This window comes from Myxococcus dinghuensis, from assembly GCF_024198235.1.
Classification (GTDB): Bacteria; Myxococcota; Myxococcia; order Myxococcales; family Myxococcaceae; genus Myxococcus; species Myxococcus dinghuensis.
Map to the genome: position 1 here is coordinate 172701 of NZ_JAKCFB010000004.1, position 57671 is coordinate 230371.

Annotated in this window: 43 protein-coding genes and 3 tRNA genes (2 of these 46 cut by a window edge); 24 read left to right on the forward strand and 22 right to left on the reverse strand. The window is 69.5% G+C overall.

Annotation, left to right across the window (positions count from 1 at the left end; genetic code table 11):
• The 3 genes in view from LZ198_RS07755 to LZ198_RS07765 are tightly spaced (at most 39 nt apart) and all read right to left on the reverse strand, a layout consistent with a single transcriptional unit that may run on beyond the window.
• Positions 1–1738, reverse strand: partial view of an alpha-amylase family glycosyl hydrolase gene (locus LZ198_RS07755; RefSeq protein ID WP_253971244.1) — the 5' portion only. Its footprint begins 752 nt before the window's first position; 1738 of the gene's 2490 nt are visible here — the first part of the coding sequence; the start codon lies at positions 1736–1738; its stop codon lies beyond the left edge, outside the window.
• Positions 1729–3225 carry a carbohydrate porin gene (locus tag LZ198_RS07760; RefSeq protein ID WP_253971245.1) on the reverse strand — a complete coding sequence of 499 codons (1497 nt, stop codon included), beginning with the start codon at positions 3223–3225 and terminating at the stop codon, positions 1729–1731. The genes LZ198_RS07755 and LZ198_RS07760 overlap by 10 nt, the downstream gene beginning before the upstream one ends.
• Positions 3226–3264: 39 nt before the next feature.
• Positions 3265–5706, reverse strand: a complete 2442-nt coding sequence (locus LZ198_RS07765; protein ID WP_253971246.1) for a glycogen debranching protein — start codon at positions 5704–5706, stop codon at positions 3265–3267.
• Positions 5707–5926: 220 nt separating this feature from the next.
• Here LZ198_RS07765 and LZ198_RS07770 point away from each other — a divergent pair, with 220 nt between their 5' ends.
• From LZ198_RS07770 to LZ198_RS07815, 10 genes are all read left to right on the forward strand, one after another.
• Complete coding sequence (locus tag LZ198_RS07770) at positions 5927–7015, forward strand: ABC transporter ATP-binding protein (protein WP_253971247.1); 1089 nt, start codon at positions 5927–5929, stop codon at positions 7013–7015.
• Positions 7012–9186 (forward strand): extracellular solute-binding protein, encoded by a 2175-nt coding sequence (locus tag LZ198_RS07775; protein WP_253971248.1) that lies wholly within the window; start codon positions 7012–7014, stop codon positions 9184–9186. Before LZ198_RS07770 ends, LZ198_RS07775 begins: the two co-directional genes overlap by 4 nt.
• Entirely contained in the window at positions 9183–10031 is an 849-nt protein-coding gene (locus LZ198_RS07780) for a sugar ABC transporter permease (RefSeq protein WP_253971249.1), read from the forward strand. The genes LZ198_RS07775 and LZ198_RS07780 overlap by 4 nt, the downstream gene beginning before the upstream one ends.
• Positions 10032–10037: 6 nt before the next feature.
• Positions 10038–14150 carry an IPT/TIG domain-containing protein gene (locus tag LZ198_RS07785; protein ID WP_253971250.1) on the forward strand — a complete coding sequence of 1371 codons (4113 nt, stop codon included), beginning with the start codon at positions 10038–10040 and terminating at the stop codon, positions 14148–14150.
• Between the two features lie 140 nt (positions 14151–14290).
• Positions 14291–14362 (forward strand) — tRNA-Val (locus tag LZ198_RS07790).
• Between the two features lie 7 nt (positions 14363–14369).
• Positions 14370–14446 (forward strand) — tRNA-Asp (locus tag LZ198_RS07795).
• Positions 14447–14913: 467 nt separating this feature from the next.
• Positions 14914–15237 (forward strand): hypothetical protein, encoded by a 324-nt coding sequence (locus tag LZ198_RS07800; RefSeq protein ID WP_253971251.1) that lies wholly within the window; start codon positions 14914–14916, stop codon positions 15235–15237.
• A gap of 222 nt (positions 15238–15459) precedes the next feature.
• Positions 15460–15536 (forward strand) — tRNA-Asp (locus LZ198_RS07805).
• A gap of 600 nt (positions 15537–16136) precedes the next feature.
• Positions 16137–17282, forward strand: a complete 1146-nt coding sequence (locus LZ198_RS07810; protein ID WP_253971252.1) for a M12 family metallopeptidase — start codon at positions 16137–16139, stop codon at positions 17280–17282.
• Positions 17283–17586: 304 nt separating this feature from the next.
• Positions 17587–21138: an ELWxxDGT repeat protein gene (locus tag LZ198_RS07815; RefSeq protein WP_253971253.1), complete on the forward strand. Its 3552-nt coding sequence runs from the start codon at positions 17587–17589 to the stop codon at positions 21136–21138.
• Between the two features lie 94 nt (positions 21139–21232).
• Here the strand turns inward: LZ198_RS07815 and LZ198_RS07820 are convergent, their stop codons facing one another.
• The 7 genes from LZ198_RS07820 to LZ198_RS07850 form a co-directional block, all read right to left on the reverse strand.
• The gene (locus LZ198_RS07820) at positions 21233–23422 is read right to left on the reverse strand and encodes a glycosyltransferase (protein ID WP_256559349.1); all 2190 of its coding nucleotides are present in this window, start codon (positions 23420–23422) and stop codon (positions 21233–21235) included.
• Positions 23423–23483: 61 nt separating this feature from the next.
• A complete protein-coding gene (locus LZ198_RS07825) occupies positions 23484–23891 on the reverse strand; it encodes an SRPBCC family protein (protein WP_253971255.1) in 408 nt (135 codons plus the stop codon).
• Positions 23888–24205: an ArsR/SmtB family transcription factor gene (locus tag LZ198_RS07830; protein WP_253971256.1), complete on the reverse strand. Its 318-nt coding sequence runs from the start codon at positions 24203–24205 to the stop codon at positions 23888–23890. Before LZ198_RS07830 ends, LZ198_RS07825 begins: the two co-directional genes overlap by 4 nt.
• A gap of 80 nt (positions 24206–24285) precedes the next feature.
• Positions 24286–24966, reverse strand: coding sequence for a hypothetical protein (locus LZ198_RS07835; protein WP_253971257.1), 681 nt, complete (start codon positions 24964–24966; stop codon positions 24286–24288).
• 360 nt (positions 24967–25326) lie between these two features.
• Entirely contained in the window at positions 25327–26532 is a 1206-nt protein-coding gene (gene cml, locus LZ198_RS07840; RefSeq protein WP_256559376.1) for a CmlA/FloR family chloramphenicol efflux MFS transporter, read from the reverse strand.
• Between the two features lie 294 nt (positions 26533–26826).
• Positions 26827–27735, reverse strand: a complete 909-nt coding sequence (locus tag LZ198_RS07845; protein ID WP_253971258.1) for a beta propeller repeat protein — start codon at positions 27733–27735, stop codon at positions 26827–26829.
• A 101-nt stretch (positions 27736–27836) separates the two neighbouring features.
• On the reverse strand, positions 27837–28925 hold the full coding sequence (locus tag LZ198_RS07850; RefSeq protein WP_253971259.1) for a hypothetical protein: 1089 nt from the start codon (positions 28923–28925) through the stop codon (positions 27837–27839).
• A gap of 285 nt (positions 28926–29210) precedes the next feature.
• Here LZ198_RS07850 and LZ198_RS07855 point away from each other — a divergent pair, with 285 nt between their 5' ends.
• Positions 29211–31304 carry a lectin gene (locus LZ198_RS07855; protein WP_253971260.1) on the forward strand — a complete coding sequence of 698 codons (2094 nt, stop codon included), beginning with the start codon at positions 29211–29213 and terminating at the stop codon, positions 31302–31304.
• A gap of 56 nt (positions 31305–31360) precedes the next feature.
• On the opposite strand, the gene LZ198_RS07860 is transcribed toward LZ198_RS07855, so the two are convergent.
• Entirely contained in the window at positions 31361–32683 is a 1323-nt protein-coding gene (locus LZ198_RS07860; protein WP_253971261.1) for a hypothetical protein, read from the reverse strand.
• 221 nt (positions 32684–32904) lie between these two features.
• On the opposite strand from LZ198_RS07860, the gene LZ198_RS07865 reads away from it, so the two are divergent.
• Positions 32905–33201 carry a hypothetical protein gene (locus LZ198_RS07865; RefSeq protein ID WP_253971262.1) on the forward strand — a complete coding sequence of 99 codons (297 nt, stop codon included), beginning with the start codon at positions 32905–32907 and terminating at the stop codon, positions 33199–33201.
• A gap of 152 nt (positions 33202–33353) precedes the next feature.
• On the opposite strand, the gene LZ198_RS07870 is transcribed toward LZ198_RS07865, so the two are convergent.
• Positions 33354–34118, reverse strand: coding sequence for a TIGR04222 domain-containing membrane protein (locus LZ198_RS07870; RefSeq protein WP_323382190.1), 765 nt, complete (start codon positions 34116–34118; stop codon positions 33354–33356).
• Between the two features lie 177 nt (positions 34119–34295).
• On the opposite strand from LZ198_RS07870, the gene LZ198_RS07875 reads away from it, so the two are divergent.
• Positions 34296–35714 (forward strand): hypothetical protein, encoded by a 1419-nt coding sequence (locus LZ198_RS07875; RefSeq protein WP_253971264.1) that lies wholly within the window; start codon positions 34296–34298, stop codon positions 35712–35714.
• Between the two features lie 68 nt (positions 35715–35782).
• On the opposite strand, the gene LZ198_RS07880 is transcribed toward LZ198_RS07875, so the two are convergent.
• The 3 genes from LZ198_RS07880 to LZ198_RS07890 all read right to left on the reverse strand — a co-directional run bounded on the left by LZ198_RS07880 (position 35783) and on the right by LZ198_RS07890 (position 38768).
• Positions 35783–37177, reverse strand: a complete 1395-nt coding sequence (locus LZ198_RS07880) for a hypothetical protein (RefSeq protein ID WP_253971265.1) — start codon at positions 37175–37177, stop codon at positions 35783–35785.
• Positions 37178–37419: 242 nt separating this feature from the next.
• Positions 37420–38295: a hypothetical protein gene (locus tag LZ198_RS07885; RefSeq protein WP_253971266.1), complete on the reverse strand. Its 876-nt coding sequence runs from the start codon at positions 38293–38295 to the stop codon at positions 37420–37422.
• Positions 38296–38381: 86 nt separating this feature from the next.
• Entirely contained in the window at positions 38382–38768 is a 387-nt protein-coding gene (locus tag LZ198_RS07890) for a hypothetical protein (protein ID WP_253971267.1), read from the reverse strand.
• A gap of 239 nt (positions 38769–39007) precedes the next feature.
• Between LZ198_RS07890 and LZ198_RS07895 the strand changes: the two genes are divergently transcribed.
• Positions 39008–39598, forward strand: coding sequence for a hypothetical protein (locus LZ198_RS07895; protein WP_253971268.1), 591 nt, complete (start codon positions 39008–39010; stop codon positions 39596–39598).
• Between the two features lie 101 nt (positions 39599–39699).
• On the forward strand, positions 39700–40017 hold the full coding sequence (locus LZ198_RS07900) for a hypothetical protein (protein ID WP_253971269.1): 318 nt from the start codon (positions 39700–39702) through the stop codon (positions 40015–40017).
• Positions 40018–40071: 54 nt separating this feature from the next.
• Here LZ198_RS07900 and LZ198_RS07905 read toward each other — a convergent pair whose 3' ends face one another.
• Positions 40072–40566, reverse strand: a complete 495-nt coding sequence (locus tag LZ198_RS07905) for a nuclear transport factor 2 family protein (protein WP_253971270.1) — start codon at positions 40564–40566, stop codon at positions 40072–40074.
• A gap of 176 nt (positions 40567–40742) precedes the next feature.
• On the opposite strand from LZ198_RS07905, the gene folD reads away from it, so the two are divergent.
• The 4 genes from folD (at position 40743) to LZ198_RS07925 (ending at position 45568) form a co-directional block, all read left to right on the forward strand.
• Positions 40743–41639, forward strand: coding sequence for a bifunctional methylenetetrahydrofolate dehydrogenase/methenyltetrahydrofolate cyclohydrolase FolD (gene folD / locus LZ198_RS07910; RefSeq protein ID WP_253971271.1), 897 nt, complete (start codon positions 40743–40745; stop codon positions 41637–41639).
• A gap of 140 nt (positions 41640–41779) precedes the next feature.
• Positions 41780–42454, forward strand: a complete 675-nt coding sequence (locus LZ198_RS07915; RefSeq protein WP_253971272.1) for a hypothetical protein — start codon at positions 41780–41782, stop codon at positions 42452–42454.
• Positions 42455–42541: 87 nt separating this feature from the next.
• Positions 42542–43969, forward strand: a complete 1428-nt coding sequence (locus LZ198_RS07920; RefSeq protein WP_253971273.1) for an MBOAT family O-acyltransferase — start codon at positions 42542–42544, stop codon at positions 43967–43969.
• 3 nt (positions 43970–43972) lie between these two features.
• A complete protein-coding gene (locus tag LZ198_RS07925) occupies positions 43973–45568 on the forward strand; it encodes a DUF1574 family protein (protein ID WP_253971274.1) in 1596 nt (531 codons plus the stop codon).
• Between the two features lie 13 nt (positions 45569–45581).
• Here LZ198_RS07925 and LZ198_RS07930 read toward each other — a convergent pair whose 3' ends face one another.
• Complete coding sequence (locus LZ198_RS07930; protein WP_253971275.1) at positions 45582–46337, reverse strand: class I SAM-dependent methyltransferase; 756 nt, start codon at positions 46335–46337, stop codon at positions 45582–45584.
• A 137-nt stretch (positions 46338–46474) separates the two neighbouring features.
• On the opposite strand from LZ198_RS07930, the gene LZ198_RS07935 reads away from it, so the two are divergent.
• The 3 genes from LZ198_RS07935 (at position 46475) to LZ198_RS07945 (ending at position 48752) form a co-directional block, all read left to right on the forward strand.
• On the forward strand, positions 46475–46687 hold the full coding sequence (locus LZ198_RS07935; RefSeq protein WP_253971276.1) for a hypothetical protein: 213 nt from the start codon (positions 46475–46477) through the stop codon (positions 46685–46687).
• Positions 46688–46864: 177 nt separating this feature from the next.
• On the forward strand, positions 46865–48034 hold the full coding sequence (locus LZ198_RS07940; protein ID WP_253971277.1) for an ADP-ribosyltransferase domain-containing protein: 1170 nt from the start codon (positions 46865–46867) through the stop codon (positions 48032–48034).
• A 289-nt stretch (positions 48035–48323) separates the two neighbouring features.
• On the forward strand, positions 48324–48752 hold the full coding sequence (locus tag LZ198_RS07945) for a hypothetical protein (protein WP_253971278.1): 429 nt from the start codon (positions 48324–48326) through the stop codon (positions 48750–48752).
• A 36-nt stretch (positions 48753–48788) separates the two neighbouring features.
• Here LZ198_RS07945 and LZ198_RS07950 read toward each other — a convergent pair whose 3' ends face one another.
• Positions 48789–49553, reverse strand: a complete 765-nt coding sequence (locus LZ198_RS07950) for a porin family protein (RefSeq protein WP_253971279.1) — start codon at positions 49551–49553, stop codon at positions 48789–48791.
• Between the two features lie 213 nt (positions 49554–49766).
• Here LZ198_RS07950 and LZ198_RS07955 point away from each other — a divergent pair, with 213 nt between their 5' ends.
• On the forward strand, positions 49767–50786 hold the full coding sequence (locus LZ198_RS07955) for a hypothetical protein (protein ID WP_253971280.1): 1020 nt from the start codon (positions 49767–49769) through the stop codon (positions 50784–50786).
• 66 nt (positions 50787–50852) lie between these two features.
• Here LZ198_RS07955 and LZ198_RS07960 read toward each other — a convergent pair whose 3' ends face one another.
• The 4 genes from LZ198_RS07960 to LZ198_RS07975 are packed head-to-tail and all read right to left on the reverse strand — an operon-like array spanning position 50853 to position 56564.
• Positions 50853–51749, reverse strand: a complete 897-nt coding sequence (locus tag LZ198_RS07960; RefSeq protein ID WP_253971281.1) for a hydroxymethylglutaryl-CoA lyase — start codon at positions 51747–51749, stop codon at positions 50853–50855.
• Positions 51746–53758 (reverse strand): acetyl/propionyl/methylcrotonyl-CoA carboxylase subunit alpha, encoded by a 2013-nt coding sequence (locus LZ198_RS07965; protein WP_253971282.1) that lies wholly within the window; start codon positions 53756–53758, stop codon positions 51746–51748. Before LZ198_RS07965 ends, LZ198_RS07960 begins: the two co-directional genes overlap by 4 nt.
• Positions 53759–53765: 7 nt before the next feature.
• Positions 53766–55373 carry a carboxyl transferase domain-containing protein gene (locus LZ198_RS07970; protein ID WP_253971283.1) on the reverse strand — a complete coding sequence of 536 codons (1608 nt, stop codon included), beginning with the start codon at positions 55371–55373 and terminating at the stop codon, positions 53766–53768.
• Positions 55374–55388: 15 nt separating this feature from the next.
• Positions 55389–56564: an isovaleryl-CoA dehydrogenase gene (locus LZ198_RS07975; RefSeq protein ID WP_253971284.1), complete on the reverse strand. Its 1176-nt coding sequence runs from the start codon at positions 56562–56564 to the stop codon at positions 55389–55391.
• Positions 56565–56731: 167 nt separating this feature from the next.
• On the opposite strand from LZ198_RS07975, the gene LZ198_RS07980 reads away from it, so the two are divergent.
• On the forward strand, positions 56732–57671 hold the 5' portion of the coding sequence (locus LZ198_RS07980; RefSeq protein ID WP_253971285.1) for an AraC family transcriptional regulator. 53 nt of this gene lie beyond the right edge of the window; only the first 940 of its 993 coding nucleotides appear in the window; the start codon lies at positions 56732–56734; its stop codon lies beyond the right edge, outside the window.

A 57671-nucleotide genomic window follows, 5' to 3' on the forward strand; every position in this document is an offset into this window, starting at 1 on the left:
GGTTGTCCGGCTCCTTCGCCCCCGTCAGCCCCTCCTCGATGCCGTAGGTGAGCGCCGGCACGCCGCGCATCGTCAACTGCGCCGCGAGCGCCTGCTTCACCCGCTCCACGTCCCCACCACACTCGCTCATCACCCGGGGCAGGTCGTGGTTGTCCAGGAGCGTCACCATCGCCTGCGGCGCGGGGTTGAGCCGGTCGTTGGTCAGCAGCGCCCCCAGGTGCGACGGCGAGCGGCCCCGGCAGAAGACGTCCACCAGCGCGAAGGCGAGCGGGAAGTCGAACATCGCCCCGAAGCGCCCCTCCTTCATCACCCGCGCCTGCGCCACCGGGTCGCCGTCCAGCAGCTCCCCCAGCAGCAGGAAGTCGCGCCCGGCGTGGGCGCGCACGTCGTCGTTGTAGCGGGCCCAGAAGGCCGGAGGCAGGTGCTTCACCGCGTCCAGCCGGAAGCCCGCGGGCCGCACCGCGTCCACCCACCGCAGCGAATGCGACAGCAGGTGCGCGTAGACCTCCTCCTGCTCCACCGCCAGGTCCGGCAGCCCGTGGACGTCGCGCATCACCAGCTCCGTCGGGTCGCTCCAGTTCTCGATGGGCCCCAGGCCGTGGAACCACCCCGGCCTCGACGACACCAGCCGCGTCTCCGGGCCCACGTGGTTGAGCACCACGTCCAGCACCAGCCGCATGTCGCGCTGGCGCAGCGCCTCCGACAGCCGCTTCAGCAGCGCCTCGTCCCCGAAGCGCGGCTCCACGCGGCCGAAGTCATCCACCCAGTACCCGTGGAAGGCGCCGTAGCCGTAGAACTTCTCCGTGCGCATCTGGAAGACGGGTGAAAGCCACACCGTGCGCACGCCGAGTTTCCGTAGGTCGTCCAGCCGGTCGATGACGCCCTGGAGGTCACCGCCGTGGAAGGCCTGTGGGTCCTTCGCGTCAACCGCGCCGTCGTTGCGCGGGTCGCCGTTGGCGAAGCGGTCCACCAGGACGAAGTAGATGGCGTCGCCCGCGGGCGGCGTCCACACCGAACCCCGGTAGGGCCGGGGCTGCGGGGGCGCCTGGGGCTCGGGCTTGGACGGAGGCAGCTCGTCCGGGGTGCTCTTGCCCGGCTCGATGCCCTCGCCCGCCGGCGCGTCCAGGCCCGGCGCCACGCCCGGGCCGCCGTCCGTCGCGGGCACCAGCATGGGCGAGGCGAGGAACGAATCGAAGAGCGACGCGGCCTGACCCGTGATCTGGCGCGACACCTCGAGCTGCGCGTCGTCCTCGCGCTGCTGGTCGAACTGGAGCGCGGCGCCGTAGTCCTCCTCGTCGCTGGTGGGCTCCATGGGCGAGGGCGTGCGGCCCGCCGTCGTCTTCACCGACACGTCCCAGGAGAAGCGCCCGCCCACCTGCCCGAAGAACGACACCCGCGTCTCCACCAGCAGGTGCAGCGGGGAGTCGGGGGTGAGCGCCTCGAGCATCGCGAAGCGCCGCTGGCTGTCCGTCACCTTCGCGAAGTCGGTGGCGTAGCGGGTGTACGGCACCACCTCCACCTTCAGGTTGCGCTTGCCCAGCGCCTCCGCCACGCGCTGCTTCACGCCGTCCGGGAGGTCCGCCACGGTGCCCCGGCGCACGGCGTCGTCCCGGATGTACGCCACCGACACCACCGTGCCCTCGGGCGCCAGCACCGGCGGCTGCGCGCGCTTGAGGCACGCCGTCGTCGCCACCGCGAACAACACCAGGGCCCCACACCACCGCTGTCTCAGAACCATCCCTCGGCCTCGATGGCGACCACCGAGTGCCAGTGGCGCTCGGGGCCGACGTACGTGTTGTACTGGTTCAGGCTGTCCACGAAGGAGTTGCCGAACGCCGCGTGCTGCGTGGAGTACTGCAGGCCGTAGAGGAGGCGAAGGCTCGGGCGCGCGTAGATGCCGCGTCCCGTCGGATTCAGGACGATGCCCACCTTGCCCTGCCACGTGTTGCGCGTGTCGCTGTCGCCGTACTCCAGGCCGCGCGAGTCCGGCACGCCCCGGGTGTTGGTGAAGACCGAGTCCACGTGGTTGCGGTACAGGTTGCCGTTCTGGCTCTGCTCGGTGGCGATGCTCGTCTCCGCCAGGAGGTGCACCCGCTCGGTGAGGAAGTACTGCAGGCGCACCACGGTGGAGGCGATGAGCCGGTCGTCGTCGCCGGGCTTGATGGCGTTGTCGTTGTTGTAGGCGTAGCCCACCCACACGCCCCAGAGCGCCTCGAGCTTGTCGGGGATGAGCTTGATGTACGCCTCGTTGCCGAGCGACACCTCGTAGCGCTCGTCCGTGAGGTCCGCGATGAACACGGTCCAGTCCCGGTCGCGGTAGCGCTCCGTATACGACTGCTCCGGGTGCTTGCGCTCGAAGGTGACGTAGAGGTTGTCCCAGACGAGCGGCCCCACGTTGCCGAAGCCCAGGTAGCCGATGCCGCGGAACGACAGCGCGCTGCGCGGCGAGAGCCGGGGCACCAGGTCCTCCTGGCCCGGGTTCGCCTCGAAGTAGCGCGCCACCACCTCGCGCCGCGCGTAGTCCTCGTAGGTGATGCCGTCGGAGGCGTAGAGCGAGTTGCGGTTGCCGCGCACCTTGGGCTCGTAGCCGAGCTGGCCGCGCACGCCGACCTCCAGGTGCCCGGGAATCAGCCGGTAGCGGAACGACGCGGCGCCGGTGAGCACCGTGTTGTACTTCTGGGGACGCAGCGTGTAGCCGCTGTCACCCACCGCCAGGAGCACGTCGAAGCGGTCGCCCTGGTACGTGCCGGACAGGCCCACCGTCTCCCAGAGCAGCGTCGCGGGGCGCTGGTCGTAGATGTGCAGGTCGTTCCACCGGTCCTCGAGCGTGCCCAGCTGCCACGTCACCCGGTCCAGCAGGATGTTGCCGGCGCGCACGAACAGGTAGTCCGCGCGGAAGTTCAGGAACGAGCCGTTGCCCGGGTCCGAGCCCCGGAAGGACGTGCCGGAGAAGCGCGTGTGCACCTCCGCCCACGTCTCGTCCGTCCCCGGCGAGGCCTGCAGCACGTCGAGCCGCAGGTTGAGCTCGCCGTAGGGGCTCTCGTTGAGGAGCCGGCCGTAGAGCCAGTAGTAGCCCAGTTGGCCCGACCCACCGGAGAAGTCCGGGCGGGTCATGATGCGGAAGTAGCCCGCGGCGCCGAAGCGATCTCGGGTGGCGTCAGCCAGGGATACGAGCGGGATGAGCAGCAGCAGGAGAGCGCCGAGGCGCGCGGGCAGGACTCGCATGGACGGGCCCTGCTTATAGCGCACCTCGGCGGCCTGCCCCTACTCCGCGCGCAGGACGACGATGGTGCGCTCCGGCACCCCGTAGGTCGCCCCCGGCACCGTCACCGGCGCGTCCAGCCACGCGTTGCCCGTCTGGCGCGCGTCCAGCCCCACCGCCGACAGGTACTCGGGGCTGTCGAAGTACGCCTGCGTGTCGATGAGCCGCTTCCACGTGCGGCCCGCGGGCAGCGTGAACTCCACCGCGCGCGGCTCCATGTTGATGAGCACCACCAGCTCCGGTCCGTACGACGTGTCCGGGTAGTGCATCATGAGCTGCTTGCTGTCCCAGGCCACGTCCTCCGTCGCCTGCGCGCTCTTCCAGACGAGCGGCGAGCCCTTCTCGTAGTCCGGCGGCGCGAACGCGTACGCGTGCTCCTTGCGCAGGCGGATGGCGGCCTTGACGAACTCGTACATCCGGTGGCGCTCGTCGCGCGCCAGGTAGGCGCCCCACTGGTACCAGTTGAAGGCGTTGTCCGCGCGCGTGGAGTAGGCGTTGTTGTTGCCCAGCTGCGTGCGCATCCACTCGTCGCCGCCGAGGATCATCGGCGTGCCGTGGCTGACCATCATCGCCATGAAGGCGTTGCGCATCATCTGCCGGCGCAGGCTCTCCCCGCGCGCGTCGCCCACCGCGCCCCAGTTGCGCGAGCGGTTGTGGTCCTCGCCGCTGACCTTGTCGCAGAAGGGGCTGTTGGGCGTGTCGCAGCACACCGGGTTGAGCGGCCCGCACTTGTTCTGCTTCGTGTCGTACGCGAACAGGTCGTACATCGTGAAGCCGTCGTGCACGGTGATGAAGTTCATCGAGTGGTACGGCCGGCGCCCGTTGCGCACGTACCACTCCTTGCTGCCGTACATCAGGAACGCGCCGTCGGCGGAGCCGGGGCGGCCGCACAGCGAGCCCTCGTTGGAGTTGAGCTTCCAGTCGTCCCGGTTGATGAACGCGCGCCACCAGTCGCGGAAGCGGCCGTTCCACTCGTACCAGCCGTTGCCGGGCTGGGTGAGCGAGTTGGGGAACTCGCCCATGGGCATGCAGTACCAGCCGCCCGCGCTCCAGGGCTCCGCGATGATGCGCGTGTTGTAGCGCTGGAGCACCGGGTCATCGATGATCTCCTGCAGCACCGTGTTCCGCGGGTCGTCCCAGCGGTTGTAGTCCTGGTCGCGCTCGCCCAGGATGGGCGCCAGGTCGAAGCGGAAGCCGTCGACGTGCAGCTCCTCCGCGTAGAAGCGCAGGCTGTCGATGATGAGCTTGCGCATGGGCCGGTGGTTGGGCCGCGTCTGGTTGCCCACGCCCGTGTTGTTCCAGTACGTGCGCCGGTCGCCGTTGAGCCCGTAGTAGGCCTGGTTGTCGATGCCGCGGAACGAGTACAGGCCCGCGACCTCCGCCGGGTCCAGCGACTCCAGCGGGTCGCCCGGCATCACGTCGTCCGTCTCCAGCTTCTCGCGCCACAGGCCACCCTCGCCCGTGTGGTTGTAGACGACGTCGACGATGACCTCGATGCCGCGCTTGTGCAGCTCCTCCACCATCCACTTGAACTCGTCGACCACCTGGTGCGGCTGCTTCATCGCCGCGTAGGACAGCTCCGGCGCGAAGAAGTTGATGGTCTGGTAGCCCCAGTAGCCGCCGTCCAGCGGCTTCTCGTGGATGGGCAGCAGCTCCACCGCGGTGATGCCCAGGTCCTTGAAGTAGTCCGCCTTCTCGCCCATGCCCCGGTAGGTGCCCGGGAAGCGCACGCCGCTGGCCCCGTCCGCCGTGAAGCCCTTGGCGTGGACCTCGTAGACGATGAGGTCGTTCCAACCGTGCCCCTTCCAGTGCTCGTCCTGGCGGTTGTCCCGCCACTGCCGCTCCACCTCGCCCCAGGCGTAGCTGCTCTGGGTGATGACGCTCTTGGCGGACGCCGCGTACGTCACCTCCGTGCGCGCCGGGCCGCTGGCGGTGCTGCCCTTGGACCAGTCGTGATCCCGGTGCAGGGCCTTGGAGTACGGGTCCGTCAGGAGCTTGTTCGGGTTGAAGCGGTTGCCGTAGGCGTCCGCGTCCGCCTTGAAGCCGTGGATGGCGCCGGGGAACCACTGGGGGTCATACTCCCAGTTGGGGCCCCAGGCGCGGAAGCCGTAGTGCTGCCCCAGGCCCACGCCCTCCACGTAGACGTTCCACACGTCCCCGTAGCGGACCATCTCGTAGGTCCGCGACGGCCGGGTCACCTCCGGGTCGTCGAACAGCAGCAGCTCCAGCCGGGTGGCGTTCTCCGAGTAGAGGGCGAAGTTGACCCCCTGGTCCGCGAAGGTCGGCCCCATGTAGCGCATGCCCTCCACGTCCTCGACGGAGTAGCTCGGGGCGCGGGCCTCGCTGTGGTAGAGCCGGACGTAGTCGCTCTCGCTGCAGCCGAGGGCGAACAGGATGGCGACCAGGGGCGCGCCCCTCGGGAGGAACGAACGGGCAGTGCTCATGCGGGCGGGGGACCTCTAGGATTCCGGACCGGTCTTCCATAACAAGCCGCTTCGAGGGCTGACAAGGCAGGCCCCCCCGTTTCACCCCTCCGTGCACCGGCAACTCCCGGGGGGAATCGTCCGAAAATGACGCGTTGCACCCAACCATGGGGGTTTGGGTAAAGCGCGAGGCACCGGATAAGGTGCGCGGCCACTCCTCCCCCACTCTTCCGAGCGCGTCTTGTCCGAAGTCATCCTGAGCGGAATCAAGAAGTCGTTTGGCGCCAACCTCATCGTCAAGGGCGTGGACCTCCAGGTGGGCGAGGGCGAGTTCCTCGTCATGGTGGGGCCCTCGGGGTGCGGGAAGACGACGCTCTTGAGGCTCATCGCCGGGCTGGAGCAGGTGGACGCGGGCGAGGTGCGCATCGCCGGCCGCCGGGTCAACGACGTGCCGCCCCGTGATCGCGACGTGGCGATGGTGTTCCAGTCCTACGCCCTCTACCCGCACATGACGGTGCGGGAGAACCTGGCCTTCGGCCTGACGCTGCGGAAGTTCCCCCAGGTGGAGATCGACCAGCGGGTGGCGGAGGTGGCGTCGATGCTGGAGCTGAGCCACCTGCTGGACCGCAAGCCCAAGGCGCTCTCCGGCGGCCAGCGTCAGCGCGTGGCCATGGGGCGGGCCATCGTGCGCCAGCCCCAGGTCTTCCTCTTCGACGAGCCCCTGTCCAACCTGGACACCGCCCTGCGCGTGCAGATGCGCGGCGAGCTGGCCCGGCTCCACCGTCGCCTGGGCGCGACGATGATCTACGTCACCCACGACCAGGTGGAGGCGATGACGCTGGCCACCCGCGTGGCCGTCTTCAACGGAGGCGTGCTGCAGCAGGTGGGCCCGCCGCTGGAGCTGTACAACCGCCCGGCCAACCGGTTCGTGGCGGGGTTCCTCGGCTCGCCCGCGATGAACTTCCTGGAGGCGCGGCGCGACGGGCAGCACCTGGTGGGCAAGGGCTTCACCCTGCCCGCCCCCGCGGACCTGTCGCCGGACGCCGCCCGGGTGCTCGTGGGCCTGCGCCCGCAGGACCTGCGCGTGGCCGCCCAGGGCCCCCTGACGGGGACGGTGGACGCGGTGGAGCGGCTGGGGTTCGACGGGTACGCCTTCCTCACCACGGAGTCCGGCCCGGTGGCCGCGCGCTTCGACAGGGGCACCGTCGTCTCGGTGGGTGACAAGGTGTCGCTGCTGCCCATGTCGGACGCGCTGCACGTCTTCTCCGAGGACGGCGCCACGGCGCTGCGGCACCCCGCGGACCGGGAGTCCCTGGGGGTGGCGTCTTGAGGAGGCTGCTGGCGCTGGCGCTGCTCGTGGCGGCCTGGAGCGCGCACGCGGCGGACGCCCCGCTCAAGCTGTGGCACGCGTACCGGGGCGCCGAGGAGGCCGCGCTCCTGAAGGCCACGGGCCTGTTCACGCAGAAGACGGGCGTGAAGGTGGAGCTGCTGGCCCTGCCGTACGACGCCTATGCCGCGAAGCTGACCAACGCCATCCCCCACGGGGCCGGCCCGGACGTCTTCCTCTTCAACCACGAGCGGCTGCGCAACTTCCAGGCGCAGAAGCTGGTGGCCCCCACCACGGACCGCATCGTCCGGGGCGACTACTTCGCCAACACCGTGGAGGCGCTCGAGGTCGAGGGCCAGCTCTATGGCTATCCCCTGTCGCTGAAGTCGCTGGCGCTCTACGTCAACACGCGGCTCGTCCCCCAGCCCCCGGCCAACACGGACGAGCTGCTGCGGCTGCTGCCCACGCTGTCGGACGCGGGGCAGGGTCGCTTCGGGCTCGCGTACGAGAGCGGCGACTTCTACTACCACGCGGCCTTCCTCTTCGGCTTCGACGGGCCGCTGTTCGACGCCTCCGGCCGGGCCAGCTTCCAGACGCAGGGCATGGCGCGCTCGCTGACGTTCGTGAAGAAGCTCCAGGACGCCGGCTACATCCCCCAGGAGGCGTCCGGCGCGCTGGTGAAGAGCCTCTTCAACGACGAGCGCGCGGCCATGGTCATCAGCGGCCCGTGGTTCGCGGGGGAGGTCGCCTCGTCCGTGCCCTACCGCGTGGTGGCGCTGCCGGTGGTGAGCGCCACGGGCATCCCCATGCGGCCGTTCCTGGGCGTGGAGGCGGCGTTCGTGTCCTCGCGCGCGCAGCAGCCGCAGAAGGCACACCAACTGGCGCGCTTCCTCTCCATGGGCGAGGCCTCGCGCGTGCGCGCCACGCAGGGCCGTCAGATTCCGGCGGACGTGGCGGTGTACCAGTTGCCCGAGGTGCGCGACGACGTGCTCATCTCCTCCTTCCGCGAGGCCGCGCGGCACGCCACGCCCATGCCCAACACGCTGGAGATGGCGCGGGTCTGGGAGCCCATGAAGCTGACCCTGCGCGCGGTCCTCCAGGGCGGCACGGCCCCGGAGGAGGCCGGGGCGTTGGCGGACCGGCGCTACCGCGCGCTGCACCGCGAGCGGCCCCCCGACGCGAGCTTCGCTCCCTGGCTGGGACTCGCGGGGGCGCTCGTGCTGGGCGGCGGCGTCTGGGTGCTGCGGCGCCCCGCGGCGCCCCTGCCCTTCCGGCAGCGCTACCCGGACGTGGCGCGCGCGGCGGCGTACCTGGCCCCCGCGGCGGCGGGCCTGGGGGTGCTGGTCTTCATCCCGTTCGCGGTGGGTTTGAGCCTGTCCCTCTTCCACCACGAGGCGGGCACCTACACCTTCGTGGGCCTGGCCAACTTCGTCGACATCCTGGCCAGCCGGGGCTACCGCATCACCGAGCCGCTCTCGTTCTACTTCACGCTCGCGGTGACGCTCCTGTGGGCGCTGGTCAACGTGGTGCTGCACGTGGGCATCGGCCTGGCGCTGGCGCTGCTCCTGAAGAACCCGCTGCTCAAGCTGCGCGGCCTGTACCGGGTGCTGCTCATCATCCCGTGGGCGGTGCCCAACTACATCACCGCGCTGATGTGGAAGGGCATGTTCCACCGCCAGTTCGGCGCCATCAACGGCCTGCTGGTCATGCTGGGGCTGGAGCCGGTGAGCTGGTTCACGCGCTTCTCCACGGCCTTCGCCGCCAACGTGGCCACCAACACCTGGCTGGGCTTCCCCTTCATGATGGTGGTGGCGCTCGGCGCGCTCCAATCCATCCCCCAGGAGCTGTACGAGGCGGCGGAGGTGGATGGGGCCAGCCGCTGGACGCAGCTTCGGCGCATCACCCTGCCCCTGCTCAGGCCCGCCATGCTGCCGGCCATCATCCTGGGCAGCGTTTGGACGTTCAACATGTTCAACATCATCTACCTGGTGTCGGGGGGCGAGCCGGGGGGCGGCACGGACATCCTCGTGTCCGAGGCGTTCCGCTGGGCCTTCCAGCGCAACGAGCAGTACGGCTTCGCCGCGGCCTACTCGGTGCTCATCTTCGTGGTGCTGCTGGGCTGGTCCGCCTTCACCCGCCGGCTGACGCGCGCGGACGCGGAGGTGACGGGATGAACCGCCCCTCCGCCCTGAAGATGGCGTTCGTGCACCTGGGGCTGAGCCTCATGTGCATCGTGACGCTCTACCCGGTGCTCTGGGTGGTGAAGATGGCCCTGTCTCCCACGGACGGGCTGTCGCTCACCGCCAACCCGTTCCCGGAGACCGTGACCTTCGAGCACTTCCGCGAGGTGCTCTTCGGCACGGACGCGGAGGGCCGCTGGCTGTTCGGGCGGCAGTTGCTGTCGAGCCTGGTCGTGTCCGGCGCCACCACGGTGGTGGGGCTGACGCTGGCGGTGACGGCGGCGTACGCGCTGTCGCGCTTCCGCTTCCCGGGGAAGGAGGGCGGCATGCAGGCGCTGCTCGTCACCCAGATGTTCCCGGCGACGCTGATGCTGGTGCCCATCTACAGCATCCTCCAGAAGCTGCGGCTGCTGGACACGCTCACCGGGCTCGTCCTGGTGTACGCGACCACGGCCCTGCCCTTCTGCATCTGGATGTTGAAGGGCTATTTCGACACGCTGCCGCGCGAGCTGGAGGAAGCGGCGGTGATGGACGGGGCCTCGCCCCTCCAGGTGTTCCTCCGGGTGGTCCTGCCGCTGGCCCGCCCCGCGCTGGCCGTGACGGCGCTGTTCTCCTTCATGACGGCGTGGAACGAGTTCGTCCTCGCCGCCACGCTGCTCAATGATCCGACCCGCTTCACCCTGCCCGTCGCCCTCCAGCGGTACGTGGGCGAGTACAAGGTGGAGTGGGGCAAGTTCGCCGCCTGCGCGCTGGTCGTCTCCGCGCCGGTCATGGCGTTGTTCTTCGCTCTCCAGAAGCACCTCGTCGGCGGGTTGACCGCTGGCGGCGTCAAGGGGTGATGGCCGATGTCGCGTTGTCCGCGGTCTCTTCTTCTCGTTCTGTCGTTGCTCGTCGTGGCCTGCGGGGATGACCCGGAAGGCTCGGGACCCTCGCTCACCGCGCCCACCGTGCGGGAAGTCACGCCCAGCGGTGGCCCCATCTCGGGCAACACCCTCATCAACGTCTACGGCTCCGGCTTCCAGGCCGGCGCGAAGCTCTACCTGGGCAACCAGGAGGCGCTGCGGACGGTGGTGGTCAACTCGTTCCGCATCTACGGCTACACGCCCACGGGGACCACGGCCGCGGTGGACGTGCGCGTCCTCAACCCGGACGGCGCCTACGGCGTGCTGGTCAACGGCTTCATCTACGAGGGCCCGCCGGCGCCGAACATCGACCAGGCGGAGGTGCTCAACGGCAACCAGGACGCCGTCAGCGGCGGCCAGCCGGTGGGCGTGGTGGTGCGCGGCGCCATCACCGTCGCGGGGCTGACGCGCGGCGTGGGCCAGGGCGGCGGCGTGCGCGCGCAGGCGGGCTTCGCCCCCGCGGACGCGGACCTGCTGAAGGTGGAGAGCTACACCTGGGAGGAGGCCACCTACGAGAAGGACTCCGACAGCGGCGAGGCGGACATCTACAAGGGCAACGTGCTGCTGCAGCCGGCCATCGGCGGGGAGAGCCGCGAGTGGGTCATCGCGATGCGCTTCTCCATCGACGGCGGCAAGACGTGGGTGCTCGCGGATGGTGACGGCATCGCCAACGGCGTCTCCAACGCCATGCTGCGCCGCGTGTTCATCAGCCGGCCGCGCGTGGACTACTGCAAGCTGGGACCGGACGGCAACCGCGCCAACCCGGAGCTGTTCTACAAGCCGGGGGACACGACGCTGCTGAAGGTGCTGGGCCAGGTGTACGCGGCGGGCATCACCCAGGGCGCGGGCGCAGGCTCGGGCCTCACCGCGCAGCTGGGCATCGGGCCGGTGGACACCGACCCGCGCACGTCCGAGGCGTGGACGTGGATCAACGCCACGTACAAGGCGGAGCACGGCAACAACGACGAGTGGGAGGCGGAGCTGCCCAACCCCGGCGTCGAGGGCACGTACAAGATCGCCTTCCGCTTCAGCATCAGCGAGAACGCGTGGCGCATGTGTGATGCGGACGGCGTCAACGACAGCACCGAGGGAGAGCTGACGTTCAGCCTCGCGAAGCTGGGCACGCTGACGGTGGGCAACGAGGCGCCGAAGCCGCCCGTCGGCTGGTGCAAGATTGGCGAGGACCAGAAGGCGCCGGAGGCCATCAACTACCAGACGACGCAGACGACGGGCCTGAAGACGGTCTACGCCCAGGTGTACATGGCGGGCGTGACGGACAAGGTCGGCGCGGGCCCGGGGCTTTCGGGTCAGCTCGGCTGGGGCCCCGCGGGTGAGGACCCGCGCACCTCGCCACTGTGGAACTGGTCGACGGCGCTCGCCTTCAACAAGGACAACTTCCAGGTCAACGACGAGTGGAAGGCCACGCTGCCCAACCCCGGCCTGAACGGCGAGTACCGCTACGCGGTGCGCTTCAGCGGCAACGGCGGCCCGGTGCGCGTGTGTGACGGCAACGGCGTGGATGACGGCGGCCAGGACTTCGAGCTGGACCAGTTGGGCCAGCTGTCGGTGACGGGCGAGGTCGTGGTCCCGAAGGTGGTGGGCTACTGCAAGCTCGGGCCGGACGGGAACACGACGCCGGAGTCGGTGACGTACGCCACGGGCGCGGAGGCCACGCGCAAGGTGGTGGGCCAGGTGTTCGTGCAGGGCGTGACGAGCGGCGCGGGCGCGGGCGCGGGCGTGGTGGGCCAGCTCGGCTACGGGCCGGCGGGACAGGACCCCGCCACCTCCGCGCAGTGGACCTGGACGACGGCGGCCTATAAGGACGAGGTGGGCAACAACGACCAGTTCGAGGCCACGCTGCCCAACCCGGGCACGGCGGGCAGCTACCGGTTCGCCTACCGCTTCAAGGTGAACGACGGCGCGTACCTCCTGTGCGACGCGGACGGCAACGCCGGCGGCGCCACGGGGTTCGAGACGGCGAAGATGGGCACGCTCACGGTGAGCGCGGCGCAGGACATCACCATCGGCTGGTGCAAGCTGGGCGGGGAGTCCAACGACCCGCCGCCCAACGAGGTGTACCGCGTGGGCCAGGCGACGAAGGACATCTACGCCCAGGTCTACATGGAGGGCGTGACGCCGGGCACGGGCGCGGGCGCGGGCATCCAGGGACAGGTGGGCTACGGCCCGGTGGCGGACGCGCCGGACTCCGCCAACTGGCACTGGACGTCCACGGGCGCGAGCTTCAACCGCGAGTCCGGTGGCGGGAACAACGACGAGTGGAAGGCCGCGCTGCCCAACCCGGGCACGCCGGGCCAGTACAAGTTCGCCATCCGCTTCAACGTGAACGGCGGCGCGTACCGGTACTGCGACGCGGACGGCCTGGACAACGGGTTCTCGCTCGCGCAGGCAGGCAACCTGGAGGTCAAGGCGGTGGGCGTGGACGCCTGCCAGTTGGTGGGGCCGGCCTCGCTGAACGCGACGCCCGGCGGCACCACGGCGGTGGTGCGCGGCAAGGTGCTGGTGACGACGGTGACGGACGTCACGAGCGGCGCGGGCGCGGGCATCACCTCCGAGGTGGGCTACGGCCCGGAGGGCTCCGACCCGGCGACGACGTCCGGGTGGAGCTGGAAGGCGGCGAGCTTCGCCGCCGAGACGGACAGCGGCGCGCAGGATGCGTACGAGACGGCGCTGACGGCGCCCGCCGCGGAGGGCACCTACGCGGTGGCGGTGCGCTTCCGCTACCAGACGGGAGCCTGGGCGTACTGCGACCGCGACGGCAGCGCGAACGGGTATCAGCCGGCGCAGGCGTCGGTGCTGACGGTGGCGGAGGTGGTGCCGCCGCAGGTCGACTGGTGCCGGCTGGGTGGCGAGACGGAGAGCGCGGCTCCGTCGGAGACGTACTCGGTGGGCGAGGCGGCCTCCAAGGTCATCGCCGTGCAGGTGCACGAGGCGGGGGTGACGCCGGGCTCGGGTGCGGGCGCGGGCATCACCGCGGAGCTGGGCTATGGCCCCTCGGGCAGCGCACACACGGGCGGCGCGTGGCAGTGGGTGGCCGCGACGTACGCGGCGGACACGGGCAACACGCAGAACGACGAGTACCGGGCCACCCTGCCCAACCCGGGCACGGCGGGCGGCTACAAGTTCGCGTACCGCGTGAAGCTGGGCACCGGGCCGTACGTGTACTGCGACGCGAACGGGACGGATGACGGCTTCGACGTGGCCCAGGCGGGCACGTTGACGGTGCAGGACGGCGCCGCGGCCTTCTGCCGGTTGCAGGCCGTGAGCGGGACGACGGTGGGCAGCGGCGACGCCGTCACGGTGACGGGCCGGGTGCGCATCCCGGGGGTCACCAACGGCAACGGCGCGGGCGCGGGCCTCCAGGTGCAGGTGGGTCTGGGCAACGCGGACGTGAACGCGTCGACGACGCCCGCGTCCTTCAGCTGGAAGCCGGCCACGTACAGCCGCGAGGCTCCGGACGAGGTGGACACGGACGAGTTCGGCGTGGAGCTGCGCCCGGCCTACACCACGAGCCGTGCGGTCAGCATGCGCTACAGCACGGACAGCGGCGCCACCTGGACGTACTGCGACAAGGACGGCAGCGACGTGGGTGGCTACTCGCAGGGTCAGCAGCACGCCCTGACGGTGGGCAACCACTCCGGCATCGACTACTGCCGCCTGCAGTGGCCGCTGAAGCTCAGCGACCTGGGCGGTGGCCGGACCATCTACGGGTTCATCTACGAGGACGGCGTCACCAACGCGCCGCCCCCCGCCACCAACCTCTCCGCGGAGCTGGGCCACGGCCCCAAGGATCAGGACCCTGGCGTGAGCCCGGCCTGGACCTGGGTCGCCGGCACGGTGAACAACGACCAGAACAACGACGACGAGTACAAGGCCGACCTGCCGGCCAACGCGGCCCTGAACCACGGCTACCTGTGGCGCTTCCGCGTGGGGACGGGTCCCTACTGCTACGGCGACTGGCAGCCGGACGGCGCGCCGGGTGGCTCGTCCAACGGCGTGGCGCCGGAGAACCTGGGCACGGTGGACGTCGCTCCCTAGCCCGGCTGCCCACCGACCGCGCAGGAGGAGTCCTCGCCTGCGCGGTCCGTGACGAAATGATCCGCCCCCGGCAACAGTTGCTTGACAGTACTGGGGGGCACTTATAAAAGCCCCGCCGTCGCAACGCGGAACACGCCTCCGGGCGGATAGCTCAGCGGCAGAGCGTCGCCCTTACAAGGCGAGGGTCACAGGTTCAATCCCTGTTCCGCCCATGGTTGTGGGGAGTTAGTTCAGTTGGTTAGAACGCCGGCCTGTCACGCCGGAGGCCACGGGTTCAAGTCCCGTACTCCTCGCCAAGATAGCCCCAGCAAGTCTCCGGACTTGCTGGGGTTTTTCTTTTCCGGCATCGACCGTACCACCACCGTACCAGTTGCCCGCATCGAGTCCTCCTCGTGGCCACGGCCCGAGGCGGATGCCCCTGTGCGGCGTGGTGGCCCTGTCCATTGCCCGCGGCCGGCCAACGCGCGGACGCGTCGCCTGTCCCGGTGGGAACAGAAGCCAGGGTGCGGACCGGGGTCGTTCGAGCCTCCGGCATGTGCCGCAGGACTTCGGGAGGGACGCCGGGGCACCATCCTCGGAGCCCACGAGACGCCGCCCTTGCCCCACCTGACACACGGCGAGACGGGAACCTGTTTGCCCGGGTCGGTGCCCACGGACACGCAACCTGATGACACATACATCCTGGACACGGGGCAGCGGGACCTCACTCCCAGTGAGGCGATTCCTTGCTGAGCCGAGAAGCCGGGTGCTATCTCGCGCGCACATGCGAAGCCCCCTGCGCTGCCTCTCCGCCGTCGTGTTGCTTGGCCCCGCGTGCGCCACGATTCCCACCGTCGAGCGCGATGGCTTCCAGCTCGGGACCTTCGCCTGGGAGAACGACGAGCGGACCATCCGCTCGCAGGCCGCGTTCACCACGAACTGCCCCGCCGAGCAGCTCGAGCTCCAGGTCCTGTCCGTGGCGGGCGACGCGAAGCTGCCCAGCGACGCACGTGGTGTCGGCGTGACGGGCTGCGGTCGGAAGACGAGCTGGGTCCGGCTCGCGAACGGAAGCTGGGCCATCAACACGGATGGCCCCAGCGCACCGTAACGAGCGCGGCGGCCCCCGCCGCCTGGCCCCCACTCCACAAAGATTCCCCTCCGCCACCGGCGCATGGAGTACGGCGAACGACACTGGGAGTGGCTCTCGGGGAGCGCTCCCGGGAGGAGCTGGGCCTCCGCTCGGGGCCTCACCTCAGGCACGTGGAAATCCATTGACCCGTCCGGGCAATACTGATTTAGGAACGCCCCACGCCGCAGCAGCAACCGCTGTGGGGAGTTAGTTCAGTTGGTTAGAACGCCGGCCTGTCACGCCGGAGGCCACGGGTTCAAGTCCCGTACTCCTCGCCATCGAAGGCCCAGCAATCCAAACGGGTTGCTGGGCCTTTGTTTTTCGCCCCCCCACGGCAGCCCCCCAACGGCCAGCGCTCGGGCATCCTGCTCGCGGCGGGCGGCTGGGCCTCCAGGACGGAGCCCATGAGAGTAGCGCCGCGAGTGCCGGGCCCCGGTCGAGCGCATCCAGCACCGAACCGGCAGGTCCACCGTCCACCCCATGCATCAGGCCGCTGCGCCTCCGCATCGTGCCCTCGCGGTCACGTGAGTCCTCGCGTGACATTCTCGCCACCAGTCCTGACCAATCACTCTCACCCACGAGAAGGTGGCGCTCACCGCTCCGAGCGTCGAGCCCAAAGCCTCACGAGCAGGACTTCACTGTCAGTATGTTAGCATTCCGATATCCCGAATGCCTTCGGGAAGGGAGGCACCATGCTGCGAAGCAAGTCGAAAGCGGCCCTGGGAGTACTGTTCATTCCATACCTGTTGCTCACCGCTTGTGGTGAGGCGGGTCTGGAGCCGCGTTCCGGATTGGACCCGGAGCTGGCCAGAGTGCCAGCCGGTGCCCCGGTTCGCGAGGGTTACGCCTGGAGCGCAGCGAGGGGCAAGCTCGTATCGGTGAAGTATGCCGAGGTGGAGGGACTCGCGCTCCTCGAGGGGGACATGGTCCTCGGCACGGTGGAGGAGATGGAGGCGCGCGTGCGTGAGGTGAAGGCGCAGGGAGGCCTCGACGCCCCGGGAGTCCACGCCCAGGGTGTGGCCATCACCGGTGCGAACTTTCGCTGGCCTGACTCCCAGGTGCCCTACAGCATCGACGCGACCGTTCCGAATCAGGGGCGGATCACGGACGCCATCAATCACTGGCAGCAGCGCACGCACCTGCGCTTCGTACAACGCACGGCGGCCAACGCGGGGACGTATCCGGACTACATCCATTTCCAGACAGGCACCGGGTGCAGTGCCCAGGTGGGGCGCGTGGGTGGCAAGCAAGGAATCTGGCTGGAGGGAGCCTGCTCCACGGGCAACACCATCCATGAAATCGGCCATGCGCTCGGCCTCTGGCACGAGCAATCCCGTGAGGACCGCAATGCGTACGTGCGCATCCGGTACGAGAACATCACCCCGAGCCAGGCGTACAACTTCGACCAGCACATCGCCGACGGTGACGACATCCTGGGCTACGACTATGGCTCCATCATGCATTACCCGAGTACGGCATTCTCGATGAACGGGCAGACCACCATCGAGACCCTGGGTGGGCAGGCCATCGGGCAGCGCGACGCGCTGAGCACCACGGACGCGGCCACCGTGGCGCGGCTCTACTCCAGAACCATCACCCTGCGGTCCTCGGGCGGCTACTACATGGTGGCCGAAAACGGCGGCGGCGGCGTGGTGAACGCCAACCGCGCAGCCGTGGGGCCCTGGGAGCGGTTCCAGTTGGTGGACCGCAATGGCTTCGCATTGCAGACCGGCGACCTCATCAACCTGCAGACGGTCAACGGCAACTACATCATGGCCGTGAACGGTGGCGGCGCGGGGGTGACAGCCGCTCCCACGGCACCTGGCGACCATGAAACCTTCCGCATCTGGAAGATGGCCGGCACGGGCTTCCTCACCATCGGGACGGGAGACACCGTGGCCTTGGCGACGCTCGACTTCGGCTACCCCCACTACGTGGTGGCCGAGGACGGCGGCGGTGGTGTGGTGAACGCCAACCGCACCGCCGTGGGAGAGTGGGAGCAGTTCGTCATCACCTTCGAGTAGCTGCCGGCCGGGAGGGCTCCAGGACTCCCGGCGGAAGGAGCGCGCCCCGGCAAGTCTCCGGACTTGCCGGGGAGGAGTGGCGCCGAGGAGAGCCCCAGTCGCACATCGATGGCAGGCGGAGCCCGACACGGCCCCTGGGTCCGTATCCCAGGTCAGAGTCCTCCTCTCGTTCGAGTCAGGCGGGACCTGTTCCTCCAATGCCACCTCGAAGGGGCCCTCTCTCATGACCATCCAGAATCGAAGCGGACGCTTCACGTCCGCGCCTCCCACCGTCGCGTCCATCGCGCGGGGTCTCTTCCTACTCATGCTGCTCACACTGGACGCGGGATGTGGCCCGGAACTGGTGCCTCCCGAGCAGGCGCCAGGGACGACCCGAGAGGCCCTGGGCGAGGGGCCTGCCTTCCTCGTCAAGGACATCAACACCCTGGCGACCACCAACCTCGGCTCCGCTCCGAAACACTTCGTCGCCATCGACGGGGCCCTCTACTTCGCCGCCTCGAACAACACCGCGGGCGAGGAGCTCTGGAAGACCGACGGGACGTCCGCGGGAACGGTGATGGTCGCGGATCTCTGCGCGGGTCCGTGCAGTGCCAAGCCGCGCAGCCTGACCGCCATGGAGGGAGCGCTCTATTTCTTCGCCGCGGACTCCAGCGGCACCCTGGGGTTGTGGCGCAGTGACGGCACCCTGGCTGGCACGCAGCTGCTCCTGGGTGTCGACGGAAACAACAACTACAGCACCCTGAAGCTCACCCCCATCCGTGGAAGGCTCTACTTCGGCCTCTACACCCAGGCCTCCGGGAACGAGCTGTGGACGAGTGACGGCACCGCCGAAGGCACGAAGCTGCTCAAGGATTTGAGACCCGGCTCCGGGGACTCCTACCCGAGTGACTTCTTCGCGCTCGAGGACACCATCTACTTCAGGGCCAGCAACTCCGAGGCGGGCGGCGAGCTGTGGAGCACGGATGGCACCGCCGAAGGCACCGCCCTGGTGAAGGACATCTACCCAGGAAACACCAGCTCCTCGCCCAGCAGCTTCATCGCGTACAACGGCCTGCTCTACTTCACCGCCATCGAGGCCGCGGGGCTCTGGAGCCTCTTCAAATCGGATGGGACGGCCGCGGGGACCGTCAAGGTGAGGGACTTCCTGTACATGGAATCGCTCGTGCTCTTCAACGGGCGGATCTATTTCTCGGCCAACGACCCCACCGCCGGACTGCAACTGTGGCAGAGCGATGGCACGACCGCCGGGACCGTGCTGGCCGTGGATCTCCGTCCGGGGATCCCCGTCCCCAATGTCAGCAGCGTCAGGAAGGTGGGCGACCACCTGTTCTTCACCGCCTACGACGCCACGGCCGCCCGAGCCATGTGGCGAAGCGACGGCACCCTGGCGGGCACCCAGCGACTCCTCACCGCGCCCAGGTACATGGACAACTTCAACGTCGTGGGCGGCTCGCTCTACTTCACCGCCGAGGAGTCCAGCTTCTCCGCGGAGCTCTGGGTCAGCGACTTGACCACCACGGGCACCCACATCGTGAAGGACATCAACCCGGGGACCTCGGCCGGGGCGTTCTCGACCAACGCGACGAACTACTTCGGCACCCTGGACGGAGTCCTCTACTTCGGTGCCAGCGACGGCAGCACGGGCAATGAGCTGTGGCGGAGCGACGGCACGGCCGCGGGCACCACGCAGGTGCGCGACATCTTCGCGCCCTTCAGCGAGTCCGCGCCCTCGAATCTCATCCTGTCGAATGGCCTCGTGTTCTTCACGGCCAATGACGGCAGCTACGGCACGGAGCTGTGGCGGACCAATGGAACCACCACGGGCACCTACCGGTATTGGGACCTCTGCAGGGGGGCGTGCAGCCCGATCCTGTCCCCCTTCGCCGTGCATGGCCTCAACATCTTCTACACCAACGCCAGCGATGGGATTGGCGGCAGTGGGCCCGCGCGGCTGATGCGCAGCCCGACCTCCTCGGGGACCTCCGGTGCCCTCCCCGTCGACACCTCCCTCACCGTCACCTCTCCCCGGCTGGTGTCCTTCAAGAGCTGGCTGTACTTCCGCGCCAGGGACACCGCCTATGGCGACGTGCTGCGGATGACGAACGGCTCCTCTACCACTCGGGCGAGCGAGACCACCGGACGCAGCCTCTTCGCGCCGGACCAGTGGGTGGTCTCCAATGGGATGCTCTTCTTCACCGCCGATGACGGCTCGGGCAGCTTCGGGACCGAGCTGTACAAGACGGATGGTGGCTATCAGGACGTGACGCAGGTGAAGGACATCTGGCCGGGCCCGAGCACCTCCTTCCCCCTCCACCTCACCGACGTGAATGGGACCTTGTTCTTCCGTGCCACGGATGGGACGGGCCCGAGCAACCAGCTCTGGAAGAGTGATGGCACCAGCGCGGGCACCGTCAAGGTGGCGACCTTCTTTCCGGATCGCTTCGGAGAACTGAACAACTTCAAGAACGTCTCGGGGACGCTGTTCTTCTTCGCCTCCGACCAAACCACGACCTCGCTGTGGAAGAGCGATGGCACGAGCGCGGGCACCGTCAAGGTGAAGGACCTTCCGGTGCGCTACCACGCCCAGTCGACGTACTTCGCGACGGTGGGCAACACGCTCTACTTCGGCATGCGGGACGACGCCCACGGCCACGAGCTGTGGAAGAGCGATGGGACGCCCGAGGGCACGGGGATCGTCATGGACATCCTGCCCGGTCGGAATGGAGGACTGGCGGCGCAGTCCTACAACGATGGTGCGCTCGTCTCGACCTTGCTCCCGCTCCCCGAGGGGCTGCTGTTGTTCTCCGCTTCGGATGGGGAGAACGGCATGGAGTTGTGGATGACGGACGGGACCGCCGAGAGGACGGTCCGGCTGACGGACCTGGCACCGGGCGGCGCGTCCTCGACTCCGACGTCGCTCACTCGCGCGGGCGACCTCATCTACTTCGCCGCCACCGACGCGGTGCGAGGGCGCGAGCTGTGGGCGCTGCGTGTCGCGGACCTGCTGGATCGCACGCCGCCCTCGGTGAGCTGCCCGGCGGACGTCGTCGTCGAGGCCCCCTCGCCCGCGGGTGCCAGCGTGACGTATCCGGCGGCCGTCGCCACCGACGACAACTCGGCCCCTCCGTCCCTCACGTACTCGAGGCCGTCCGGTAGCGACTTCCCGCTCGGGACGACCGCCGTCACCGTGACCGCGAGGGACCTGGTCGGAAATCGCGCGACGTGCGCGTTCACGGTCACCGTCCGCGACACCACGGCTCCCGTGCTCCAGTGCGCGCCCGACGTGACGGCCTGGACCACCTCGGAGGACGGGGCACGGGTCCACTATGCGCCGTCCTCGGCGAGGGATGCCATCTCCCACACGACGCTCTCCTATGACCTGCCCAGCGGTGGAGTCTTCCCCTTGGGGCGGACCACCGTGAACGTCACCGCAACGGATGCGACGGGCAACACCACGTCGTGCGACTTCCAGGTGGACGTCATCCAGGACCTCGAGCCGCCCGTGTTGACGTGCCCGTCCAAGCTGTCCTTGCAGGCGAGTTCGTGTGAAGGCGCCGTGTTGTCGGGGCTCCAGGTGCGCGCGACCGATGCGCTCTCTCCGGTCACCCTCTCCTACAGCGATCCGCTCGGCGCCTTCCTGCCAGTGGGGAACCGGGCACTCACGGTCAAGGCCGTGGATGCGGCCGGCAACAGCACCGGGTGTCGCGTCCTCGTTCGCGTCCTGCCCCCGGAGGACATCCAGTGGCAGGTTCGAACCGGCTCCGAAGAGGAAGGGCTGGCAACGGCACGTGGCGCTGGAACGAGCGTTTCCGGCAGCCGGGGTCCGTCCGTCCGCGCGCCGACTCCGTGCCAGTAGACATGCCCTGATGACGACAGGCCCTCTTCCCGAAGCCCCCGGCGTCGTTGATTGCGACGACGCGGGGGGCAGTGGAGGCGGAGGTGCCTCCGCCCTACCGTCGGGGCGGCTTCAGGCGCTTGACCTGCTCCAGGAGCTGGTAGCGCAGGGGGCGTGAGTCTCCGGGCGCCGACTGGAGGAGCCACTTCGCGGTTTGTCGCAGGGCCGGGTGGAGGGGCTCCAGTTGCTGCTTGAAGGCCTCGTTCACCCGATCCACGACCTGGTGCAACAGCGGCTTCGCGGGGGTCGCCGTGAGGGCCGCCATCTGCTGCTGCTTGTGCGCTTCTCCCTGGAGGATGCGCAGGGAGCGCTCCGGATGGAGGGCCAGCGAGGGATGCTTCTGGTACAGGTACGCCATCACCGCGTAGCGGTCATGCACCAGCGTGGTGCGGGTCATCGAGTCCGGGCGCAGCCGATACTGGAAGAGGGGCTCGGGGATGACCGTGCCCGACAGTCCGCGCTCGGCGAGCGCGCAGAAGACATCCCAGTCCTCGTAGGCCGTGAGCCACTCGTCGTAGCCCCCGACCTCCTCCACGCGCCGGCGCTCCATCAGCGCGGTGCACGTCGAGGCCACGTTGAACACCCAGAGGGCATCACGCTCGACGCCCCAGGGCACCCAACCACCCACGATTCGAGCCGGGTCGTCGATGAAGTAGGACACCAGCGACGTCACGTACGCGAAGTCCCGCGAGCCCTCCATGACGGCGACGGCCTTCTCCAGGAAGGTGGGCTGGATGAGGTCATCCGGGTCCAGGGGAAGCACATACTGGCCCCGAGCCGCGCGCAGCCCTGCGTTCCGCGCGGAGCTGAGCCCTCCGTTCTGCTTGGAGATGATGCGCAGGTCGGGGGCGTCCAGGGTCTCCAGCAACGCGCGGCTGTGCGGGTCGGTGGAGCCATCATCCACGAGGATGATTTCGTAATCCGTGAAGGTCTGCGCGCGGATGGAGCGCAACGTCTCCGGCAGGTATGGCCCCATGTTGAAGTAGGGCACGAGGAACGAGACCCGGGGCGCGGCTCCCCTGGCCTTGGAGGTCGGGTGAAGCGCTGGGCGGATGGGCGGGTGTGCGGCGACGGCGGCCTCCACCTGTTGCACGACGCGGGCAGGCTGGCAGTAGGTGGCGATTCGCGCGGGGGCCGTGTCGCGCACGGCCTGCTGCAGGGCGGGCGTGGTCAGCGCGCGCTCCAAGACCTCCGCGAGGTGCGCCGAATCCCCTGAGCGGAACAAGAGGCCACTGTGCCCATCCTCGATGACCTCCGCCATGCCCCCCGCGTCACTGCCCACCACCAGGCAGCCAGCGCTCATGGCCTCCAGGCACACGTTGGGGAAGTTCTCCCAGAGGGACGGGAAGCAGCACACCGTCGCCTCCGCGATGAGGGCCGCGAGCTCGGCGCGTGGGCGCGGCGGCTCGAAGTGGAAGCGGTGCTTCCACTCAGGCGCGATGCGGCGCTCCAGCCACTCGCGCATGGAGCGGCCGAAGGGCCCCGTTCGGGTGTCCCCGCCCACGAGACACACGTCGGCCTGGAGCCCCCGCTCGCAGAGGGACTGCATCGCCTCGATGAGGTGTTGCACGCCCTTCCGGTATTCGAGCCGCCCGAAGTACAGCACGCGAGGTGGCTCGGCGCGTGGACGCGGCGTCGTCTGCGCGAAGGAGCCGGTGGGGAATGGATACGGCACCACCACGCCCTTCTCCCCGAGCCCCAGCCGCGTCCTCACCAGGTCGAGGAGGGACTGGGTGGGGGACAGCAGCAGGTCCGCGTCGCGGATGGAGCAGTCCTCCATGAACTCCTGCTGGGCGGCGTCCATGTCCAGCGTGGTGACCCGGTTGAAGCGCTGGACCTCATGCGTGGGGGTGTGGAGGCGGACCGCGAGCACCGCGGTGGCGAACTGTCCCAGCGTCTTCCTGGCACGCAAGGCGAAGTACCCCTCGCCCTCGTACTCGGCGAACTCGATGAAGTCGAAGGGGTGCCGTGCGTGCAGCGTCTGCAGCGCGGTGTAGGCCGCCATGGCATGCCGCAGCGGCGGAAACGGGAAGGCGCCCGCATAGCCCGGCTCCAGCTCCGCGACGGTGTGGACCTGCACACCCGGGAACAGCTCGGGCGCGCGTTCGAGTCCCGGGTGCGCCGCGGTGAGGACGTGGACCTCGTGCCCCGCGTCAGCGAAGGCCCGACACATGAGGGCGACATAGGTACCCGTGTCGCTGCCAAAGGAAGGCGAGAGCTCTTTGGAGACGAGGCAGATGCGCAAGGCGTGAACCCGGGTGGGAGCGTCGAAGCGACGCGGGCGAGGGACTATAGGCCGGCCGAAGTCAGCCGGCGTCCAGGACCTTGTCGAGCTTCGCGAGGATGCCGGGCCAGCCCTGCTTCATGCCCTCGAGGGCGCGACGGCCCAGCGGGGAATCCAGGTCGAAGCCCTCCTGGGTGAACGTGAGCCGGGTGCCGGAGCCCTCGGGGGTGAGCCTCCACGTCAGGAGCGTGTCGAGCGAGCCCGTCGCGAACCGGTATTGAAGGAGCCGCTCGGGCTCCACCGCGACCACCTCGCACGGCTGCTGTCCCCAGGCGCCCATGTCGAGCGTGAAGCGATGGCCCACGACGGGCCGCACGTCGCCCGCCGCCCACCACTTCGCATGGAGGACCGGGTCGGTCAGGGCCTTCCAGACGGCGGCGGGGGCGTGGCGGTACACATGTTCGAGCCGGATGATTGCGGGGTCGGTCATTTGCGTGCTTCCTCGTCGAGGACGTCTTCGAGCGCGGCCAGGCGCTGCTTCCAGTAGTGCGTGAAGGCCTTGAGCCAGTCGTCGACCTCCGACAGCGGACGAGGGTCCAGGTGGTAGTACCGCTCACGCCCCCTCGGCTCCTCCCGGACGAGCCGCGCCTTGCGCAAGACCTGAAGGTGCTCGGACACCGCGGGACGGCCCAGGTCGAAACCCTGCGCGAGGTCGTTCACCGCGCGAGGGCCCATCCGCAACTGCATGAGGATGTCCCGGCGCACGGGATTCGAGAGCGCCGAGAAGACGTCGACGTTTGGCATGCCCCATCAATACGTCGGAAATATCCGACGCGTCAACTGGAACGAATCCACGAGACTGGGGCGGCCGAAGAGCCATCGAGTCACGAGACGATGCGGGAACCCGGCTCCTCGACCATTGGCTCGGCCAGGATCTGCCTCAACTTCCACACGACCCAGCCACAGCCGAACAAGCCACTGTTCACGATCATCATCACGATGAAGAGGAACGGCATCGTGAGGAATTCGAAACCCGCGATTTCATACTCGATGGACACCACCTCCCGCTCCTCGCCGCCGGAGAACAGCACCTCGCGATAGGCGTAGTGGTCGTTGCTCACCTCACCAGAAGAACATGTCACCAAGCGCTCCTGCCCCGAATCCCCCTGCACCGTGATGGCCATGCCGCCCCGACGCATCGGCCACAGGCTGCAGGCGCGCTCGATCTGCGGACGAAGGGACTCCAGGGACTCTGTGCGGGAAGCATCGCCAGGCAACGTCAGCACGGCGGCCAGCAGCCTGCTGCTCAGGCATCGTGCATCGAAATCGAACAGGGGACACGCCACGAACTCGCCCGGTTCGATAGGTTCTACTGCGCGGAGCTCCACATTTCCCTGCGTGTCGATCGCGAACCGGGTCAAGGCCTCCAACTGGTGTGCCGATGCAATCACGCCAGCTCCACTCGGCGGCGTGATGGCGTATCCCCAGAGCGCATGAGAGAAATACGAGGCAACAACACCACTGACGAGAACCAGCGCCAGGAAGACCAGCATCTTGGTGCGCATGACGTCGACGGCCTCCGCGATTCGCCCCATGGGCAGCACTGACGTTAGCATCTCCCTGCCATTCGAGGTCATTCGGCCAAGCCTTGAGTCGCAACCCGAACTCTCCCCAGGCGTCTCCGCTCATCGGTGGATATGCCTTTCCACGCATCGCCGGGCGCGAGGCCAAACGGCCTTGTGACGCAGCTGTCCTGCGTGGACAAAAGACGCCGGTCCGTGGGAGCCAGGGATTCGCGCCCGTCGCGCCATGGAGGACGTCCTCCCGGAATGGCGACTGCTCGCCTCGACCGAGAGGACTCCCTTCTGATGCGCGCCTCCAGCACCAGCAGGCCTGTCACACGCGCACCCACAACCAACGCTACGTCAGGAGCCCGCCACCGAGGCCTCTCTCTGTGAGAGGTGACGGCGGTGGAGATGCCGCAGGGCTCCCAGCGTCACCAGGGCCATGAGCGAGGCATACCCCACCAGCGGCCACGCGGTATCTCCGCCCAACGTGAGGACCATCAGCGTCCCGAGGACTGCGACGACGAGGCTCTGGACGCAGAAGTAGAGCGCGACTGAGGTCCCCGCCATGGCGCTGAAGGCCTGGAGTGCCCCATTGGCGGTGACCGAGGCCGCGAAGACGATGCCGACCGCGATGACCCACATCGGCACGACGAACGTCCAGAAGGACGGAGCCGCGAGGAGCTGCCCCGCGGCCAGCAACGCCGCCCCCAGCAACAACAGACACATGCCACGGGCGAGGCTCCCCGCCAGCCCCCAACGCCCCACGAAGCGCTTCGCGAAGCGCGTGGTCAGAATCATCACGAGCGCGGCGGTGGCGAAGGCCAGGCTGAACCCGACCTCCGAGAAGCCGGCTCGGCCGATGAGGACCCGGGGCGCCGTGGAGAAGAACACGAAGAAGGTCCCCATCGCCGCGCTGAAGCCCAGGGTATACGTCCAGAACGCGGCGCTGCACAGGATGGGCCCGAACGCGCCCCCACGCCGCGCCCCCTCCGGTGGGAGCGTCTCACTCCACCGTGCGAAGGCGTTCACCATCGCCACCGCCGCCAGGACGCCGAGCGTGACGAAGATGGCCCTCCACCCGAAGTGCCTCGCGAGCAGGGCCCCGGCAATGGGGCCCAGCGCGGGAACGAAGGCCAGCATGGCGCTGAACAGGCTGTAGATGACCGTGCCCTCGGGCCGCTCCGCGTAGACGTCACGGACGGTCGCGAACGTCGCGACGAGGGCGGCGGACGCTCCCGCGGCCTGCAAGACACGGAGGCCGACGAACAACGCGGCCTCCGAGGTGCCCGCGAGCAGGAACGAGGCGGACGCGAACACCCACGCGCCGCCCAACAACACCCGACGCCGACCGACGCGGTCCGACACCGGGCCGAACACCACCTGCCCGAGCCCGAGCACGACCATGTACAGGCTCAGCGTGAGTTGGATGACGGCTGGAGACGTATGAAGGATTCCGGTCATCGCCGGAACCACGGGGAGGTAGATATCCATGGCCAGCGAGGCCAGGAGGTCGAAGGGGGCCATCAGCAACAGCGCTGCTGGCACGGAGTGCTTCCACGACAGGACTTCTTTTGGATTGGGCACGAGGGCATCCGCACAAATGAGGAACACCTGGCGGCGATCTGCCTCTCCACGGGAACACGGGATGAGCTGGGGCAGATGGCCGCGGCAACGAGGACGTGTCGCCGCGGCTCACTCGTCTGCGGATTTGCTCGTTCCCATCCAGTGGACTCCCAGGCGCGTCGTGACCGAGCACGAGGGCCCACGGTCGATATACCCATCACGTCCACGCCGTTCAATCACCCGGCCGTGGTCAGGGGCCAGAACAGGTCCACGGGCGTCGCGGACTCCGGCGCGTCAGTCGATGACGAACTCCCGGTCCGGAACGACGAGCACGACGTTCTTGTTCCCAGTCGACAACAAGACCTCGTCGCGCTTGGCGTCGAGCCAGTAGAACGACGAAGGATCGCTGTCGAGCCCGATGACCTGGGGGCGCCCACCGTCGAGCTCGAAGCGGAACAGGTTCGTCATGGACGCGGTCACGATCCCCCCACAGAAGGGGGCCAGCGACCACAGGTTCTCCCTGATGCCGGTCGCGAGCGCCTGCCACTGTCCGCGCCGCCCGCGCACCAGGGTTCCTGCTTGACCACAGGCCCAGAACTCGCCGTCGGCCCGGCAGACCACCTGGGACAGGATCGACCGGACCGGGCTCGTCTGGGGCTCCCATCGCGTCCCATCGAAATGCCAGATGGCGCCATCCCAGCCGACCGCCACCAGGTCGTCCGCGGAAGCGCCGCTCACCGCCTCGAAGCCCAGGCCATGGCCGTCCGTCGGCGTTCCGAGCCGTCGCGGGGAGAGGTCTCGCCGTGTCCCATCGGGCGCGACGCTGGCACACCAGAACCCCGCGCCGACCGCGACGAGCTGCCCGCCCACGCAGGCCGCGCCCTTGAAGACGCCAGGCTCCCGAGGCTGTTCCGTGAAGACCTGCGCCTCGCTCGAGCCACCGTCAGCGCGCACCTTGAGCAACTGCCCCTGCTCGCCCACGACGGCGAACTCCGCGTCCGGCCAGTCCACGAGGACCACCGCGGCGGCGGTCCACGCCGTGGTCGTGATCTGCCGGAAGCGGCCGTTGTCCCAGAGGACGACGCCGGTATGGGCAGTGCGCGCCTCCGCCAGCTCATCGTTGACCATGAGCAGGAGGAGCCGGCCGTCCTTGCCGAGGCAACCCCGGCGGAAGGAGTGTTTCGTCGTGAAAGCGCCAGGCATGGAGAGAAGAGACCTCAGGAGAGTGAATCGAGAGGAAGGAGGACCGCGAGAGCCCGAGGCCCGGCCTGGGTGACGCCCCCAGCGGGCCCCGGGGACAGCGCCTACTGGCAGAGCAGCTCGACGGACCGGATCCGCACCACGCCATCGACGTTCGGGTCGTTGGTCTGGTCACCGATGGCGATGTTGCCGTTCGTCGTGAAGTTGTTCCGCGTGAGCTTCGCGACACCGTCGACGCTCACCCTCGCCACCTTCGCGGCATCCACCGCGAGTTCGTAGACGTGGTACGCGCCATCCGTCACCACGAACGCCGCGGACTGCGTGTCGTCCGCCCACCCCAGCGCCGCGCTGTCGAGGTAGATCATCTGGGCGCGGTCCGTGCTGTTGCCGGCCGAGGGAGTGAAGCTCCCCAGGATGGCCGCGCCGCTGTCGAGCGTGTTGTGGCGGCTCACCGACTCGACCTGCATCGTCACGCGGAGCGTGAAGGGCTTCGTCGGGTCGACGGCGTTCGCCCGGCTGATGAGCAACTGCCCGCTGGTCCTGCTCCCCACGTTCGTCGACGTCGCGAGGCGAACGTAGTCCGCCTCATAGGTGAGCGAGCTCGGAGCCTGCGCGACGGACGTCCACCCCTGGGCCACGATGTCTTCGCCGCCGACCAGCAGCGGGCGGGATGCCCGCGCCGACCACTGCGTCGTCGACGTCGCCGGCAAGCACACCTCGCAGGCATTCGCCGGGTTCGTCGCGCCTTCGGCGTAGAGGACGCCGTCGATGAAGCACCTCGGGCCGCACGCGCCAGCCGAGCAGAGCTGGCCCGAATCACACTGCGTCCCGTCCGCGCGCGGCGTCCAGGTGCTCCCCGAGGTCTCCGGCATGCACTGCTCACACGCGTTCGCCGTGTTCACGGCTCCGGAGGCGACCTGCTGGCCGTCGATCCGACAGACCGCGACGCAGACGCCCCCTTCACAGGCCTCCGCGGTCGTGCAGGCCTGGCCACACCCACCGCAGTGCGCCGGGTCGACGTCCGTGTCCACACAGGAACCGCCGCACACCGCCCCCACCCCTCCATCGCACGGGTCCGGCACGGACGCGTCGGGCGTCTCGGCGGGAGGAGATGGGGGCGAGTCCTTGCCGCAAGCGGCGACGAAGCCGAGCACGACGAGACAAGCGAGGGCGCAGGAACGGATGGAAACCATGCGCCCTACCCTATGCGACCTCGGGTCCTCACGGGTCACACATGAAACATGCTTGTTCACGGGTAGTGCTGGCCGGGCGACGGCCCCCCGGCAACTCCCTCACCGTCGACTCGCGAGCCCCCCTCAATCCACTCCCGCCGAAAAGGTGCGAACCCGCTGCGACGGGCCGATGACGCGGCGCCTCCTGCTGCCGGGGTTTCAACACCTGCCCGCACGGAAGCCGAAAGTTCACTTGAGCCAAAACCAGAATATCGAGAAGGAGATGGAACACCCAGGAGCGTGTCCATGCATGTTCGTCCGTCGTCCCCCGGAGTTCGTCGCACCGTCTTCGCCCTCCTCCTCGCTCCCCTCCTCGCCTGTGGCGAGAAGGCGGAGAACGCCCCCGAGTTCGCCTCGCAAGCCGCCGCGGTGACCGCGGGGACCCGGCTCATCGGCGCGCAGTCCGGCCGGTGCCTCGACGTGGCCCAGAACAGCCAGACGCCGGGCCAGGGGCTCCAGGTCTACGACTGCCACGGCGAGGGCAACCAGCGGTTCCTGTTCACCCCCGAGGGCGAGCTGCGCGTGTTCGACGGCGCCCGGTGCGTCCAGCCCACGAGCGCGACCCCCGATGCCCGCGCGGTCATCGCCGCCTGCACCGGAGAGGCGAACCAGCGGTGGGGCCGCAACGCCAACGGCACCGTGGTCCATGCGCCCTCCGGGCTGTGTCTCGACGTGGCCAACCAGGCCACCGCCAACGGCTCCCCGGTGATTGTCTATCATTGCAACGGCCAGACGAACCAGCAGTGGACGCTGCCACCCGACACCCAGGCCCCCACCGTCCCCACGGGGCTCGCCTTGTCGAACGTGACGTGCAACTCGGCCACGCTCACGTGGTCCCCATCCACGGACAACGAGGGGGTCGCCTTCTATGACGTCTACCACGACGGTCAGCTCATGAAGACCGTCTCCGGCGCCACCGTGTCCACCCTGCTCACCGTGGTCCCCGGTGTGACCTGGGGCCTGTATGTGAATGCGCGGGACGCCGCGGGCAACGTCTCCCAGGGCAGCGCCACGCTCTCCATCACCCCGCCGCAGTGCCAGGCGGACACCCAGCCTCCCAGCATCCCCACGGGCGTCACCGCCACCGCCCTGGGGACCAGCGTGACGGTGGGCTGGACCGCGTCCACCGACAACGTGGGCGTGAGCGCCTACGACGTGTTCCGCGGCGGCGTGAAGATCGGCACGGTGGCGGGTTCTCCGCCCGGGACGGCCTTCGTCGACAGCGGCCTCTCGCCGAACACGACCTACGCCTACGCGGTGCTCGCCCGCGACGCCCAGGCCAACGCCTCCGCGCTCAGCGCGGCGGTGACGGTGACCACGGGGCAGGCCTGCACGAGCGCCATCTGCTCCGTCGCCCAGGTCGCCACCGACACGGACATTCCCTGGGGCCTGGTGAACCTTCCCGACGGCGCGGTGCTCTACGGCCGCAGGGACGCGCAGAACCTCGTTCGCCTGGACCCGGTGACGGGCCAGAAGACGTCCGTGGGAACCGTCCCCAACGTGCAGAGCACCGACGGCGAGGGCGGGCTGATGGGGCTGGCCCTGTCCCCCACCTTCTCCACCGACCGCTGGCTGTACGTGATGCACACCTCTCCCACCGACAACCGCATCGTCCGGCTGCGGTATGAGAACGGCGCGCTCGACACCGGCTCGCTCCAGGTGCTGCTCCAGGGCATCGGTCGCAACAAGTTCCACAATGGCGGGCGCCTGCGCTTCGGCCCGGATGGGAAGCTCTACGCGTCGACCGGGGATGCCCAGAACGGCGCCTACGCACAGGACCTCGCCAACCTCGCTGGCAAGGTGCTCCGACTCAACCCCGACGGCAGCGTCCCGTCCGACAACCCCTTCGGCAACTACGTGTGGAGCTATGGCCACCGCAACCCGCAGGGGCTCGCGTTCGACTCGCAGGGCCGGCTGTGGGAGCAGGAGTTCGGCAACTCGGTGATGGATGAGACGAACCTCATCCAGCGCGGCGGGAACTACGGCTGGCCGAACTGCGAGGGGACGGTGTCCCAGGGCGGCTCGGGCTGCGCGACGGCCGGGTACATCGCGCCGAAGCGGACCTACTCCACGGCGGACGGCTCCTGCTCCGGTATCGCGGTGGTCCGCGACGTCCTCTACGTCGCCTGCGCCCGGGGCTCGCGCCTCTACCGCGAGGTCATCAGCGGCACCGAGCTGACCGACGTGCAGCAGTTCTTCGTCGGCACGTACGGCCGGCTGCGCACCGTCGAGCCGACCCTCGACGGCAACCTGTGGCTGACCACCACGAACCAGGGCGACAAGGACAGCATCCCCGACAACAGCAACGAGCGGATCTTCCGCGTCGTGCTCGGGCAGTAGCGAGCCACGTGCCCCCGGGGCCCAGGCGGCACCGGGGGCACGGGAGAAGCCGCCACTCAGGTGACGCGCGCGGACCGTGGGGGCACGGCGTCGGTGCCCGGCGGCCCGAACGGCGGGTCGAACAGCGCCGGGTCCGACTGGCGGGAGCGGAAGAGGTCGAGGATGTAGTTCATCCGGTGGTCCAGCCGGCTCCAGTCATCCGCGCCGGAGCCCGCGAGGCTGTCGGGACTCTTGTCGAACTCCGCCAGCAACGCGCGCAGCTCCAGGTTCTCGATGGTGCGCAGGTGCGGGGGGAACAGCGTGTCCTCCATGCCGGGTGGCGGCGGAAGGTCGCGTCCCAGTTCCAGGGCGGCGCCCGGCACGACCAGCCGCATCATGTGCTCGGTGGCGAAGCGGCGGAACGCACCGGCCATGCCGTCCACCACGGGGCGGAGCATCGCGTCCACCACGCCCAGCTTGAGCGCCAGCCAGCCCACGAAGCGCAGGGGGAAGGACAGCAGGTTGAGGTTCGCCTCGAGGGTCTGCCGCAGGATGTCGTGGAAGGTCTGCTTCACCGGGGCGTCGAGGGCCTGCTCGATTTGAGGCTGGAGCCTGCGTTGTTCGTGCAGGCCCACCTGGTTGTTGGCCAGGAGCATCAGCTCGGCCTTCTGGTTCGGGTCCGCCTCGAACATGGCCTGCGCGTAGTGACCGAAGGCCGCCGCGAGCACCGGCTTGTCCGCGGGGAACCCTTCCAGGTACCGCGCGGCCTTGGCCGCGTCGTACCGCGTGTCGCCCTGGAAGGTCGTCACGAAGCGGGAGAACTCCTGGCCCACCTCCTCGAACACCTTCGTGTTGCCCTCGGAGATGGCCGCGCTGACGCGCTGGAGGGCATCGCTGCCGGCACAGCCGATGTCGCCCAGGGGGAGCGCGGGCAGGCCCAGCTTGCGCAGCAGGTCGTCCACCTTGGAGAGCGGCCGGGTGACGCTGTCGAGCCGCGCGAGCAGGTCGGTGAAGAACCGGGGGAAGTCCTCGCGCCGGATGCTCACCCCGGCTTGCTTCGAGGCCCAGGTCGCGAAGGTGGACCAGTTGGCGTTCTCCATGCCCAGCAATCGCCCCACGGCGTGGGACAGGTCCGAGTAGCCCTGCGTCACCGCGTAGTTGCGCGGCACCAGGTCCTTCATGGCGCAGATGGCCCGGACCTCCTCGGGGGATGGGTATCCGCCCGGCGCGACGCGCGAGCCCTGGAGAGGAATTGCTGGCGCCTGACCCGCGGCCTGCTGGAGCGAGGCCGCGAGGTCGACGGAGGCCTGGGACTTCAATTCATTGCGCGCGGGACTCGCGGGCTCCCCGGACTCGGTGGAGCGCTCGGGGACAAGGGAATCGGAGCGGGGAGTCTTCATCCCCGCATTATCAACGGAACGCCGAGAGGAATTGACGACCTGCCCCCAGGGGCAGCGGCACGCCGGCGATTGAACCAAGCAGCCCGCACCGCCTCCCCGCACGCGCGAAGGACGACTGTGATTGTCGGGCATCGGACCGTCATACAACATTGACGACCCATGGCGTGTCCTCTTCCGACGCCTGGGCAAGGATTCGTCGCGCATCCCCCAGAGGAGGCGACATGAAGACACTGTCCATGAAGTGGCTGGCTGGCGTTGCGGGACTGCTGCTCGCTGCGGGCTGCGGCCCCGCGGAGGAGACCCCCGAGCAACAACCGGAGGCGCCGCCCGCTGACGCGAACGTCACCCAGGCGGGGCTCCCGCAATTCCTCACCTGTGTCGGCGCGACGTCGGAGGCCCAGGTCACCTGTGTCACGAGCTGTGTCGAGACATCGGGGTCGACGATTTTGTGCGTCTTCGAGACGTGCAACCTCGGCATCCCGCTGACCCGCATCATCGCCTGCGCCGGCGAGCTGTGAGCCAGGCGGCCCCCTGAGCCACGGCGACGGCCGGCACCAGCCTCGGGCCCACTCCAGCCACCTGGGGTGGGCCCGTTTCGCTTGGGGGCATCCACGACGGTGGCGACAGGCACGCCCGGACCGTCGCTCGAGCCGCCGTGGTCGAGGTGGCTTCAGCCGCGAGGCGGTGCGCCCTCCGCCTCGTCGTCAACGGCCTGCTGGGCTTGGAGGTCCGCGAAGACCTTGTCTCCCTGGACGGTTCGCCAGACAGGGAGGAGCTGCTGCGAGCCCAGCACGAAGACGAAGACGAGAAGCGCCACGGACTGGCCAGGCGGCGCCCTGCACCCTTGAACACGCAACAGGTGGCCCGCCACCACGGCGAGGAGGACAGCGAAGGGGATGGCCGGGCTCCAGCGGGCCCAGCGGGCCTGCGCGTCGTCGAGCACCCAGCCTCGCTGCACCAGGGTCCTCTTGAGCGTGGCGATGGCGGGAGCGGCCCGGAGCACGAGGGCCGAGCGAGTGTTCGCGCCATTCACGATGCCGTCGTAGACCCTGCGCTCGATGAAGGGGGCGTCGTCAGGGACCGGCGCGTGAATCATCAGGCGACCTTCCGAGGAGATGGAGAGCGCGCCCCGTCGACACAGCCGCTCCACCGCCACCTCGACGAGTGTCCTGGGCCCCGAGAGGATGGCCACCTCATACGGCCGGGGCCGACGCGGCAGCGCTCCAGGTCCGCCCGGGAGGTCAGCCGGGGCGAGGCGGAGCACATAACGCAGCCACCTTCCGACGCCCTCACAGGCCAAGACAGCGAGGAGGGAGAAGAGATGGAAATGCGAGTCCGAACCGCTCCACCCTGCGTCCATGGTCGAGCCTCCGTCGTTTCTTCTCCCTGTCGTGGGCAAGCGTCCGCCGAAGGTTACGACGCGAAGGTGTGACATCGACGTCACGCGCCGGAATGTCCACGAGAAGACACTTCCACCCCCAACACCAAACAGGACTTCCGCGATTCTCACGATAATTCCAATCCATGCCTGTCTCGGATTCGTACTGATGCCCCGGCAGGCATCGCCTTTCGACAATCCTTGTCGAGACGCGAGTCCGTGAGGAATTCCCACATGTCCCGACGAGTCGCGCGAGACCCCAGGGGTCTCGCTCCGCTATTGCCGCGTCTGCTGGCCGTGCTGTGGCTGGGATGTCTGTCGTTGGCCCTGCCCGCCTGGGCCCAGGAGTTGCCGGCCGAGGGCCCCTCCGTCGCCTTCGCGGGAGTGGACCTGGATGGAGAGGGGCTCCGGGTCCGACTCCAGTGGTCCGAGGACGAAGTCACGTTTCCGGATTACGCGCTGCTGCTCTCCTATAACGGCAATGGGGAGATCAACGACATCGCGCAACTGTTCCCCGAGCGGGGGACCACCATCGAGTTGCACCTGCCCAACGCGTTGCGGTCTCCCTGGGAGACCGGGTGGACCCAGAAGCTGGTCGTGGAGTCCCCTTGGACGGGGGAGACGCTGAACGTCCAGTTCTACGACCTGAAGCTGGACTGCCAGGAGTCGGAGGAGCAATGCGTGCTCGGCGTGGCGCCGGCGTTGGGCACCAACGACCAGGTGGTGCACCTGAGCGCCGAGTTCGACGAGGCGCTGGCCCTCATCGAGGAGAACCACGCGGAACGGGAGATCGACCTGCTGACGATGGTGTCGGAGGAGGCGCCCCACCTCCGAGGTGACGCACTGCTCTATTCGCATCAGGCCCTGAGGCGACTGCCCTACTGGGGGGAGTGTTTCTGCCTCTGGTCGAGCGGGACCTCCCATGCGCCCGCAGGCTTCGCGTCGCCGATCAGCGAGTCGACCCCCGGGGGGCTCGTCACGGGGACCCGGGGCCCCGGCGCGGTAGGGTCGCTGACCCTCAGGGCCGCGTCGCGCATCGGCGTCTCCGCCTACCTGGAGGGACACAACGACCTGCGACTCAGGCCGAGTTGCTTCCGGTGGCTCTTCTATTACGACTGGCCCGTGGTGGTGTTCTTCCCGGGAGGAGGCAGTCGGTCGTGGTTCATCCACTTCCCTCGGCCCATCATTGTTCCCTGCAAGGAGTCGTGCCTCGTGCGGTACGACCACGCGGGACGCATCAGCGGGAAGTCGTTCGTCGCCTATACGGGTGGCACGGCGGTCGCCACCGCGTTCGTGGAGGCGTTCTACCGCGTCGATGGCGGCGACCAGCTCTATGGCGTCGCCGACCAGGAGGCCCTCTTCGACGAATCCACCTTCCTCTCCACCTGGTCCGAGCGGGGCACCACGGCATCCATCACGTCCTACGTGGGGGGCTCCGCCATGAAGACCATTCCGGACTCCAGCTCCGCCGCGAACGCGAGGAATGGCTTCTTCGCCGCCATCCATGGGGAGCCGAACCAGTGCGGAAGTGGCCCCTTCGGTCATGGCGCCGTCTGGACCCACGGGACCCTCCAGGGCCCCGTGCAGACCCAGAGCCTGCGGCAGAGCGTCCATGACTTCTTCGCGGAGCGAGGGCTCGACATCACGCCATAGCCCACCCGCGAACCCGAACCGGTCCCCGCCAGCGCCCACTGGTGGGGACCGCGCGCCGGCCTCGACGACTACTGGAAGGTCACCTTGTTGCTCAGGCGGTAGCAGACGTGGGTGTTCCCCGTGGCTGGGTTGATGGCCACGCTCGGACGGTGGTTGTCCTGTGCCGAGCCCAACTGGGTATAGAGCCAGTAACCGTCCGCATCCGGCGTGACGACCTCCAACGCGGTCTCCCGTCGCACGGCGAGGGCCGGCCTCCCCAGCGCGAAGTCGATATCCGCCTGACTGACGGTGAAGTCCGTCGCGAAGGGCTTCACCGTCGAGTTCGCCAGCGCCGCCGCGGGCGTGATTTCATACATGCCATTGCGGACGCCCGTCGGGCCGCCGCTCAGCAACACCAACAGGCGCCCGCTCTCGCCCTGGACCATGGGCAACGCGGTGGTATAGGCCTCCAGCGCCGTCGACAGCGTCAGGAGTTCCATGACGCCTCCTCGCAGCGCGCGCAGGGTGACGCCCGGGCTGGTGACCAGATACAGGGCGCCCGACGCGTCGATGAGCATGTCGGGGGACAAGAAGGACATGGTCGTCGTACCGAAGGGGGTCGTCAGGCTCCAGACGCCGGGCGCCGTGCGCGTGGCCATCTGCACCGGCTTCCCCGAGGCGTTGATGAGCACGACCGGGCGCCCACCCTGGGAGGGGTCCAACGCGAGGCGCACCGAGGCGTTGAACGTGTAGGCGACGCCGTCGATGAACTCCCGCCTCCAGGCGTTCCCCACCCGCGTGGCATGGACGACCCTCACGGTGCCACCCGCCGAGCTGCCAGGGTTCCCATGGCCCTTGAGGTAGGCGATGTGCGGCGTTCCACTCGCGGGGTCGACCATGAACGAAGCGCTATAGATGTAGCCTTCGTCTTCCTTGAACCCGGGGCCGTCGACCTGCTCCGTCCTCCACGTCGTGCCGTCCCAGGCGCCGTACCACAACGTCCGGTGGGTCTCGTTGGCGTAGACCACGTGGCCGGCCCCCGAGAGGTCGAACTCGAGCTTGCAGTCACTCGTCGTGTCGCTCCCCGAGGGAATGACGACGGGCCCGAGCGAGGAGGCCACCACGCTGAACTGGAACCGGCCCTCGGCCTTCTTCCCGGACTCCGTCTCGACCGAGACGACGAGCGACGCGACACCCGCCGTGGGGAGCCGCCACGCGACCCGGTCCGCGTCCGGCTCCACCGCCCCCGCGTCCGTGCTCCAACGGACCGACTTGAAGCGCTCGCCCGCCACGGCGAGCCGGAACGTCTCCACCGTCCCCTCGACATAGGGCCCGCTCCCGCCCTCGCGCTCGATGAGCAGCGCCACCTCCCCGCCGACATGCGAGTCGATGACCTCCGCGGACCTCGGCGCCTCGTCACACGCGGGAACCAGCACCAGGCTCCCCAGCAGCAGCGCCCACGACACCATTCGCTTCTTCGACATTCTCAGGACTCCTCCCCGCTCACGGGGCTCCGCGACAGCGAAGCCGCGAGCAGGCTACGAGGACGTCTGACATTGCCGGCGCCTGGGTAATACCCACACCGGGGCACGAACATCATGCAACGCGAAGCCCCGCCCTCCCGACGCAATGAAACGCAAGAACAGCGGGCGGACGGGACTCCGCGCAAGGTCTGCGCCGCCTGACTCGACGAGGACCGCAGCGGCGGCGACGTCGTGGACCGCGCTCACGAAGGGACGATGATGTCGAGCCACTCCCCATGGACCTGCGAAGGCGCGCCCTCCAGCAGGAACTCGCGCACGGACCGCTCGAAGTCCCGCCAGACGCGCCCCACGAGGTCATCCAGCCAGTTCTCCTGACTGAAGGCCCACAGGAGCCCCGCGGCGTGGAGCGCGGGGGCCCCCTGCGCGACAGCGAGGATGACGGTGAGGGTATGGCTCTCCGCGCCCGGACCGGGGTTGTGCACGGGCGCATCCAATCGCCAGCGCGCCTCGGTGGCCCCCCGCACCTCGGCCGCCACGCAGGTCCTGACCGCGTCGTGCCGGTAGGGAGAAGGATTCGCCGCCCCGTAGTGCTCCGCCACGACCTCTTGCACCGCGCGCGCCTGGGGCAGCGGCTCCACCCGCCCGAACCGGAGCAGGGGCTCCAACTGCAGCGTGCCACCCACGGCCTCGACGGCCTTCACCTCCGAACGGCGTCCGGGCCGCACCGCGAGCAGGCGATACGCGTCCGGACGTGCCTCGTCGGTGTAGAACTCCAGGAGGCACTCGACGCGCGCGAAGCCCTGCCGCCGCTTCGGGAGGAGCGACAGGACGAACTCCACCCGCCACGGGGAGAACCCTTCCGGACACGAGACGTCCGCGCCTCCGTACGGCGTCACCGTCACCTCGCGGTGGAACGACACCAGGTCGGAGGTGGCCTCCTTGCGCAGCGCGAGGAACGACTGTTTCAGCCAGGTCGCCGCCTCGGGAGTCTCGAGCCGGCCACTCCTCAGGAAGGCGTCATGGACGGCGGCATCCCAGAGGTCCATGACGTCCAGCGGGGGATGCGCCATCAGGAAGCGGTCGAGCGGCGCGGACCTCGACTCTCGGGGATTGGACACACGGCTCCTCGCTCGGCCCCGCCTGGATACAGCCAGGGGGCGCGGCGCGCCACACCGGCGCGCCGCTGGAACGACCTCGCCCCTGACTATTCCTCGATGGGGCAGTTCTGCATGCACTCGTCGTGACGGCCGAAGCAGACGAGCATGTGCACCGTGCCGGCGCGCAGGCAGGCGTTGAGCCGCGTGTCGCACGCGTCCGAGCACGCGCTGGCCGCGCGCACGGGATAGCAGAAGGTCTCCTCGCACAGCGCGCGGGCATCCTCGCACTCCTGCGCGGCTTCGGGCGTCTGCGCGCGTGACCGACACCGCACGTAGAGCCACGAGCAGTCGCTACAGGCCTGGGCCGTGACTTCGCCGCGCTCACCGCCGGTGGAGGGAGCCGCCCCGGGCTCCACCTCGTCGATTCCCGCACCACAACCCGTCAACAGCCCCGCGACCAACATGATGCTCATGACCAGGGTCTTCACCTGCATGGATGCCTCCCGATGTGGATTGCCGAGATAGTTGGCATTCCCAGGATAGCGCATTTCTCGCACCCGCAATACGACGTCCATCCCGGGGTGTCTTCCGGCGCACGTCGCCCCCCCGAGCCTCGACGGCGGGAGCGGAGCCGATGCGACGCGCCCACGCGCTCCCTGGACAGCTCGACCGGGCGCGTGTTGGGATTGAGGCAAAGACACACATTCCGCCCCTCCCACGAAACGCCAGGCCCATGTCCTTCTTCGAAGTGCAGACCTCCACGCCGCTCAAGATGGACATGGGGCGGGACCTCCCGCTGCGCTTCCGTACACGCCCGGCGTTGGGGCAGCTTCCGTGGCCCCTGATGGGCTTCGTGCTCTTCGTCGTGATTCCCATCGCCTACGCGCTGGCGAATGAGCTGACCTGGGCGGCGCTGCTCGAGGAGTGGCCGCTGCCGGTGGTCGCGGGGTTGGCCACCTTGTTGACCGTGCCGCAGATCGTGCTGTGCGTGAGCACGCGCCTGGAGGTGGTGGTGACGGACTCGCGCGTCACCCTGCGCGGCGCGGGGGTGCTCAAGAAGTCCACGTGGGACGAACCCCTGGCGAACTACATCCACCTGCGCTGCGAGCACCGTCACCACGCGGACTGGATTGGCGCCAAGGACGAGTACGGCATCTTCCTGGTGCACGACACGGACCCCGAGCGCTCCATCGTCGTGCACTGGGGCCGAGACACACGACGCTTCGAGGATCGGCTCGCCCGCTACGCCCAGCTCCTCCAGCTCCCCGTGCAGCGCGAGGAACAGCCCGCCGACGCCCTACCGCAACACCGCGCGGCCCGGTGACGGGGAGTCCCCTCCGGCGCGGCCACCGTCGGCGATTGAATCGACGCTCCCGCTGAGCCAGGATGTCCGCGCATTTTTCTCGACTTACTGGAGAAGCCGATATGCGCTCGAAGCTCGTCCTCGCCGCCGTCGCGCTGGCTGGTGCCACCTTCACGGCGACCGCGGCGCAGACGCCGTCCGCCGCGCCCACCTCGGGGCTCTCGTTCTACGCCGGGAGTTTCACCGCGCTCGTCCTGAACGTGCCCCAGCCGGACGGGACGTGCTCGGCCTTCCCCGCGGAGGCGGACTCGCTCGTGGGGTGGAGCAACGTCCAGCAGGTCCTCGCGTACCGGAGCGCGGACTGCACGGGCCCCGCGGTGGGCCTGGGCACGCTCCGCACGTTCGGGCGGGGCGAGTTCACCAGCTACGTCGCCTACTGAGCCGGCCTACGGGCTGGGGCGCGGGACCCATCCCGCGTCCCGGTGGGACGCCGCTCAGGACAGGCGCCGTCCCTTGACGAACTCCAGGCCCAGCGGGTTGCCCCGGTAGTGGACGGGGTCGAGCAGCACCTTGCGGATGCGCCACCCCTCCGCCGTCTTCTCCACGTCGTGCGTGTAGCGCCCGACGAGCGTCCACTCCTGCTGGACGCCGCCCAGGTCGAAGTAGTGGGAGACCTCCGCGTACGCCATCACCTGGGCCTGCGTGTCGCTCTTGAAGTGGATGCGCACGGTGTTCGCAGTGGAGTGCTGGACGCGCGTGAAGGCGCCCACCGCCACACGGCCGTACTCGGCCGCCATCTCGCGGGTGATGGTGAGCGGCTCGCCCCCCATGAAGCGTGAGTAGTCGGCCGTCAGCTCGGGCGTGAAGACATTGGCCCAGCGGCGCCAGTCCCCCGTGTCCTTGCCGGAGTCGATGGCCTGCCCGTACTCGGCCACCAGCTCCTGGATGGCCATCCAATCCAGCGCATACGCCAAGTCTTTCTCTCGCATGCCTGGGAGTCTAACCCAGGGTTCCACGAATCGATGGATTTCGAGCGCTTCGACGCCTGGCGGGCCGTGGGAACCTGCCCTCCAGGCGACCCTGTGTGCGCGCCCACCCGCACGCGCCCCGTCCCGGTGGACGTCGAGGTTCAGCGCCCGGGGGTTCTGGCGTATGAAGCCGCCCCATGGTGCGTCTACTGGATGGAACCGAGCTCAGTCGGGTGATGCGGGAGGAGATGGCGCAAGAGGTCGCGGCGCTTCGTGCCGCGGGTGTGACGCCGGGCCTCTCCGTGGTGCTCGTGGGCAACAACCCCGCGAGCCAGGCCTACGTGGCGAGCAAGACGCGCGCGTGCGAGGCCCTGGGGATGAAGGGGCAGACGCTCACGCTGCCGGAGGGCGTGTCCAAGGAGGAGCTGTTCGCGGTCATCGACCGCTTGAACGCCGACCCGGAGGTCCACGGCATCCTCGTGCAGCTCCCGCTCCCGGCCCACCTGCCCTACAAGGCCATCCTGGAGCACATCCGCCCGGAGAAGGACGTGGACGGCTTCCATCCGCTGAACGCCGGACTGGCGTTCGTGGGAGATCCTCGCGCCTTCGTCCCCTGCACCCCGGCGGGCATCATGGAGATGCTGCGCCGCGAGAACATCCCCACGCGCGGCAAGCACGCGGTCATCGTGGGACGCAGCCTCATCGTGAGCAAGCCCCTGGCCTCGCTGCTGATGGCGCCGGGGCCGGACGCCACGCTCACGCTGACGCACCGCCACACCCCGGACCTCGCCCACCACACCCGCCAGGCGGACATCCTCATCGTCGCGGTGGGCAAGCAGGACCTCATCACCGCGGACATGGTGAAGCCCGGCGCGGTGGTCATCGACGTGGGACAGAACCGCGTCCCCGACCCCGCCTCCCCTCGCGGCTACAAGATGGTGGGAGACGTGGACTTCGACAACGTCAGCAAGGTCGCGGGCGCCATCACCCCGGTCCCCGGCGGCGTGGGGCCCATGACCATCACCATGCTGCTGGCGAACACGCTCCAGGCCGCGCGGCGGGCCCACCCGGCCCTGACCCAGCCCGCACCGTAGCGCCAGGCGCGAAGCGCGCTTCCGCGCCCGGGGCGAGGCGCGCTTCGCACTTGAGCAATCCCGTGCACAACCGGCGCGGCGGGGCGCCGTCATTCCAGGCGTTTGCTCCCGGCACGAGGAGTGCTCTGTCCGCGCGCACCATGAACGTCGACCTGCCGCGTCGCTGTGTCTTCGCCGCCCTCCTCGCCGCCCCGACCCTCGCCTTCGCCCAGCAGGCCGAGCTCCCGCCCACCACGCCCCCGCCCCTGCTCACGACGGAAGAGCCCAGCGCGCCTCGCCCCCCTCGGACGCCGTCGGACGTGTCCATCGCCTTCGGCATGTCGGGCTACACGGCCGCGATGGACTCGACGCGAACCGAGGGGGCGTCCCTCATCGTCGACTTCGAGCGGCACCTCGCGGGAGGGCTCACCGTCTTCGGCGGTGCGCAGGCCCGGCTCGAGACGGACGTGAACCTGGTGAATGGCATGGGGCTCCAGGCGGGCAGCCGGCTCTACTTCGGGGACCAGCCGTTCCAGGGAGCCTTCGTGGCCGTCCAGCTCCAGGCGGGCTACACGCGGGTCTCGCTCGCCACGACCGACACGCGCGTGGCCGTGGGCGGGCTCCTGGGATACGCGCATCCCATCTCGAGCAACTGGAGGCTGTCGTTCGCCGCGGGCGTGGAGTCCAGCCAGACCGAGCGGGAGGGCCCCCCGGACTCCGTGTCTCCGGGCTGCGTCCTCTTCACGCCCTGTCTCCTGGGAGGAAGGGAGACGGCCGTCGAGACACGAGACGCCCTCCAACCCCAGTTCCGGGCAGGCGCCATCTACCGCTTCTAGACGCGGAGTGGGACCGGGCGTCCTGCCAGGCGCGGGGGGACGAGGCCCGCGGGAACGACGTGCTAGGGTGCCGGCCTCGTCCCGGCCATGCTCTTCACCAGCGCCACGTTCCTCTTGTTCCACCTCGCGGTGGTGGCCCTGCGGTGGGTGCTCCCCAGGGCGCTGGTGGGGCCGCTGCTGCTGGTGAGCAGCTACGTCTTCTACCTCTCCTGGGGGCCCCTGTACGGGCTGCTCCTGGGCGGGATGACGGTGCTGGGCTGGGGCGTGGCGCTCGGGCTCGAGCGCGGCTGGCACCGGCGGATGCTGCTGGGCGTCAGCGTGAGCGTCGTGCTGGGCGTGCTCGCCTGGTTCAAGTACGCGGGCTTCCTGGCGGCCCAGGGCGCGGCGTTGCTGCGCCTCGCGGGCCATGAGGTCGGCGCGGGACACCTGGACATCGTGTTGCCGCTGGCCATCTCGTTCTACTGCTTCGAGCTCATCAGCTACCTGGTGGACGTGCACCGGGGGGACCCGGCGGAGCGCTCGCTGTGGCGCTTCGCGCTGTACGTGGCCTACTACCCGCACCTCATCGCGGGCCCCATCGTCCGCGCGGGCGAGCTCCTGCCCCAGTTGCGCACGCCCTCCGACTTCGACGGGCGACGCTTCAGCGACGGCGTCTTCCTGAGCCTCGTCGGCTTCACCCAGAAGCTCGTGTTCGCCGACCGCTTCTCGTTCTGGGCGGACGAGGTGTTCGCCCATCCAGGAGCCCACGCGAGCTTCGGCGTGTGGATGGGCGTCATCGCCTACACGGGGCAGATCTACTGCGACTTCGCCGGGTACTCGAACATCGCCCGGGGTGCGTCGATGATGCTCGGGCTGGAGCTGCCGGAGAACTTCCGCCTGCCCTATCTCTCCACGTCGCTCACGGAGTTCTGGCGGCGGTGGCACATGACGCTGTCGCGCTGGCTGCGCGACTACCTCTACATCTCGCTCGGGGGCAACCGCCGGGGCTCGCTGGCGCAGTACCGCAACCTCTTCCTCACCATGCTGCTGGGCGGGCTGTGGCACGGCGCGAACTGGACGTTCCTGTTCTGGGGCGCGCTGCACGGCGCGGGGCTGGCGGTCCACAAGCGGTGGGACGGCTTCGCGCGCGCGCGTCCGTGGGGCGTGGTGCGTGAGCGCGCCGGCTACAAGGTGCTCGCGTGGGCGGCGACGCTGGTGTTCGTGATGGTGGGCTGGGTGTACTTCCGCGCGCCGACCTTCACGCTCGCGCACGAGGTGCTCGGCCGCATGTTCCTCCCCGCGGCCGGCCCGGACGCGCTGCGGCTGGAGGGGTCCGGCTTCCCCGCGGGCCTGAGGACGACGCTCGTGCTCACGCTGGCCCTGGGCGTCGTCCACGGACTGGGGCGCTTCCAGGTCGGCGACAGGCTGCATGCGTGGCTCCCCGCGCCGGCCCGGGGCGTGGCCTGGCTGGCGTTGGTGCTCGCGTGCTACCTGCTGGCGGAGCCCCGGGAGCAGTTCATCTACTTCCAGTTCTGAGCCATGGAGATCGTCCAGCCCCCAGCGCCCGCGCCGATGCCCGAGCCCTCCGGGCCCGCGGTGTCTCCCGTCACGGTGGAGCCTCCCGCGCAGTCCCCGCGTCGGCAGCGTCACGCCGCGTGGGCGGCGGTCGCGGTCCTCGTGGTGGGCGTGGTGGTGCTGGAGGTGGGCTTCCGCGCCTCGCGGCTGGCGAGGTCGCTCGCGGACGAGAGCCTCTACCTCCGCAAGGGGCGCACGTTCGAGTCCTCCGCGGGCGCGGACGTCGCGATGACGGGAGACTCGCGCATCCTGCACGGCTTCTCGCCGCAGGTGGTCGCGGACACCGTGGAGGAGGAGCGCGGCGAGCGCCTCCAGGTCTACAACGCGGGCCTGTCCGGGGCGCCCCCCATGGCGCAGTTGGCGTGGGTGCGGCGGCTGCTGTCCCATCCGGAGCGCCGGCCCCGGCTGGTGGTGTTGGGCATCTCGCCGTACATGTTCTCCTCGAGGATCGCCCGCAATCCCTCGCGCGAGTCGCTGACCACGCTCTGGAGGCTCCAGGACCTGGGCAGCGCGGCGCGGGCGGGGGCGGGATTCGAGGAGCTGAGCACCATCATCGTCTCGAACCTCTTCGAGTCCGTGCGGCTGCGCCCCCAGGTGGTGCAGGCGGTGCTCGAGCACCGCGAGGCGGGCAGGCCCGCGGACACGGGCGAGGACGGCTACGTGCGGCTGAGCGGCGTGGACGCCACCACCCAGGCCGCGCGGGCGCGGCAGCGAGGCCAGGGCTACCGCACGGAGATGAAGAAGCCCGAGGCCCGCTTCGGCAACGAGCAGATGGGCTACTTCGAACAGGCCCTGCGCGAGCTGCGCGACGCGGGCGTCGCCACGCTGGTCATCAACACGCCCTCGGCGAGCCAGGTGGACATGGCCTACGGCCCCGACAGCCTCTATGACGAGCACCTCGCCTGGGTGAAGGAGCGGGCCGCGCGCTACGGGGCGCGGTTCGCGGACCTGAAGACGGTGCCCGGGCTCGGGGACAGGGACTTCACGGACGGCGACCACTTGAGCGCCGTGGGGGCCCAGAAGTTCACCGAGCACCTCACGCGCGAACACCTCCTGCCGATGCTCGGAGGCGCGACGGCCGCGGGCCAGGGATGCCGGACCGTGTTCGCGTTCGACACGCCGGAGCTGCGCGAGTGGACACTCCAGGGAGAGGGCCTCGCGGACGCCGCGCGCGGGGGACGCCGCCCCGGCCAGCAGGACCTCACCGGCCAGCGCGGAAGCGGACTCTTCAACTCGTTCACGGCGCAGGGCGACCGCGCGGTGGGCGAGGCGCTCTCGCCCCCCTTCGCCCTGGACGGCGGGCGCCTCCAACTGCGGGTGGGCGGCGGAGGGCACGGACGCGACGTGGGCGTGGCGCTCCTGGTCGACGGGCAAGAGGTCGCGCGGGCGCAGGGCCGCGACTCGGAGGGCCTGGGGCTGCGGACGTGGGACGTGAGCACGCTGCGTGGCAGGTCCGCGCGGCTGCGCATCTGGGACGCGGACAGCGGCGCCTGGGGCCACATCCTCGTGGACGAGGTGAGGCTCTGCCCCGGCCCGGGCGGCGAGCCGTCCCCTCGCTGACCTCCCGCGCCCGTCAGGGCCTGGGGATGAGGATGAGGTCCTCGTCCTGCTCCAGCCGGTAGGCCCCGTCCACCTCCCGGCAGCGCTCCGCGCGCAGGCGCAGCTTCTCGTCCAACTGGCGCGTCTCGTCCGGACTCAACAGGGCGAGCTGCTCCGCCGTGAAGCAGCCCTCGAGCACGAAGAAGCGGCAGAGCGTGTACATCTCCTCGAAGCTCTTCGCGCGGAAGCCGCTCATCGTCGCGACCACTTCATGAGGCCATCGCTGCCGCCGGAGCGTCTCGACCAGGTGCTCCCCGAACAGCAGCGTCCGCGAGAACTCCTGGCACAGCGCGTACGTCGGTCCCCGCGCCGCCGCCATGACGAGGATGCAGTAGCCACCGGGCCGCACGTACCCGAGCAGCCGCTCGATGAACGCGCCCCAGTCCGCCTGGGGCACGTGGTACAGCACGTGGGAGCACAACACGACGTCGTAGCGCTCCGTCCCCTGGTAGCGCTCGAAGGGCTCGACGAGGACCCGGGCCTTCTCCATCCGGAACCCGGCGAGCTGGTCCCGATTCGGCTCGAGCAGCGTGAGGGCATCGAAGTACGGCGCGAGCCGCTCCGCCACCTTCCCCGCCCCCGCGCCCACGTCCAGCAACTCGCGCCGCTCCGGGAGCCGGTGGACGAGCCGCTCCTTGACCACCCGCTCGATGTTCTCGGGGTGCCGCGCGGTGGCGGCGAGCAGACGAAACGCCGTGGCGTACTCCTGCGACGACATCGTGATTCCCATGGGAGTCCCCTTCTCCGGATGAGCCGAGCCACCGCATCCTACGCTCGACGCGCGATACCTGGAGCCCCCACGACTTGCCGGAACAGGCACCTGGGCGTCACCCATGCCAAGCTGGACCTCGGACATCGGGGGACACCGTGACCGAAGAAGAACGCTCCGAGCTGACCGAACGCGCACGACACATCATCCGGAGCTGGGAACGAGATGGCTATGACAACGCCCGCGAGGCCTGGCTCGACGTCGACGCGGTGCTCGAGCAGCGCCAGTACCTGGACCGCGAACTCGTCATGCAACTGGATGACATCCAGAACGAAGCCGCGCGCATGGTGACCCGCGCCCACCTCGGGTAGTCGTCAGGCCTCACGCCGCTCCGCCGCCCCTCGCGACACGCCCCGGACCTTCATCGGTCATCGGGGGGATGCCGGCCGTTTTCCCCGTCCGGCGCCACAACCCGCGCCGCGGCGACTCCGACAATCGGACATAAGCACACACAAACCTCCTGGCACACACCAGGGCGGGGAGTCACCATGTTCCGAGTCAAGAGCGGCACCTCGAGTCCCTCCACCGTCACGACGTCGTCCACTCGCACCGGCGACACCACGCTGCCCCCGCCGCCTCCGCCGCCGCCGCCGCGCGTGGGGGCGTCCGGGCCCGTGAAGCCCGTGGATGCCTTCGTGTCGGGCACGACGCCCCGCCCGCTCGGCCCGCCGCCGCCTCCTCCTCCGCGCCCCACCGTGGGCGGCGTGGGGACCCCCGTCGTCCGGCCGACGGGGGTGAGCGCGCCCACCGTCACCAAGGGCAAGCCCGTCCTCCGCGATGACGCGGTCATCGCGCCGTTCGTCGCGAAGGGCGTCCCGCGGGGCGCCATCAAGAGCATCAGCGACGCGGGCTTCACCGCGCTCCAGGGCCTGGAGAAGGACCGGGGCGACGCGGCCTCGCCCCACTACGCCACCCTCAAGGCGGAGGTGGGCCCCAAGGCGGACCTCATCCGCGCCGTGTTCGCGCAAGGAGGCCCTCACGCGAAGTCCGGCGACGCCCAGCGCGTCAAGCTGGCGGCCGTGCTCAACGAGGGCTACCGCGCGGACGCGACCACCGTCGCGTCGTACCGCAAGCAGATGAGCGTGCTCACCGACGGTAGGTTCGAGCCCTACGTGAAGATGGCCCACGAGCACCTCGCGGAGAACACGAAGGACTACCCGAAGGCGGCGGAAAGCGCGGAGCGCATCCGCGGGCTCGGCGACGAGGACAAGGTCGCCGTCTACAAGTACACCCAGGAGAAGTTCAAACCCTACAACCGCTCCGTCCTCTACCCGCTGGGGGACACCCGCGGCGACGGCCCGGTGACGCGCGACCTGAACACGCACCTGGATGGCATCGCCGTCACCCGCTCCGCGCTCAGCCAGTTGCCCGTGTTCGATGGCACGGTGTACCGCGGGGACAAGAAGAAGAACTACAACGACTACGTCGAGGGCGCCGTCATCACCCGCGACTCGTTCACCAGCACCGCCAAGAAGCCCGAGTCGAAGTTCGACGGCGACGCCATCCTCGAAATCAAGACGAAGACGGGCCGCGACATCCAGGGCGCGTCGCTCAAGCCCGGCGAGGAGGAGGTCCTCATTCCTCCCGGGGCCACCTTCCGCGTCGTCGAGCGCGATGACCGCGGGCCCATCCTCCGGCTGAAGCTCGAGGAGATTTGAGCGGCGGCGGGGCGTCCCCGCATGGACCCGCTGCCCGCAGGACGAGCGCTCGCGGGCGGCGGGTTCGGGACCGACGGGGACGACCGACCCCGCCAGGCTCGAAGGTCGCCGGGAGGGCGACCTCCTCGTTCCGGATGGCCAGTCACCGTCGATGGCTCAACGCTGTCTCACCTGTCGTTGGCAATGAATCATCATCGCGGCCCCTCCGGATTGTCCGGGAAGTGGGTGGCTCGTAGGAACGAGGCGCGCCTCGCGTCCGCACCGCGCCCCCCACGCCCTGGAGTCCCCCATGTTCCGCTCGTCCCTGCTCTTGTCTGGCCTCACGCTCGCGCTGTCGACCTCGCCCGCCTCAGCGGGTGAGCCCACGGCGGGCCCACCGTCCCCGGCGCGCATTCCGGAGTTCGAAGCGTCCTATCTGGACGCGGTCCCCCGTGAGTTCTCCCTCGCCGCGGTCTCCGGGGTCGCGACCCGCTACGAGGGCTGGCCCAGCGTCAGCGGCACCGTCAACTTCACCTTCTACTGGCCCGCGATCCGCCGCGGCTCCCATGTCTTCATCTCCGCGAGCGAGGTCAACAACGCGGGCGGGCGGTTCCTGGGCCTGGCGACGTTCGCCGTCCAGAACGTCGCGGTGATGGATGGTCGCGTCGAGTTCAGGGTGTTCATCGGCTGGGACGCTCCGCTGCGGATCTCGACCGACATCCTCGTCATCGACCCCTGAGCACGCCGCCCCGGAGCGCCCCTCGGCCCGTGCAGGTCAGAAGTGGACCTGCATGCGGATGCCGGCCATGGGCCACAGGTGCACCGCCTTGTTCTCGATGTCCGAAGACTCGTCCAGGTCCTCGAAGAAGGGGATGTCCTCGGACGACTCGATGGTGACGCTGGTGGTCGAGTACACGCCGGCCGTCATCATCACGTAGGGCCCGACGGAGAACAGCTCGTTGATGCGGTAGTCGAGCCCGCCCTGGACGGACGCGAACTCGAAGCCCCTCACGCCGGTGGTGACGGCCGCGCTCACGCCGCCCTCGCTCGCGGAGCTCTTGATGCTCAGCGACTCGTAGCCGATGCCCAGGCCCAGCCAGGGGCGCAGCTTCTGTCCGGGGAGGAAGTGATAGGACAGGTTCGCGCCGAAGCGCAGTTGACGCACGGAGCAGTCCGCCCCGGCCGGGCAGTCCCCGGCGTACATCCCGAGGCCGTACTGGAAGTAGCCGCCCAGATACAGGTTCGAGTTGAAGAAATAGCCCGCATCCAGTTGCAGCGGGATGACGCCGGACACCATGTCGCCCAGCTTCGGCGCCTCCCTCCCGTCCGGCGCCCCCGCGGCGCTCCCCACCGGGAGGCCGTAGCCCGCGCGCAGCCCCAGCGCGAAGCCCTTGTCCGCATCCGCCTGCTCGCTCTCTTCGTAGCCGTTGACCTTCTTCCGGCGGAAGTTGCCCTCGTCCCGCCAGTCCGTGGCGAGCGCCGCGGGCGCGGCCAGGGAGAGGGACAAGGCAGTGAGCTTCCAGAGGAGATGGGTCGTCATGATGAGGAGATCCCGAGGCGGAGTGACGCCGCCGTTGCAGTGGATGCGCCTTCCGACGACGACCCTCCTGGAAAATTCAACGAGCGCCCAAACCTTCACCTCCAATCCAGGTGGGAGAGCCGCGCACGCAGTCGCTGATACTTCTCGGATTGTCAGCAATCCAAGCAACTGGTGTATGGAGCGGGCTTCCCCGCAGTCCACGAGGAGTCTCCGATGCGTCGTCTCGGTACTGCCCTTCTTTCCGCCAGCCTGTTGGTCGGCTGTGGTCCTTCTTCGTCCGAGCCGTCCCCCGAGCCCGAGCAGCAACAGGCCTCACCGCTGACCACGACGGACGTCGACGTGGCGCCCGAGTGTCAGGGCATCCTCACGTTCGTGAACACGGCGCCCTTCGCGACGCTGGACGACTATCTCCCCAACGACGTCGTCACCAACCTCGTCGCGCGCCGCGCCACGGCACCGTTCGTATCGCTGGCGGACGTGAACAGCGTCAGCCTGGTGGGCGACACGCGGCTGGCGCAGTTGGAGGCCGGCGCGCGCGCGCAGGGCTTCATCACCAGCGGTTGTGTCGGCATCCTGGACCAGTTGGCGGTCTCCGTGGATGACGCGGCGGCCATCGTCCACCTGGTCAACACGGTGGACGCGGACACGATGTTCATCGTGCTCCCCAACGCGTGGAACGGCGCCAGCACCCTGCTCAACCTGCGCCCCTTCACCAGCGTCCAGGCCATCTCCAACGCGTATGGCATTGGCCCGGCGAGCCTGCGCAACCTGCGCAACGCGGCCAACATCGGCTACTCGCTGGAGATGCTGTCCACGGCGGTGAACGCGCTGCCGGACGACCTGCCGTCCGTGAACCTCATCCTCGGCTTCAACGCGCAGAACGTGCTGGAAGGCGCCTACGGCAACGACCGCAACAACGGCGGCGAGTGCTGGGGCTACGCGCCGGGCACCCTCCCCAACTCCAACTGGACGGTCCACACGGCGCCCGCCACGGCGGCGCAGGTCTACTCCGACGTCAACAGCGTGGTCAGCTTCGCCGACTACATCGGGGACATCGACGCCGACGTCATCACCGACGGCATGGCGGACCTCCAGACGCGCATCGCGGGCCGCACGTTCAAGGGCTGCCGCCTGAGCTATCAGGACGGCCCCTGGGCCGGCATCGTGGTCAACTTCTTCCTCGACACCTCGAGCAACTTCAAGGTGCTGACGCGCTGGCACTGGGTGGAGTAGCGCCCCGCGCCAGCCCGCGCGGGAGTCTGCTCCGTTCCCGCGCGGGGGCTGCCCCGCGTCACGAGGTCAGGCGGCGGCGCACTGCAGCGCCCGCCCCACGCGGCTCGCCAGGGGCCGGCCGAGCTGCTGGCTGATCCACACGGCGCAGTCCACCAGCCGGTCCAGGTCCACGCCCGTGTCGATGCCCCGGTCCTTCAGGAGGTAGACGAGGTCCTCGGTCGCGACGTTGCCCGTGGCGCCCTTCGCGTAGGGGCACCCGCCCAGCCCGCCCACGGAGCTGTCGAAGACACGCACCCCGAACTCGTAGGCGGCGTGGACGTTGGCGATGCCCATCCCGTACGTGTCGTGGAAGTGCCCGGCGATCCGCTCCAGCGGGACCACGGCCGCCACCGCCTCCAGCAGCGGCATCACCGTCGCCGGGGTCCCCACGCCAATCGTGTCGCCGAGCGACACCTCGTAGCACCCGGCCTCCACCAGCCGCCGCGCGACGTGAGCCACGCGCTCGGGCGCGACGCGGCCCTCGTAGGGGCAGGCGATCGCGCAGGAGACGTAGCCGCGCACCGGGATGCCGTCCGCGCGCGCCGCCTCGAAGACCGGGGCGAAGCGGGCGAAGGACTCCTCGATGGAGCTGTTGATGTTCTTCCGGGCGAAGGACTCGGACGCGGAGGTGAACACCGCCACGTGCGCGGCGCCCGACGCCACCGCGGTCTGGTAGCCCCGCAGGTTGGGGGTGAGCACCGGGTAGCGCAGCCCCGGGCGACGCACGAGCCGGCGCATCACGTCCGCGTGGTCCGCCATCTGCGGCACCCACTGGGGCGACACGAAGGACGTCGCTTCGATCTCCCGCAGCCCCGCGTCCGCGAGCCGGTCGATGAGCTCCACCTTCTTCTGCGTGGGGAGCAGCACGGCCTCGTTCTGGAGACCATCACGGGGGCCGACCTCGACGATGCGAACGGAGCTCATGACGCCTTCTCTTCGATAACCGCGAGCTCCGTCCCCTCGCTGACCTGCTCCCCGACCTGGTGCCGGAAGCTCGCGACCACGCCCGCGTGCGGGGCCTGGATGGTGATCTCCATCTTCATCGCCTCCATCACCACCAGCGGTGCCCCCTTCGCGACCCGGGTCCCCGGCTCGACCAGGAGGGCAATCACCTTGCCCGGCATGGGCGCGCGCAAGCCGCCCTCGACCTCTGCGCTGGACGCCTCGACGTCCAGCGGGTCGAACCGCTCCAACTCCCAGCGCCGGCCCTCGAAGAAGACGTACCGGCGGTCCCCGACGGGGACGACCGTGCCGTGGACGGTGCGCGCGTCCACCCGGCACACCACCGCGTGGTCGGCCCCCACGGAGAGGCGCACCTGGGAGGGCGCCGCGCTCCCGGCCGCGCCCGGCGCCGCCTGCCGGACGGAGTACGTCCCGGGGGCGAGGAACTCGGCGCGGACCTCCCGGACCGCCTCACCGCTCCGCAGCGTGACGAGGTGGGGGGCGACCGACCCCAGGCGGAAGCCGTCCAGCAGGGCCCAGGGCGAGCCCGGCTCGGCGGCCAGGGAGCGCGCGCGCGCTCGCGCCAGCTCGGCGGCGGCGCCCAGCAGCCAGACGTCGTCGGGCACCGTGGCCTCGGGCGGCTTGAGGGCCTCCCGCTCGCGCTCGATGAGGCTCGTGTCCAGGTCCGCCTGGGAGAACGAGCGCGTGCGCGCGAGCCGGCCCAGGAACTCGATGTTGTTGGCCACGCCCACGACCTGGTAGCGCGCCAGGGCCTCGCGCAGGTGCCGCAGCGCCTCGTCCCGGTCCGAACCCCAGACGATGAGCTTGGCGATCATGGGGTCGTAGAAGGGGGTGATTTCATCCCCCTGCTCCACGCCGGTGTCCACGCGCACGTGCCGCGACGGCTCCGGCGGCACCAGGTGCACGAGGCGCCCCACGGACGGGATGAAGCCCTGGTCGGGGTTCTCCGCGTAGACGCGCGCCTCGATGGCGTGCCCGTGGAGGGACAGCTCGCCCTGGGCCTTGGGCAGCTTCTCGCCCGAGGCCACGCGCAACTGCCACTCCACCAGGTCCAGGCCGGTGACCTCCTCCGTGACGGGGTGCTCCACCTGGAGCCGGGTGTTCATCTCCATGAAGTAGAAGTTGCCGGACGGGTCCGCGATGAACTCCACGGTGCCGGCGCCCACGTAGTCCACGGCCTTGGCGGCCAGCACCGCCGTCTCGCCCATCCGCGCGCGCAGCGCCGCCGTCATCCCCGGCGCGGGCGCCTCCTCGAGCACCTTCTGGTGGCGCCGCTGCACCGAGCAGTCGCGCTCGAACAGGAACACGTGGTTGCCGTGCGTGTCGCCGAAGACCTGGACCTCGATGTGGCGGGGTCGCTCGACGTACTTCTCGATGAGCACCTCGTCCGAACCGAACGCGCTCAGCGCCTCGCGGCGGCAGGAGGCGAGCTGCGCCTCCACGTCCTCGGCGCGGTCCACGCGGCGCATGCCCTTGCCGCCGCCGCCCGCGCTCGCCTTGATGAGGACGGGGAAGCCGATGCGCACGGCCTCCGCCTTCAGCCGCTCCACGCCCTGGTCGTCGCCGTGGTAGCCGGGCGTGGTGGGCACCTTCGCCTTCTCCATCAGCGCCTTGGAGGCGGACTTCGACCCCATGGCGCGGATGGACGCCGCGCGCGGCCCCACGAACACGATGCCGGCCGCCTCGCACGCGTCGGCGAGCGCCGGGTTCTCCGAGAGGAAACCGTAGCCGGGGTGGATGGCGCGCGCGCCCGTCTTCCGGGCCGCGGCGATGAGGTTCTCCACCACCAGATAGGATTCACGCGCGGCGGCGGGGCCGATGCGCACCGCCTCGTCCGCCAGTCGGACATGGCGCGCGCCCGCGTCGGCGTCGGAGTACACCGCCACCGTGCGGATACCGAGCCGGCGGGCGGTGCGGATGATGCGGCAGGCAATCTCGCCACGATTCGCGATGAGCAGGCTTTCGAGCATGGGAGTCCTACATGCGGAAGACGCCGAACCGGGTCTCCTGGATGGGAGCGTTCAGCACGGTCGAGAGTGAAAGGCCGAGCACCCGGCGGCTCTGCGCCGGGTCGATGACACCGTCGTCCCACAGGCGCGCCGTGGCGTAGTAGGGGTGCCCCTGCTCCTCGTACTGGGCGCGGATGGGCGACTTGAACTCCTCCTCCGCCTCCTTGGACCAGGAGCCCCCCTGCGCCTCGATGCCGTCGCGCTTGACGGTGGCCAGCACGGAGGCGGCCTGCTCGCCGCCCATGACGCTGATGCGCGCGTTGGGCCACATCCACAGGAAGCGCGGCGAGTACGCGCGGCCGCACATGCCGTAGTTGCCGGCGCCGAAGCTCCCGCCGAGCAGCATGGTGATCTTCGGCACGCGGGCGGTGGCCACCGCGGTCACCATCTTCGCGCCGTCCTTGGCGATGCCCGCGTTCTCCACCTTCCGCCCCACCATGAAGCCGGTGATGTTCTGGAGGAACACGAGCGGGATGGAGCGCTGCGCGCACAGCTCGATGAAGTGCGCGCCCTTCTGCGCCGACTCACCGTACAGGATGCCGTTGTTGGCGATGATGCCCACGGGGATGCCGTACAGGTGCGCGAACCCCGTCACGAGCGTGGTGCCGTAGCGGGCCTTGAACTCGTCGAGCCGGGAGCCGTCCACCAGCCGGGCAATCACCTCGCGCACGTCGTAGCGCTTGCGGTGGTCGAGCGGGACGATGCCGCCCAGCTCACCCGGGTCGTAGAGCGGCTCCTCGGAGGGCGCGAGCACCACCGAGCCGGGGCGCGCGCGGTTGAGGTTGGAGACGATGCGGCGGGCGAGGAAGAGCGCGTGCGCGTCGTTCTCCGCCATGTGGTCCGCGACGCCGGAGATGCGCGTGTGCACGTCCGCGCCGCCCAGGTCCTCGTTGGTGACGACCTCGCCCGTCGCGGCCTTCACCAGCGGCGGGCCGCCCAGGAAGATGGTGCCCTGGTTCTTGACGATGATGGTCTCGTCGCTCATCGCCGGCACGTAGGCGCCGCCCGCGGTGCACGAGCCCATCACCACGGCGATCTGCGGGATGCCCGCCGCGCTCATCTGCGCCTGGTTGAAGAAGATGCGCCCGAAGTGCTCCCGGTCCGGGAACACGTCGTCCTGGCGCGGCAGGTACGCGCCGCCGGAGTCGACCAGGTAGATGCAGGGCAGCCGGTTCTCCTGGGCGATCTCCTGCGCGCGCAGGTGCTTCTTCACCGTCATCGGGTAGTAGGTGCCGCCCTTCACGGTCGCGTCGTTGGCGACGACCATGCACTCCTGGCCCTCGACCCGTCCGATGCCGGCGATCATCCCCGCGGCCGGCGACTCGCCGCCGTACATGTTCCACGCGGCCAGTTGGCCGATCTCCAGGAAGGGACTGCCGGGGTCGAGCAGCCGCTCCACGCGGTCGCGGGGCAGCAGCTTGCCGCGGGCGACGTGGCGCTGGCGGGCGTTCTCACCGCCGCCCTTCGCGGTGAGGGAGACCTTGTCGCGCAGGTCGTCGACGAGCTTGCTCATCGCCTCCGCGTTCGAGCGAAACTCCGCGGAGCGGGTATCCGTGGTCGATTTGAGGATGGCCATGTCGAGGGGTTCCTGTCAGGCGGACTCGGAGAACAGCTCGCGCCCGATGAGCATGCGTCGGATCTCCGAGGTGCCGGCGCCGATCTCATAGAGCTTCGCGTCACGCCACAGCCGGGCCGTGGGGTATTCGTTGATGTAGCCGTTGCCCCCGAGGATCTGGATGGCCTGTCCCGCCATCCACGTCGCCTTCTCCGCGGAGTAGAGGATGGCGCCCGCGGCGTCCTTGCGCAGCGTGCGCGCATGGTCCACCCGGTCACACGCCTGCCCCACCGCGTAGACGTACGCGCGGCACGCCGACCACGCCGTGTACATGTCCGCGAGCTTGGCCTGGATGAGCTGGAACTGCCCGATGCTCTCCCCGAACTGCTTGCGCTCGTGCACGTAGGGGAGCACCACGTCGATGCAACTGCCCATGATGCCCAGCGGGCCTCCCGCGAGCACCGCGCGCTCGTAGTCGAGCCCGGACATCAGCACCTTGACGCCCGAGCCCACCTCGCCGAGCACGTTCTCCTCGGGGACCTCGCAGTCGTCGAAGAACACCGGGTAGGTGTTGGAGCCACGCATGCCCAGCTTGTCGAGCTTGGTCCCGAAGCTCAGGCCCTTCGTCCCGCCCTCGACGATGAAGGCGGTGATGCCCCGGGCCCCGGCGGACTCGTCCGTCTTCGCGTAGACGACCAGGACGTCCGCGTTGGCGCCGTTGGTGATCCACATCTTCGAGCCGTTGAGGACATAACGGTCGCCGCGCTTGTCCGCGCGCAGCTTCATGCTCACCACGTCCGAGCCCGCATCCGGCTCGCTCATGGCGAGCGCGCCCACGGACTCGCCGCTGACGAGCTTCGGCAGGTAGCGCTCGCGCTGCGCCGCATTGCCGTTGCGGTAGAGCTGGTTCACGCAGAGGTTCGAGTGCGCGCCATAGGACAACGCGACGGAGGCGGACGCCCGGGAGATCTCCTCCATGGCGACGATGTGCGCCAGGTACCCCAGCCCCGTGCCGCCGTACTCCTCGCTCACCGTCATGCCGAGGACGCCCAGCGTCCCGAGCTTCTTCCAGAGCTCCTCCGGGAAGAGGTTCTCCCGGTCGATGTCGGCGGCGCGGGGCGCGATCTCCCGCACCGCGAACTCCCGCACCGCGGTGCGCAACATCTCGACCGACTCACCGAGCGCGAAGCCCAGTTCCGCAAAGTGCGCCATGGTGTCCTCCCGATGGACCACTGAACCGCCTGGACGAGTCTAGGAACGAGGGGTGCCCTCCGTGCGCCAGGGTGGTTGCAAATCGTGCCAACCGGGCCATGCTCCCCCAGGTGACGTCCAGACCAGGCAGGCAGCCTCCCGCCCCCGCGCCGCGCGCGGAGACCCCCATGGCGTTCGTCCGGGCCATCGTGCTCGCGTACGAGCGCTACGGGGTGGATCCCCATGACGCCCTGCGCAAGGCGCAAATCACCCGCCCCCAGTTGGGGCGCGTCTCCGCGCGCATCAACGCCGGCCAGTTCGAGACGCTCTCCGCCACGGCGATGCAGCAACTGGACGACGAGGCGCTGGGCTGGTTCTCGCGCAGGCTCCCCTGGGGGACGTACGGGATGCTCTGCCGAGCGTCGCTCGGCTCGCCGAGCCTGGGGGTCGCGCTCAAGCGGTGGTGCCGCCACCACCGGCTGCTCACCGAGGACGTCCTGCTGTCGCTCGACGTGGAGGGCGCGACGGCGCGGCTGGTCATCGAGGAGCGGCGCGAGCTGGGCGCCATGCGCGAGTTCTGCCTGCTCAGCAGCCTGCGCTACGTGCACGGCTATGCGTGTTGGCTGGTCAACTCACAGCTGCCTCAGCGGGAGGTCACCTTCCCCTTCCCGGCGCCGGCGCACCAGTCCGTCTACCCCCTGCTCTTCCCGGGGCCGGTGCGATTTTCGGCCACCCGGGCCAGCCTGTGCTTCGACGCGGGCTACCTGGACCTGCCGCCCAAGCGCGACGAGCCGGCGCTGCGGACGATGCTCCAGCGCGCCCTGCCGCTGACGGTGCGCCAGTACCGCAGGGACCGGCTGCTCGTGGAGCGGGTGCGCGCGCACCTGGTGGACACCCGGGGCGCCGGGGCCACGGCGGACGCGGTGGCGTCCGCGCTGCACTTCTCCGTGCGCTCGCTGCACCGGCAGCTCGCCCAGGAGGGGACGTCGCTCCAGCGCATCAAGGACGACGTGCGCCACCGGCGCGCGCGGGAGCTGCTGGGCCGCTCGTCGCTCCCCATCAAGCACGTGGCGCTGGACGTCGGCTACGCCGACGAGAAGATCTTCTCGCGTGCCTTCAAGCACTGGA

Bases quoted from the DNA above. Each gene is read 5' to 3' on its own strand.
- LZ198_RS07965 (WP_253971282.1), bottom strand. From the start codon at position 53,758: ATGCTCGAAAGCCTGCTCATCGCGAATCGTGGCGAGATTGCCTGCCGC.
- LZ198_RS07825 (WP_253971255.1), bottom strand. From the start codon at position 23,891: ATGACCGACCCCGCAATCATCCGGCTCGAACATGTGTACCGCCACGCC.
- LZ198_RS07845 (WP_253971258.1), bottom strand. From the start codon at position 27,735: ATGCCTGGCGCTTTCACGACGAAACACTCCTTCCGCCGGGGTTGCCTC.
- LZ198_RS07925 (WP_253971274.1), top strand. From the start codon at position 43,973: ATGGAGATCGTCCAGCCCCCAGCGCCCGCGCCGATGCCCGAGCCCTCC.
- LZ198_RS07780 (WP_253971249.1), top strand. From the start codon at position 9,183: ATGAACCGCCCCTCCGCCCTGAAGATGGCGTTCGTGCACCTGGGGCTG.
- LZ198_RS07900 (WP_253971269.1), top strand. From the start codon at position 39,700: ATGCGCTCGAAGCTCGTCCTCGCCGCCGTCGCGCTGGCTGGTGCCACC.
- LZ198_RS07835 (WP_253971257.1), bottom strand. From the start codon at position 24,966: ATGCGCACCAAGATGCTGGTCTTCCTGGCGCTGGTTCTCGTCAGTGGT.
- LZ198_RS07855 (WP_253971260.1), top strand. From the start codon at position 29,211: ATGCATGTTCGTCCGTCGTCCCCCGGAGTTCGTCGCACCGTCTTCGCC.
- LZ198_RS07970 (WP_253971283.1), bottom strand. From the start codon at position 55,373: ATGGCCATCCTCAAATCGACCACGGATACCCGCTCCGCGGAGTTTCGC.
- LZ198_RS07875 (WP_253971264.1), top strand. From the start codon at position 34,296: ATGTCCCGACGAGTCGCGCGAGACCCCAGGGGTCTCGCTCCGCTATTG.
- LZ198_RS07930 (WP_253971275.1), bottom strand. From the start codon at position 46,337: ATGGGAATCACGATGTCGTCGCAGGAGTACGCCACGGCGTTTCGTCTG.
- LZ198_RS07895 (WP_253971268.1), top strand. From the start codon at position 39,008: ATGTCCTTCTTCGAAGTGCAGACCTCCACGCCGCTCAAGATGGACATG.
- LZ198_RS07860 (WP_253971261.1), bottom strand. From the start codon at position 32,683: ATGAAGACTCCCCGCTCCGATTCCCTTGTCCCCGAGCGCTCCACCGAG.
- LZ198_RS07915 (WP_253971272.1), top strand. From the start codon at position 41,780: ATGAACGTCGACCTGCCGCGTCGCTGTGTCTTCGCCGCCCTCCTCGCC.
- LZ198_RS07975 (WP_253971284.1), bottom strand. From the start codon at position 56,564: ATGGCGCACTTTGCGGAACTGGGCTTCGCGCTCGGTGAGTCGGTCGAG.
- LZ198_RS07865 (WP_253971262.1), top strand. From the start codon at position 32,905: ATGAAGACACTGTCCATGAAGTGGCTGGCTGGCGTTGCGGGACTGCTG.
- LZ198_RS07815 (WP_253971253.1), top strand. From the start codon at position 17,587: ATGCTGCTCACACTGGACGCGGGATGTGGCCCGGAACTGGTGCCTCCC.
- LZ198_RS07905 (WP_253971270.1), bottom strand. From the start codon at position 40,566: ATGCGAGAGAAAGACTTGGCGTATGCGCTGGATTGGATGGCCATCCAG.
- LZ198_RS07800 (WP_253971251.1), top strand. From the start codon at position 14,914: ATGCGAAGCCCCCTGCGCTGCCTCTCCGCCGTCGTGTTGCTTGGCCCC.
- LZ198_RS07940 (WP_253971277.1), top strand. From the start codon at position 46,865: ATGTTCCGAGTCAAGAGCGGCACCTCGAGTCCCTCCACCGTCACGACG.
- LZ198_RS07850 (WP_253971259.1), bottom strand. From the start codon at position 28,925: ATGGTTTCCATCCGTTCCTGCGCCCTCGCTTGTCTCGTCGTGCTCGGC.
- LZ198_RS07830 (WP_253971256.1), bottom strand. From the start codon at position 24,205: ATGCCAAACGTCGACGTCTTCTCGGCGCTCTCGAATCCCGTGCGCCGG.
- LZ198_RS07870 (WP_323382190.1), bottom strand. From the start codon at position 34,118: ATGTCACACCTTCGCGTCGTAACCTTCGGCGGACGCTTGCCCACGACA.
- LZ198_RS07960 (WP_253971281.1), bottom strand. From the start codon at position 51,749: ATGAGCTCCGTTCGCATCGTCGAGGTCGGCCCCCGTGATGGTCTCCAG.
- folD (WP_253971271.1), top strand. From the start codon at position 40,743: ATGGTGCGTCTACTGGATGGAACCGAGCTCAGTCGGGTGATGCGGGAG.
- LZ198_RS07890 (WP_253971267.1), bottom strand. From the start codon at position 38,768: ATGCAGGTGAAGACCCTGGTCATGAGCATCATGTTGGTCGCGGGGCTG.
- LZ198_RS07950 (WP_253971279.1), bottom strand. From the start codon at position 49,553: ATGACGACCCATCTCCTCTGGAAGCTCACTGCCTTGTCCCTCTCCCTG.
- LZ198_RS07945 (WP_253971278.1), top strand. From the start codon at position 48,324: ATGTTCCGCTCGTCCCTGCTCTTGTCTGGCCTCACGCTCGCGCTGTCG.
- LZ198_RS07880 (WP_253971265.1), bottom strand. From the start codon at position 37,177: ATGTCGAAGAAGCGAATGGTGTCGTGGGCGCTGCTGCTGGGGAGCCTG.
- LZ198_RS07920 (WP_253971273.1), top strand. From the start codon at position 42,542: ATGCTCTTCACCAGCGCCACGTTCCTCTTGTTCCACCTCGCGGTGGTG.
- LZ198_RS07955 (WP_253971280.1), top strand. From the start codon at position 49,767: ATGCGTCGTCTCGGTACTGCCCTTCTTTCCGCCAGCCTGTTGGTCGGC.
- LZ198_RS07785 (WP_253971250.1), top strand. From the start codon at position 10,038: ATGTCGCGTTGTCCGCGGTCTCTTCTTCTCGTTCTGTCGTTGCTCGTC.
- LZ198_RS07760 (WP_253971245.1), bottom strand. From the start codon at position 3,225: ATGCGAGTCCTGCCCGCGCGCCTCGGCGCTCTCCTGCTGCTGCTCATC.
- LZ198_RS07765 (WP_253971246.1), bottom strand. From the start codon at position 5,706: ATGAGCACTGCCCGTTCGTTCCTCCCGAGGGGCGCGCCCCTGGTCGCC.